The 57,671-nt window shown below is 71.4% G+C and carries 48 protein-coding genes and 1 tRNA gene (1 of these 49 running past the window's edge); 29 read left to right on the forward strand and 20 right to left on the reverse strand.

Features of this window, described 5'->3' with window-relative positions:
• On the reverse strand, positions 1–2,723 hold a 2,723-nt coding region (locus M8I34_RS34255; RefSeq protein ID WP_250056380.1), incomplete at its 3' end, for a penicillin acylase family protein.
• A 182-nt stretch (positions 2,724–2,905) separates the two neighbouring features.
• On the opposite strand from M8I34_RS34255, the gene M8I34_RS34260 reads away from it, so the two are divergent.
• The 5 genes from M8I34_RS34260 to mscL all read left to right on the forward strand — a co-directional run bounded on the left by M8I34_RS34260 (position 2,906) and on the right by mscL (position 8,502).
• Entirely contained in the window at positions 2,906–4,426 is a 1,521-nt protein-coding gene (locus tag M8I34_RS34260) for a potassium/proton antiporter (RefSeq protein WP_250056484.1), read from the forward strand.
• 319 nt (positions 4,427–4,745) lie between these two features.
• A complete protein-coding gene (locus M8I34_RS34265; protein WP_250056382.1) occupies positions 4,746–6,047 on the forward strand; it encodes an MFS transporter in 1,302 nt (433 codons plus the stop codon).
• 112 nt (positions 6,048–6,159) lie between these two features.
• Positions 6,160–6,498, forward strand: coding sequence for an FmdB family zinc ribbon protein (locus tag M8I34_RS34270; protein WP_030985498.1), 339 nt, complete (start codon positions 6,160–6,162; stop codon positions 6,496–6,498).
• A gap of 115 nt (positions 6,499–6,613) precedes the next feature.
• Positions 6,614–7,447 carry an S-methyl-5'-thioadenosine phosphorylase gene (locus M8I34_RS34275; RefSeq protein ID WP_250056384.1) on the forward strand — a complete coding sequence of 278 codons (834 nt, stop codon included), beginning with the start codon at positions 6,614–6,616 and terminating at the stop codon, positions 7,445–7,447.
• 548 nt (positions 7,448–7,995) lie between these two features.
• Positions 7,996–8,502 carry a large conductance mechanosensitive channel protein MscL gene (gene mscL, locus M8I34_RS34285; protein WP_250056386.1) on the forward strand — a complete coding sequence of 169 codons (507 nt, stop codon included), beginning with the start codon at positions 7,996–7,998 and terminating at the stop codon, positions 8,500–8,502.
• 43 nt (positions 8,503–8,545) lie between these two features.
• Here the strand turns inward: mscL and M8I34_RS34290 are convergent, their stop codons facing one another.
• The 3 genes from M8I34_RS34290 to M8I34_RS34300 all read right to left on the reverse strand — a co-directional run bounded on the left by M8I34_RS34290 (position 8,546) and on the right by M8I34_RS34300 (position 10,799).
• Positions 8,546–8,806 carry a hypothetical protein gene (locus tag M8I34_RS34290; protein WP_250056388.1) on the reverse strand — a complete coding sequence of 87 codons (261 nt, stop codon included), beginning with the start codon at positions 8,804–8,806 and terminating at the stop codon, positions 8,546–8,548.
• A gap of 55 nt (positions 8,807–8,861) precedes the next feature.
• Positions 8,862–9,431: a MepB family protein gene (locus M8I34_RS34295; protein ID WP_250056390.1), complete on the reverse strand. Its 570-nt coding sequence runs from the start codon at positions 9,429–9,431 to the stop codon at positions 8,862–8,864.
• An 834-nt stretch (positions 9,432–10,265) separates the two neighbouring features.
• Positions 10,266–10,799, reverse strand: a complete 534-nt coding sequence (locus M8I34_RS34300) for an AMP-binding protein (RefSeq protein ID WP_250056392.1) — start codon at positions 10,797–10,799, stop codon at positions 10,266–10,268.
• 360 nt (positions 10,800–11,159) lie between these two features.
• Here M8I34_RS34300 and M8I34_RS34305 point away from each other — a divergent pair, with 360 nt between their 5' ends.
• Positions 11,160–12,569: an MFS transporter gene (locus tag M8I34_RS34305; protein ID WP_250056394.1), complete on the forward strand. Its 1,410-nt coding sequence runs from the start codon at positions 11,160–11,162 to the stop codon at positions 12,567–12,569.
• A 25-nt stretch (positions 12,570–12,594) separates the two neighbouring features.
• Here M8I34_RS34305 and M8I34_RS34310 read toward each other — a convergent pair whose 3' ends face one another.
• Positions 12,595–14,067 carry an MBL fold metallo-hydrolase gene (locus M8I34_RS34310; protein WP_250056396.1) on the reverse strand — a complete coding sequence of 491 codons (1,473 nt, stop codon included), beginning with the start codon at positions 14,065–14,067 and terminating at the stop codon, positions 12,595–12,597.
• A 345-nt stretch (positions 14,068–14,412) separates the two neighbouring features.
• Here M8I34_RS34310 and M8I34_RS34315 point away from each other — a divergent pair, with 345 nt between their 5' ends.
• The 3 genes from M8I34_RS34315 to M8I34_RS34325 all read left to right on the forward strand — a co-directional run bounded on the left by M8I34_RS34315 (position 14,413) and on the right by M8I34_RS34325 (position 17,636).
• Positions 14,413–15,213 carry a GntR family transcriptional regulator gene (locus tag M8I34_RS34315; protein WP_250056397.1) on the forward strand — a complete coding sequence of 267 codons (801 nt, stop codon included), beginning with the start codon at positions 14,413–14,415 and terminating at the stop codon, positions 15,211–15,213.
• Positions 15,198–16,334, forward strand: a complete 1,137-nt coding sequence (locus tag M8I34_RS34320; RefSeq protein ID WP_250056399.1) for a TSUP family transporter — start codon at positions 15,198–15,200, stop codon at positions 16,332–16,334. Before M8I34_RS34315 ends, M8I34_RS34320 begins: the two co-directional genes overlap by 16 nt.
• 87 nt (positions 16,335–16,421) lie before the next feature.
• Positions 16,422–17,636: an FAD/NAD(P)-binding oxidoreductase gene (locus M8I34_RS34325; protein WP_250056401.1), complete on the forward strand. Its 1,215-nt coding sequence runs from the start codon at positions 16,422–16,424 to the stop codon at positions 17,634–17,636.
• A gap of 55 nt (positions 17,637–17,691) precedes the next feature.
• On the opposite strand, the gene M8I34_RS34330 is transcribed toward M8I34_RS34325, so the two are convergent.
• Positions 17,692–18,771, reverse strand: a complete 1,080-nt coding sequence (locus M8I34_RS34330) for a MerR family transcriptional regulator (protein WP_374211026.1) — start codon at positions 18,769–18,771, stop codon at positions 17,692–17,694.
• 287 nt (positions 18,772–19,058) lie between these two features.
• On the reverse strand, positions 19,059–20,438 hold the full coding sequence (locus M8I34_RS34335) for an amidohydrolase (RefSeq protein ID WP_250056402.1): 1,380 nt from the start codon (positions 20,436–20,438) through the stop codon (positions 19,059–19,061).
• Positions 20,439–20,649: 211 nt separating this feature from the next.
• On the opposite strand from M8I34_RS34335, the gene M8I34_RS34340 reads away from it, so the two are divergent.
• The 4 genes from M8I34_RS34340 (at position 20,650) to M8I34_RS34355 (ending at position 25,324) form a co-directional block, all read left to right on the forward strand.
• Entirely contained in the window at positions 20,650–21,678 is a 1,029-nt protein-coding gene (locus M8I34_RS34340) for an acetylserotonin O-methyltransferase (RefSeq protein ID WP_250056404.1), read from the forward strand.
• A gap of 111 nt (positions 21,679–21,789) precedes the next feature.
• Complete coding sequence (locus M8I34_RS34345) at positions 21,790–22,947, forward strand: low temperature requirement protein A (RefSeq protein ID WP_250056406.1); 1,158 nt, start codon at positions 21,790–21,792, stop codon at positions 22,945–22,947.
• Between the two features lie 438 nt (positions 22,948–23,385).
• Complete coding sequence (locus M8I34_RS34350; RefSeq protein WP_250056407.1) at positions 23,386–24,219, forward strand: L,D-transpeptidase family protein; 834 nt, start codon at positions 23,386–23,388, stop codon at positions 24,217–24,219.
• Positions 24,212–25,324: a P1 family peptidase gene (locus M8I34_RS34355; protein ID WP_250056488.1), complete on the forward strand. Its 1,113-nt coding sequence runs from the start codon at positions 24,212–24,214 to the stop codon at positions 25,322–25,324. Before M8I34_RS34350 ends, M8I34_RS34355 begins: the two co-directional genes overlap by 8 nt.
• A 37-nt stretch (positions 25,325–25,361) precedes the next feature.
• On the opposite strand, the gene M8I34_RS34360 is transcribed toward M8I34_RS34355, so the two are convergent.
• A complete protein-coding gene (locus M8I34_RS34360) occupies positions 25,362–26,078 on the reverse strand; it encodes a VIT family protein (protein ID WP_250056416.1) in 717 nt (238 codons plus the stop codon).
• An 85-nt stretch (positions 26,079–26,163) separates the two neighbouring features.
• Here M8I34_RS34360 and M8I34_RS34365 point away from each other — a divergent pair, with 85 nt between their 5' ends.
• A complete protein-coding gene (locus M8I34_RS34365; protein WP_244414254.1) occupies positions 26,164–26,787 on the forward strand; it encodes a hypothetical protein in 624 nt (207 codons plus the stop codon).
• A gap of 45 nt (positions 26,788–26,832) precedes the next feature.
• Here the strand turns inward: M8I34_RS34365 and M8I34_RS34370 are convergent, their stop codons facing one another.
• Entirely contained in the window at positions 26,833–27,165 is a 333-nt protein-coding gene (locus tag M8I34_RS34370; RefSeq protein ID WP_250056418.1) for a hypothetical protein, read from the reverse strand.
• A gap of 271 nt (positions 27,166–27,436) precedes the next feature.
• On the opposite strand from M8I34_RS34370, the gene M8I34_RS34375 reads away from it, so the two are divergent.
• The 3 genes from M8I34_RS34375 to M8I34_RS34385 all read left to right on the forward strand — a co-directional run bounded on the left by M8I34_RS34375 (position 27,437) and on the right by M8I34_RS34385 (position 30,674).
• Complete coding sequence (locus M8I34_RS34375; RefSeq protein WP_250056420.1) at positions 27,437–28,708, forward strand: CaiB/BaiF CoA-transferase family protein; 1,272 nt, start codon at positions 27,437–27,439, stop codon at positions 28,706–28,708.
• An 82-nt stretch (positions 28,709–28,790) separates the two neighbouring features.
• On the forward strand, positions 28,791–30,137 hold the full coding sequence (locus tag M8I34_RS34380; protein WP_250056422.1) for an Ig-like domain-containing protein: 1,347 nt from the start codon (positions 28,791–28,793) through the stop codon (positions 30,135–30,137).
• A 249-nt stretch (positions 30,138–30,386) separates the two neighbouring features.
• A complete protein-coding gene (locus M8I34_RS34385) occupies positions 30,387–30,674 on the forward strand; it encodes a hypothetical protein (RefSeq protein ID WP_250056430.1) in 288 nt (95 codons plus the stop codon).
• Positions 30,675–30,715: 41 nt separating this feature from the next.
• On the opposite strand, the gene M8I34_RS34390 is transcribed toward M8I34_RS34385, so the two are convergent.
• The 5 genes from M8I34_RS34390 to M8I34_RS34410 form a co-directional block, all read right to left on the reverse strand.
• Entirely contained in the window at positions 30,716–31,396 is a 681-nt protein-coding gene (locus M8I34_RS34390) for a hypothetical protein (RefSeq protein WP_250056432.1), read from the reverse strand.
• 201 nt (positions 31,397–31,597) lie between these two features.
• Entirely contained in the window at positions 31,598–33,805 is a 2,208-nt protein-coding gene (locus tag M8I34_RS34395) for a fructose-specific PTS transporter subunit EIIC (protein WP_250056434.1), read from the reverse strand.
• 237 nt (positions 33,806–34,042) lie between these two features.
• Positions 34,043–34,990 carry a 1-phosphofructokinase gene (gene pfkB, locus M8I34_RS34400; protein ID WP_250056436.1) on the reverse strand — a complete coding sequence of 316 codons (948 nt, stop codon included), beginning with the start codon at positions 34,988–34,990 and terminating at the stop codon, positions 34,043–34,045.
• Entirely contained in the window at positions 34,987–35,769 is a 783-nt protein-coding gene (locus M8I34_RS34405) for a DeoR/GlpR family DNA-binding transcription regulator (RefSeq protein ID WP_244419874.1), read from the reverse strand. Before M8I34_RS34405 ends, pfkB begins: the two co-directional genes overlap by 4 nt.
• A gap of 254 nt (positions 35,770–36,023) precedes the next feature.
• Positions 36,024–37,025 (reverse strand): RNA polymerase sigma factor RpoD/SigA, encoded by a 1,002-nt coding sequence (locus M8I34_RS34410; protein ID WP_250056438.1) that lies wholly within the window; start codon positions 37,023–37,025, stop codon positions 36,024–36,026.
• Between the two features lie 185 nt (positions 37,026–37,210).
• Between M8I34_RS34410 and M8I34_RS34415 the strand changes: the two genes are divergently transcribed.
• On the forward strand, positions 37,211–37,858 hold the full coding sequence (locus tag M8I34_RS34415) for a GNAT family N-acetyltransferase (RefSeq protein WP_250056440.1): 648 nt from the start codon (positions 37,211–37,213) through the stop codon (positions 37,856–37,858).
• Positions 37,859–38,015: 157 nt separating this feature from the next.
• On the forward strand, positions 38,016–38,603 hold the full coding sequence (locus tag M8I34_RS34420; protein WP_250056442.1) for a hypothetical protein: 588 nt from the start codon (positions 38,016–38,018) through the stop codon (positions 38,601–38,603).
• Positions 38,604–38,666: 63 nt separating this feature from the next.
• On the opposite strand, the gene M8I34_RS34425 is transcribed toward M8I34_RS34420, so the two are convergent.
• Positions 38,667–39,266 (reverse strand): pyridoxamine 5'-phosphate oxidase family protein, encoded by a 600-nt coding sequence (locus M8I34_RS34425; protein ID WP_250056444.1) that lies wholly within the window; start codon positions 39,264–39,266, stop codon positions 38,667–38,669.
• 265 nt (positions 39,267–39,531) lie between these two features.
• Between M8I34_RS34425 and M8I34_RS34430 the strand changes: the two genes are divergently transcribed.
• A complete protein-coding gene (locus tag M8I34_RS34430; RefSeq protein ID WP_250056453.1) occupies positions 39,532–40,581 on the forward strand; it encodes a questin oxidase family protein in 1,050 nt (349 codons plus the stop codon).
• A gap of 112 nt (positions 40,582–40,693) precedes the next feature.
• Here M8I34_RS34430 and M8I34_RS34435 read toward each other — a convergent pair whose 3' ends face one another.
• A complete protein-coding gene (locus M8I34_RS34435; protein WP_250056455.1) occupies positions 40,694–41,461 on the reverse strand; it encodes a class III extradiol ring-cleavage dioxygenase in 768 nt (255 codons plus the stop codon).
• A gap of 163 nt (positions 41,462–41,624) precedes the next feature.
• Between M8I34_RS34435 and M8I34_RS34440 the strand changes: the two genes are divergently transcribed.
• Entirely contained in the window at positions 41,625–42,122 is a 498-nt protein-coding gene (locus M8I34_RS34440) for a MarR family winged helix-turn-helix transcriptional regulator (RefSeq protein WP_250056465.1), read from the forward strand.
• Between the two features lie 82 nt (positions 42,123–42,204).
• On the opposite strand, the gene M8I34_RS34445 is transcribed toward M8I34_RS34440, so the two are convergent.
• Both M8I34_RS34445 and M8I34_RS34450 read right to left on the reverse strand, forming a co-directional pair.
• Positions 42,205–43,761 carry an MFS transporter gene (locus tag M8I34_RS34445; RefSeq protein ID WP_250056467.1) on the reverse strand — a complete coding sequence of 519 codons (1,557 nt, stop codon included), beginning with the start codon at positions 43,759–43,761 and terminating at the stop codon, positions 42,205–42,207.
• A 250-nt stretch (positions 43,762–44,011) separates the two neighbouring features.
• Positions 44,012–44,689, reverse strand: a complete 678-nt coding sequence (locus M8I34_RS34450; RefSeq protein WP_250056469.1) for a TetR/AcrR family transcriptional regulator — start codon at positions 44,687–44,689, stop codon at positions 44,012–44,014.
• A 451-nt stretch (positions 44,690–45,140) separates the two neighbouring features.
• Between M8I34_RS34450 and M8I34_RS34455 the strand changes: the two genes are divergently transcribed.
• Positions 45,141–46,388, forward strand: coding sequence for a M6 family metalloprotease domain-containing protein (locus M8I34_RS34455; RefSeq protein WP_250056472.1), 1,248 nt, complete (start codon positions 45,141–45,143; stop codon positions 46,386–46,388).
• Positions 46,389–46,552: 164 nt separating this feature from the next.
• On the opposite strand, the gene M8I34_RS34460 is transcribed toward M8I34_RS34455, so the two are convergent.
• A complete protein-coding gene (locus M8I34_RS34460) occupies positions 46,553–47,197 on the reverse strand; it encodes a TetR family transcriptional regulator (protein WP_250056474.1) in 645 nt (214 codons plus the stop codon).
• 67 nt (positions 47,198–47,264) lie between these two features.
• On the opposite strand from M8I34_RS34460, the gene M8I34_RS34465 reads away from it, so the two are divergent.
• The 7 genes from M8I34_RS34465 (at position 47,265) to M8I34_RS34495 (ending at position 54,594) form a co-directional block, all read left to right on the forward strand.
• Positions 47,265–47,465 (forward strand): hypothetical protein, encoded by a 201-nt coding sequence (locus tag M8I34_RS34465; protein ID WP_143128371.1) that lies wholly within the window; start codon positions 47,265–47,267, stop codon positions 47,463–47,465.
• A complete protein-coding gene (locus tag M8I34_RS34470) occupies positions 47,462–47,785 on the forward strand; it encodes a hypothetical protein (RefSeq protein WP_250056476.1) in 324 nt (107 codons plus the stop codon). Before M8I34_RS34465 ends, M8I34_RS34470 begins: the two co-directional genes overlap by 4 nt.
• Positions 47,786–48,114: 329 nt before the next feature.
• Positions 48,115–48,190 (forward strand) — tRNA-Arg (locus M8I34_RS34475).
• A 369-nt stretch (positions 48,191–48,559) separates the two neighbouring features.
• The gene (locus tag M8I34_RS34480) at positions 48,560–48,859 is read left to right on the forward strand and encodes a WXG100 family type VII secretion target (RefSeq protein ID WP_244414236.1); all 300 of its coding nucleotides are present in this window, start codon (positions 48,560–48,562) and stop codon (positions 48,857–48,859) included.
• A gap of 75 nt (positions 48,860–48,934) precedes the next feature.
• Positions 48,935–49,249, forward strand: a complete 315-nt coding sequence (locus M8I34_RS34485; protein ID WP_250056478.1) for a hypothetical protein — start codon at positions 48,935–48,937, stop codon at positions 49,247–49,249.
• A 31-nt stretch (positions 49,250–49,280) separates the two neighbouring features.
• Entirely contained in the window at positions 49,281–50,006 is a 726-nt protein-coding gene (locus M8I34_RS34490; RefSeq protein ID WP_250056480.1) for a hypothetical protein, read from the forward strand.
• 25 nt (positions 50,007–50,031) lie between these two features.
• Positions 50,032–54,594, forward strand: coding sequence for an RHS repeat-associated core domain-containing protein (locus M8I34_RS34495; RefSeq protein WP_250056482.1), 4,563 nt, complete (start codon positions 50,032–50,034; stop codon positions 54,592–54,594).
• Between the two features lie 609 nt (positions 54,595–55,203).
• Here the strand turns inward: M8I34_RS34495 and M8I34_RS34500 are convergent.
• Positions 55,204–57,671: the 3' portion of an FtsK/SpoIIIE domain-containing protein gene (locus M8I34_RS34500; RefSeq protein ID WP_250056490.1), read on the reverse strand. Its footprint extends 1,921 nt past the window's final position; 2,468 of the gene's 4,389 nt are visible here — the last part of the coding sequence; the start codon falls outside the window, past its right edge; the stop codon is at positions 55,204–55,206.

Consider the following 57,671-nt stretch of genomic DNA (forward strand, 5'->3'; position numbering starts at 1 on the left):
TACGGCGACAGGGTCAGCGTGTCCTTGCCCGCCTTCTTGACGGCGTCCTTGCTGTACGCCCAGGGCAGCAGATCACCCTTGGCCCACTTGTCGGTCTGGTCGTAGTAGTGGGCGTCGTAGGCGTGTCCGGAGGCGCCGGTGAGGTTGATCCAGCGGGACTTGTCGAGGTCGGCGAGGTTGACCACCATCCGCATCGACGGGACCCAGGTGACCTTGTAGCCGCCGGCGGCGTTCCAGCCGGTGGCGTCGACCGCGGCCTCGCCGCCGCCGACGTTCCAGGGGCCGCGGTTGAACAGGCCCTGGAGGAAGCCGGGGCCGTCGGTGCCCAGGGTCTGGTTCTTCAGGAACATCTGGTGCAGCCGGCCCCAGCTCCAGTTGTCGATGTTCTTGCCCAGCTTGGAGGTCAGCTCGAAGCGCGCGTCCTTCATGGCGTGTGCCAGGAGCTGGTCGCGGTTCTTGTCACCGGGGCGGTTGGGCCGGTCCTCGGTCTTCCACCAGGCGTTGTTCGGGTCGTCCAGGATGCCGCGGACGACCTCGTACCAGCGGTCACCGCCGTCGGGCTGGGCGGAGTCACCGTCCCGCTCGCCGCATTCGCGGATGTACTTGTCGTTCTCGTCGGCGGGGCCGGTCTCGTCGGCCGGGCGGACGGTCAGGCACTGCCCGTCGGGGCGCAGCTCCTTGGGCATCTTGTTGCCGAAGGCGAGCTTGAGGGTGTTGCGCCAGACGGCGTTGAAGTAGGCGGCCGCAGCGGAGTCGGGCTCCTGGCTGAAGTCCCAGCCGTCCAGCAGCTGCTGGGCGTCGCGGACGTACTTGTCCTTGATGTCGACCTTCGTGAGGTAGGGCGTCAGCAGCCGGGCGATCTCGCTGCTGTTGTCCTTCTGGAAGGCCTGCATGTCGTCGGTGGAGACCTTGCCGCTGTCCTTGATCTTCGACTCGATCAGGTCGTTGATCCGCTGGCTGCGGGAGCCGTAGCCCCAGTCCTTGGTGAGGAGGTAGGGGTACTTCTCGTCGGTGACGGCCTGGTTGGCGGTGACGATGTAGCCGCGCTGGGGGTTGTACTCGTACGGCAGGGACTTCTGCGGGATGTAGCCGGCCCACTGGTACTTCGGGTCCCAGCCGGGCGCAGGGTAGGTACCGTCGAAGTGGCCGTCGCCCTTGCCGCGGACCGGGATCTGGCCCGGGGCCTGGTAGCCGATGTTGCCCTTGGTGTCGGCGTAGACCAGGTTCTGGGAGGGGACCTCGAAGTGCCCGGCGGCCTTGCGGAAGCCGTTCCAGTCCTTGGCGCGGTTGAGTTCGAAGACGCCGTCCATGGACTTGCCGGGGTTCAGCGCGGTCCAGCGCAGCGATACGGCGTAGCCGTCGCCGCGGTCCGGTGCGGCATTGCCGACCGGGGCGTCCTTGCCGACATTGGCCAGTTCGCCGTCGCGGTCGGAGACGATCGGCCCGTTCCTGGTGGACCGGACGGTGATGTGGTGGCTCTCGCCGTCGGCGACCTTGATGGTCTCCTTGCGGGTTATGAAGGGCTGCTGCTTGTTGTCAAAGAGGTAGCCGTCGGCGTTGACCTTCTCCAGGTAGAGGTCGGTGACGTCGGCACCCAGGTTGGTCATGCCCCAGGAGATGTCCTGGTTGTGGCCGATGACGACGCCGGGCATACCGGAGAAGGTGAAGCCGGAGACGTCGTAGTTGCACTTGGGGCCGGTGGTACGGCAGTGCAGGCCCATCTGGTACCAGAGCGAGGGCATCTGCGGTGCCAGGTGCGGGTCGTTGGCGAGCAGCGGCTTGCCGGTGGTGGTGTGCGCACCGGAGACGACCCAGGAGTTCGAGCCGATGCCGTTGCCGTTGGGACCGAGCAGCGCCGGGACCTTGTCGAGGGTCTTGGACAGCGAGGACAGCTGCGACTGGAGGCCCGTGGTGGCGCCGGCGGGGGTGGTGTTCGCCGAGCTCGCCGGACCCTTGGGCGAGAACTTCTTGGTGGCGGGGTCGACCGCGCCGCCGTCGACGATCGGCTTGTTCCGCTTGTACGGATATGCCGGGTAGAGCTCGGCGATCTGCGCCGGGGTGAAGCGGCTGGTCATCAGGGAGCGGTCGATCTCCTCCTGCATGTTGCCGCGGAGGTCCCAGGCCATCGCCTTGAGCCAGGCCACCGAGTCGACCGGCGTCCACTTCTCGGGCTTGTAGTCGTTCTGGAGGTCCAGCGCCGCGTACTCCAGGGACACCGCCGAGCCCTCGTGGTCCTTGAGGTAGGCGTTGACGCCCGCCGAGTAGGACTGGAGGTACTTCTTGGTGCTGGGCGACAGCTTGGTGTCGTACTCCTTCTGCGCCACGTGGCGCCAGCCGAGCGTGCGCAGGAACGAGTCGGTCTTGACCTGGCCCTTGCCGAACATCTCCGAGAGCCGGCCGGCGGTCATGTGCCGCCGGACGTCCATCTCCCAGAAGCGGTCCTGGGCCTGGACGTATCCCTGGGCGCGGAAGAGGTCTTCGTCGGTGTCGGCGTAGACCTGCGGAATGCCGTTGGCGTCGCGGGTGACGTCCACCGGGTTGGTCAGGCCCGGGAGTTTGAGCGAGCCGGTGGTCTGCGGGAACGAGGCGCGGACGGTACTGACACCCCAGAACGCGCCGAAGCCGATGCCCGCCACGAGCAGCAGCACGACCGTGATCGCGACGAGGCGGCCGCGCCGCCCCTTCTTCTTCCTGGGGACTGGGCCGGACTTGTTGGCGGGCATCTCTGTCCTTCGAGGGGCAGGGTGGGCGTGCTGGAGCAACCATAGGCGCACGGGTTCGGCGACCCCTACGCGGAGTCACCACCAGCACCTTCAACCTTCAAGCAATGGTAAATTGTTAGTCTCAGTAACTAGATACGGTAAGGAAAGACCACTCCGGAACCCGTGCGAGGAAGGACCAGCTCCTGTCTGTCGACCACCTCAACGAACTCCTGCTGCTCTGCTCGCTCGTACTGCTCATCGCGGTTGCCGCGGTACGGCTCTCCTCGCGCAGCGGGCTCCCCAGCCTGCTCATCTACCTGGGGATAGGCATTGCCATAGGGCAGGACGGCCTGGGCGGTGTCGTCTTCGACAACGCCGAGCTGACCCAACTCCTCGGCTACACCGCCCTGGTCGTGATCCTCGCCGAGGGCGGACTGGGCACCAAGTGGAAAGAGATCAAACCGGCGCTGCCCCGGGCGGTGGCGCTGTCGACGGTCGGCGTCGCGGTGAGCGTGGGGGTCACCGCGGCCGGAGCGCACTATCTGGCCGGGCTCGACTGGCGCCAGGCGCTGCTGATCGGCGCCGTGGTGTCCTCCACGGATGCCGCGGCCGTCTTCTCCGTGCTGCGCAGCGTGCCGCTGCCGGCCCGCCTGACCGGTGTACTGGAAGCCGAATCCGGCTTCAACGACGCCCCCGTGGTCATCCTCGTCGTCGCCTTCTCCACCGCGGGGCCGGTCGAACACTGGTACGCCCTGCTCGGTGAGATCACCCTGGAGCTGGCGATCGGCGCCGCCATCGGACTGGCCTTCGGCTGGCTCGGCGCGTACGGCCTGCGGCATGTGGCGCTGCCGGCGTCCGGTCTGTACCCGATCGCCGTCATGGCCATCGCGGTCTCCGCCTACGCGGCCGGTGCACTGGCGCACGGCTCGGGCTTCCTCGCCGTCTATCTGGCCGCGATGGTTCTCGGCAACGCCAAGCTGCCGCATTCACCGGCCACCCGCGGCTTCGCCGAAGGCCTCGGCTGGATCGGCCAGATCGGCATGTTCGTCCTGCTCGGCCTGCTGGCCACCCCGCACAATCTGCTCGACGACTTCGTGCCGGCGCTGCTGATCGGCATGATCCTGACGCTGGTGGCCAGGCCGACGTCCGTCTTCGTGGCGCTGCTGCCGTTCCGGGTGCCCTGGCGGGAGAAGACCCTGCTGTCGTGGGCCGGGCTGCGCGGCGCGGTGCCGATCGTGCTGGCCACGATCCCGATGGTGGGCGATGTCCCCGGCAGCGACCGGGTCTTCAACATCGTCTTCGTCCTGGTCGTCGTCTACACCCTGATCCAGGGGCCGACGCTGCCGTGGCTCGCCAAGCGGCTGCGGCTGGGCGAGGGCGAGGAGGCAGCCGACCTGGGCATCGAGTCCGCACCTCTGGAGCGGCTGCGCGGCCATCTGCTGTCCACGTCCATCGGCCCGTCGTCCCGTATGCACGGCGTCGAGGTCGGCGAGCTGCGGATGCCCGCGGGCGCCGCGGTCACCCTCATCGTCCGGGACGGCTCCAGCTTCGTGCCGTCGCCCTCGACGGTGCTGCGGCGCGGCGACGAGCTGCTGGTGGTCGCCACCGACCCGGTGCGCGACGCGGCCGAACGGCGGCTCCAGGCGGTCTCGCAGGGCGGCAAGCTGGCCGGCTGGCTGGGCACGGACGGCTCCTCGGGGCGGCGCGGGCACGGCCCCCGCTGACGTCCGGCGGAACCGGCGAAGAGCCGGAGATGTGGTGCAGATCTCCACGGATCCCAAGGAAATGCGCGTGAAGCCCTGGCTAATCCCAGGGCTTCACGCGCGGCGGCCTGTAGTATGAAAACGCAACATCGACGAACCAACTCTGCCTGATGCAGAGCTGGCGCGACCGCTCGGCGGCCGCGGTCCCCTGCCACACGCAGCCACCCTCCCGGTGCGGACCACGCGGTATCACTCGGTCCTGCGCGAGAGGACAGCTCTCGGCGCGTACCCGTGACGACCTCGCGGGTGGCGCGCTACCAGGCGGCAGAAAGGCCCGGCCGTGGCATCCGCGGTCAAGGACTCCCGTACCGGTTACGGAACACTGCTCCGCACCCCTGGTGCATGGACATTCCTGCTGCCCGGCTTTCTGGCCCGGCAGCCCTTCGCCATGCTGACGATCGGCATCGTGCTGCTCGTCGAATCCACCACCGGCTCGTACGGCACCGCAGGCGCGGTGTCCGCCGCGACCGGTGTCTCGATGGCCCTGTTCGCCCCGCAGGGCGGCAAGCTCGCCGACCGCTTCGGCCAGCGCGCGGTGCTGGTCCCCGGCGTACTGGTGCACGTCGCCGGCGTCTGTGCACTGATCACCCTCGCCCTCATCCACGCGCCCCTGTGGGCGCTGTTCGCGGTGGCCGTCCCCACGGGCGCCTCGACCCCTCAGGTCGGCCCGATGGTGCGGGCCCGCTGGGCCTCCCGGCTCGGCGGCAGCCCGCTGATGCCGACGGCCGCCGCCTTCGAGTCGGTGACCGACGAGTTCACCTTCGTCGTCGGCCCGGTGCTGGCGACCGCGCTGTGCACCGGCATCCACCCGGCGGCCGGTCTGGTCGCCGAGGCCGCGCTGACGCTGGCCGGCGGGCTGCTGTTCGCCTCCCAGCGGCGCAGCCAGCCTCCGGTGCACCGGCACCGCGCGGGCGACCGGCCGCGCGTCTCGGCGCTGTCGGTGCCCGGCGTACGCGTCCTGATCGTGGCGTTCCTCGGCATCGGCGCCGTCTTCGGCGGTATGCAGGTCTCGCTGACCGCGTTCACCCAGCACATCGGGCAGCCCGGCATCAACGGCGTGCTCTACGGGATCTTCGCGGGCGGCAACATGCTCGCCGGTATCGCGTGCGGCCTCATCGCCTGGAAGGTCGGCCCGCGGCGCCGGCTGCTGGTCGCCTACGGGCTGCTGGCACTGGCCACCACCCCGTTGTGGGCGGTCACCGCGGTGCCGCTGCTCGGCGCGGTCGGCCTGGTCGTCGGCCTGTGCATCGCCCCGGCCCTGATCACCGGCTACACCCTCGTGGAGTCGCTGGTGCCGGCCGCCGCCCGCACCGAGGCCTTCACCTGGCTGACCGGCGCGGTCGCGCTGGGCCAGGCGGCCGCGGCCACCTCGGCCGGCCAGCTCGCCGACCGCTTCGGGCCGAGCACCGGGTTCCTGGTGCCGCTGGCCGGTACGGCGCTGGCCCTGACGGTGCTGCTGGCGCTCCGCGTCCACCTGTTGCCGCGCTCGTCGACGCGGACCGCCGCGGGCCCAGCGCACGGCACGGATGCCCAGGTCCCGGCCGTTTCCGACGCCCGCGAGCGGGAGCTGGCGCGCACCTGACCGGACGTGTAGTCGGTCACCGTGGGCCGGTCACGGTGGACTGTCGGGCGGGAATACTGCAAGATGGAGCGTCGTTAGCACTCATCGAGTGAGAGTGCCAGGAGGAAGACAAGTGCCGACCTACCAGTACCAGTGCACCGCGTGTGGCGAGGGCCTCGAGGCGGTGCAGAAGTTCACCGACGATGCGCTCACGGAGTGCCCCGCCTGCGACGGACGCCTCAAGAAGGTGTTCTCCGCGGTCGGCATCGTCTTCAAGGGCTCCGGCTTCTACCGCAACGACAGCCGCGGCTCGTCGTCGAGCAGCAGCCCCGCGAAGAACGCCTCCGCGGCGGGCAGCACGTCCTCCTCGGACACGTCGAGCTCCTCGTCCGGCAGCTCGGACACCAAGTCCTCGGCCCCGGCCGCCTCGTCGTCCTCCGGCAGCTCCTCGGGCACCAGCTCCGCGGCCTGACCCACAGCTCTTCGGACCCCGCCGTCACCGACGGCGGGGTCCGCTGTCTTACGGCTTCCTTTCGCCTCCGCCACCCGCCCGCCCCGGGCCGCCGTGCCCCGATAGTGTGACCGGCATGGCTGACGCGGAGATTGGCGTTATCGGCGGATCGGGCTTCTACTCCTTCCTCGACGACGTGACCGAGATCACGGTGGACACCCCCTACGGACGTCCCAGCGACTCGCTGTTCCTGGGGCAGATCGCCGGCCGCCAGGTGGCGTTCCTGCCCCGGCACGGCCGTGGCCACCACCTCCCGCCGCACCGCATCAACTACCGCGCCAACCTGTGGGCGCTGCGCTCGCTCGGGGTGCGCCAGGTCCTCGCCCCGTGTGCGGTCGGCGGCCTGCGGACCGCATACGGCCCCGGCACGCTCCTGGTCCCCGACCAGCTCGTCGACCGCACCAAGGCCCGCCCCCAGACCTACTTCGACGGCGAACCGCTCCCCGACGGGAAGACCCCCAACGTCGTCCACCTGACCTTCGCCGACCCGTACTGCCCCACCGGGCGGCAGGCCGCCCTCACGGCCGCCCGTGGCCGGGACTGGGAGCCGGTCGACGGCGGCACCCTCGTCGTGATCGAAGGCCCCCGCTTCTCGACCCGCGCCGAGTCGCGCTGGCACGCCGCACAGGGCTGGTCGGTGGTCGGTATGACCGGCCACCCCGAAGCCGTCCTGGCCCGCGAACTGAGCCTGTGCTACACGTCATTGGCGCTGGTCACCGACCTGGACGCGGGCACCGAGACCGGCGACGGCGTCTCCCACGAGGAAGTCTTCCGGGTCTTCGCCGAGAACGTCGGCCGACTGCGCGAGGTCCTGTTCGACGCGGTCTCCGGCCTCCCTGACAACGCCGCCCGCAACTGCCTGTGCACCGAGGTGCACACCGGCTGGGACCTGGGCATCGACCTGCCGTAGCGCCCCGAACGCCGCGACGGACGGCCCCGCCTCCCTCTCCCGGGTGGCCGGGTTGTCCACAGGGGCGGGGTCGTCCACAGCCCGGAGCGGGCCGGAGCGGATTCCGGCACGGTGGTGATCGCCGGTTCGTCCGACCCCCTCACCACAGGCGGTGCCCACCATGCCCCGTGCCTCTTCCCCGCCCCCTCACCACACCGACCCCGCCTTCCTCTCGCCGCCACTCCCCGCTCCCCCGCCCTGTGAAGTGCCGCACTTCCCGCCGGTACGGGCCGGTGGCGGCCGGCGCCGGGGAGGACGGAGCGCGCGGCGGCGACTGCTGGCCGCCGGCCTGGCGGCGGCCGCCGCAGTACTGGCCGGCGGAGCGTCGTACGGTGCCGTACGAGCCGCACCCGCCCCCGGCTGTCCGTCGGCCACGGCAGCGGGAGGGCGGTGACCGGTGCCCCGAGATCAAGTGGCCCACAACTGGACACCTCCGCCCCGCCCTGTCGTAAGTTGCGGTGCTGAGTGTTTATGCACCATCCGTAGTGAGCGTGGAAAGAGGCTGTCAGGTGAGCGAGAGCAAGGGCGTCCTTCAGGGGTTCAAGGAATTCCTGATGCGCGGCAACGTCATCGAACTCGCGGTCGCGGTCGTGGTCGGTGCTGCCTTCACGAACATCGTGAACGCCGTGGTCAAGGGCGTGATCAACCCGATCATCGGTGCCCTGGGCTCGCAGAACCTCGACAACTACAAGGCCTGCCTGACCGACTGCGAGGTGAACCAGAAGACGGGCGAATTCACCAGCGGTATCTACATCCTGTGGGGCTCGGTGCTCAGCGCCGCCCTGACGTTCCTGATCACCGCCGCGGTCGTGTACTTCCTCATGATCCTTCCGATCAACAAGTGGAAGGAACGCCAGGCGGCCAAGAGGGGCGTCGACGACCTCCCCGTGAACCCGACCGAGGTCGAGCTGCTCATCGAGATCCGCGATGCGCTGATCGCGCAGCGCACCGGCTCGCCGTCCGACCCGTCCGCCGCCGCCGCGGGGATCATCGGCGCGCAGAAGACCCAGCAGTAGCGGGCGCCCACGGCGGCCGGCACACGCCGCCCCCTCGCCTCGCTCAGAGGTGGTGGGGCGGCTTTTCGTCGAGGAAGCGGGCGAGGTCGGCGGCGCTGTCACTGCCGCTCGGGCGCTCGCCCCAGCCCCGGTCGGTGTCGTCCGAGGACTGCTGGTTCAGCGGGTCGTCGAAGATCAGCCTCGCCGCGGGCTTGCGGGCCGGGCGCGCGGCCGGCGCGGGCGCGGGGGCCTGCGCGGCCTCGGACGCGGCCTCGGTCGCGTCCTCGGGTGCGGGGGCCGACTCGGGGTCGGGGGTGGTGCTCACCCCTCCAGGGTACGGGCGCGCCGCGAGCCCTCCCGCTCGGCACGGGGCCCGTCGGTCACGGGTGATAGAGCGCCCGGGCACGGGCCTGGTCGAGGGAGCCGTCCGCACCGATCGGCAGAAAGTGGTCCACCTGCCACGCCTGCGCACTGCGGGCCTGGCGATTGGCGGTCTCCACCCACGGCGGGTAGACGCGGAACGCCCGCTTGCCGCCCGCGCCGTTGCGGGAAACGATGCCCCGCTCGACGAGCACGTCGCGCGGAAAGACGAAGTGCCCGAACTGCCGGTCCTGGCGGCTGCTGACGACGAAGAGATCGACCGGGTCCTCGGCGTCGAACGGCTGGATGGGCCCTCCGGGGCGCCGCTTCCACACCGTGACGAACTGACCGACCTTCGTCGGCGTCGTCTTGGCCACCCGGAACCTGACGCAGGAACCGTCGAGGGTGAACTCATGTGCCGCGTACTCGGCGCTCTCCGCTTCGGGCACCGGCCGGGAGCAGGTGAAGCCACACGGGTCGTACACCCAGGTCCTCGCCGCGCGAAGGTCCTCGTGCAGCGCTTCCCCACCTGTCCACGGCTCGGGATCTGCGGGGCACTGTGCCGAGGAGTCCATGGGTTTTGTCGCCATTGCGCCATCGTGTCATTGCCGGCCGCCGCACAGGGCGGCGGGATACCGGCAGCCGCGTGGGGCGCGCGGGAGCCAGGCGGTGATTGCTTCCGCACCGGGTGGCGCGTCTCCGCCCAAGGGGCGTCTCCGCCTCTGAGGCGTCTCCGCCTCTGAGGCGTCTCCGCCCATGGGGTGTCTCCCCCTAGCGGCCCTTGTCGTGGGTGGGTATGGGGCGCGGGCGGTGGCCGTCCCGGGGGCGGGTCGGCGGGCTCTGTGCGGCGTGGCTGCGCCTGAAGGGCCGGTTCCGGTCGAAGCCGGGCAGGGGATGGCGGGGGTGTGCGTACTCATGGCGGGCCATGGGACGGCGGCCTTTCCGGTCGGGGGAGGGTGCGGCGGCCCGGTCGGAGAAGTCGACGGGCGGCCGGTTCGTTGACCCGGGCGGTAGGGCGGAAGGCGATGCCGAGAGCGAGGAAGGCGGTGAGCGCGGCCTCGGGAAGCAGTACGGGATGGAGATGCGGCAACAGGTGACCGCCCAGGGCGATGGCGAGGAGCACGAGAAACACAACGGCCGAGCCCACCGGCGTCGCATGGAGCACCGGAGGCCTCGGCCGAGGCGGCGCCACTGGTGCCTCCGGGTCCGCAGCCGGGGCAGGTGGGGCATCTGAGTGCTGTGGCACGCATCCCACGCTAGGCACGGATGAGGGACCTGGCCTGTTCTGTGGCCTTAGCGGGTGAAGGGTGTGCCCTCGGCAGGTGAGGGGTGCGCTCTCGGCAGGTGAAGGTGCGCCCTCGGCAGGTGAAGGGTGCGCCCGCTCATGGGGCGCGGAACGTCCGTCCCCGGGGCGGCCTGTCCCGTCAGCGGGTGACGGTCCGGGTGCCCAGTGCTTCGTGCCACCACAGGTCGCGGCCCGGCTTCCAGGAGACCGGCCGCGAGCACCGGTTCACCACCAGCACGGTGCGGTCCGGCGCGCCCCCCGCGGCCGCGCCCCGCGCCAGCGCATGGTCGAGCAGCGCCTTCACCGGCCGTACGGCCCCGTCCCAGAACGCCGCATCGGCCGTGATCAGTACCCGGGCCGAGGACTCACGCGTCCGTGCGACCAGTTCGGGCACCGTCAACGAGACCGGCAGCGTGGTGCGTATCGCATCCAGCCGGCCGCAGGCGAGCGTGGCGATCACCGACTCGGGCACCAGCGGCAGATGCACCGCGACCCGGTCACCGGCCCGTACCCCGAGCCGGGTGAGCGTGGCAGCGGCCCGCTCGGCCTGGTCGAGGAGCATGCCGTGCGTCAACTCCTCCCGGCGCCCGGGCTCCCCGCTCCAGGTGAGGGCGATTCGCGACGCCTCCGGTTCTTGCACTTCCCGGGCGTCATCTGCATGCTCTGAGGTCATACGGCGCAACATGCGGATCAGGATGTAGATCATCGATCAACGTTCGCTGAACGTCCGCTGTATGAGGCCTGCGCCCGCCTCTCCCGCACCCGCGCGGCAGCACCCGCGCCGGGCCTTCCCGGCTCACCGCGACCGCTCCTCCGCCGCCTCGCAGGGACTCCGGCACCACCGCACCCGGCCCTCGGCATATCGCGCCGGGCCGCTCGGCTCACCGCAACGGCCCCTTCGGCCGGTGCGCACATTGCGCCCCAGGCGTCCTGCCCCTCTCCGGTGCACTTCATCCCCCTCTCCCCCTCCTTTTTTCCGTTTCCCTCCGCAGATGCGAGAGCCGGACCCATGAGAGGCGGCCCGATACCCGTCATGCCGAAACCCGAACCGCACCCCCGCTCCGGCCCGTACACCCGCTGTGACCCGCACACCCGCTGCGGCCCGCACACCCGCTTGCCGCACACCCGCCTTGGTCCGCAGGCCCGTTGGGCGTCGGCCGCCGTCGCCACCAGCGCCTTCTGTGTCCAGTGGGACTCCTTCGCGCTGAGCCCGGCGCTCCCCGTCGTCCGCGACGCCCTGCACGGTTCGGCCACCGCCACGCCCTGGGTCGTCAGCGGCTATCTGCTGGCCGCCGGTTCCCTGATGCCGGTCGCCGGCCGTCTCGGCGACCTCTACGGGCGGCGCCGGATGCTGATCCTCGGGCTGTCCCTCTTCGGTGTCACCTCCGTGCTGTGCGCGCTGGCACCGTCGCTGCCGTTGCTGGTGGCGGCGCGGGTGGGGCAGGGCGCCGGCGGCGCGCTGATCATGCCGTCCGGGCTGGCCCTGCTGACCAACGCCTGTCCGCCGGGGCGTGCGCGCCGGGTGACGGGCCGTGCGCTGGGGCTGGCCGGACTGGCCACCGTCTGCGGGCCGTTCCTCGGCGGCATGCTCGCCCGGTCGGTGTCCTGGCGGGCCGTCTTCTGGCTGACGGTGCCGCTCGCCCTGGCCGCCGCGCTGTGCGCCCGCCGGGCGGCGGAGTCCCGCGCTCCGGATGCCGGACCTTCCCTCGACGCCGCCGGAGCGGCCACCGCCACGGGTGCGTTGGCCTGTCTGGCCCGCTGGCTGGAAGACACCGCGGCCTGGGCCTGGTTGGCCGGCGCGGCGCTGCTCGGCGCGCTGTTCGTACGGGCCGAGCGGCGCTCCCCCGACCCGCTGGTGGACCTCGCGCTGTTCCGTAACCGCCCTTACGTGGCGCTGACCGTGGCCGGTGCGGTCGCCAACTCCGCGATCGTGGCGCTGTTGTACGTCGTCCCCTTGATGCTCCAACGGGGCCAGGGGTGGCCGGGGCCGGCCGCGGGGGTGGCCTTTCTCGCCCCGGCCGCCGCACTGGCCGCCGGCGGCCCGACGGCCGGCCGGGTGCGCCCCGCGGCGGCCGTGCCGGTGATGGCGCTCTGCCTGGCCGCCGCCGCGGCAGCCCTGGGGGCCTGCGAGCACGCTGCGGACACGTCCGCCCTGCTGTTGGCCTCGACGGGGGCCGCGGCGGCGCTGGGCGTGGCCGGCGGGCTGGCCCTCACCGGCACCCAGGCGACCGTACGCCGCGAACGCGCGGGGGAGGCGTCCGGTGTGACCAAGGCCGTGATGACAGCCACGGCGGGGGCCGGGCTCGCCCTCACCGGCACTGCCACGACGAGCGGCGACGGCCGCCCGTCCCTGGCGCTCCCCGCCGCCGCCTGCCTGGCCACCGCCGCGGCCCTGGTGCTCGTACGGGTACGCGGGCGCCACCGGCCGGGGCGTCACGGCTGAGGCGGCGGCCCACCGGTCGCGCGCCTCACCCCACGGCCGCCGCCACCGCCTCGTATCCCCCCACCACATCGCACACATCGCCGAACCCGCGCGCCTCCAGCAGTGCCGCCGCGATCACCGACCGGCCGCCGCTGCGGCAGTACAGGACCACCGGGCGGGCCGGGTCCAGTTCGGTGAGGTGCTGGGAGAGGCCGGCCAGCGGGATGTTGCGGGCGCCGGGGAGGGCTCCCGCCTCGTACTCGGACGGGTTGCGGACGTCTATCAACTGGATGCCGGTCGCTGGGGCGTTGGGCGCTGGGGCCTCGGTCGCGGGTGCGCCGGGCGCAGGTGCACCGGCCGTCGCCGCGGCGTCGGCCGGCTGCGGCTGCGGCTGTTCCAGGGCGAGTTCGTCGTGGCGGACGCGGCGGCTGCGGCGGGTGAGGGCGGGGGTGCGCTCCAGTACGGCGGCCGGGTCGGACAGATGGCCCAGGACGCGGTCGTAGCCGATGCGGGCGAGGCGGAGGCGGGCCTCCTGCTCCGTACCGGGGTCGGCGATCAGCACGACGGGGGTGCCCGGGGCCACCACGCTGCCGGCGTACTCCGCGAACCGGGTGTCCAGGCTCGTATGGAGCGAACCGGCCAGGTGCGCGCGGGTGTAGGCGGCCGACGGGCGGCAGTCGAGGAGGACGGCGCCCTGCCGGTCGCGGGCCGCGAGCGCCTCGTCCAGGGTGAGGGCGGCCGGCGGGCGGGGGTCCAGGAGGGGGTGGCCATCACGGTTGAGGGCCGCGTCGTGCGCGAAGTACCCGGGGGTGGCGGGCTGTCCCGCGGTGACCAGGCGGACGAAGTCGGCCTCCGGCATGGGCTGGAGCGCGTAGTTGAGGCGGCGCTGGTCGCCGATGGTGGAGCTGGTCTCGGTGGAGAGGCTGCGGCCGCAGGCGGAACCGGCGCCGTGTGCGGGAAAGACCCGGGTCGCGTCCGGGAGGGCCAGGAGTTTGGTGTGCAGGGAGCGATACAGACGGGCGGCCATGTCGTGCGGGGAGTGTCCGGCGGCGGAGAGCAGGTCGGGGCGGCCGACATCACCGACGAAGAGGGTGTCGCCGGTGAGGACGCCGAACGGCACCTCGTCGTCGGGGTGTTCGCGGATGAGCAGACAGATGGATTCGAGGGTGTGGCCGGGGGTGGCGAGGGCGGTGAGGGTGACCCCCTCGGCGTCGTCCGCCCCGAGCGAGATGCGCTCGCCGTCCTTTAACCGCCGTATGGGGAAGCCGGTTTGGGCAGCTTCCCCGAAGGCGATCGCGGCGTCGGTGGCCCGCGCGAGTTCGAGGTGGCCGGAGAGGAAGTCGGCGTGAATGTGCGTCTCGATGACGAGTTCGATGCGCAGGCCGGCAGCTTCCGCGTCGTGCAGGTAGTCGTCGATATCGCGGCGTGGGTCGACGAGGACGGCGCGTCCGGTGGTCTCGTCGCCGATCAGATACGACGCCTGGGAGAGGCAGTCGAGGTAGTACTGCGCGAAGTGCACGGTCGGCCTCCAGGGGTGCGCGGGGCCCGTGCGCGGCGGCTGGGGCCCGCTCGGGCAGAGTGCGTTGTGCGGATGCACGGATGTACGTACATTAGGGAGCCGGGTGGCGGGCGAACAAGCCGGGGTCGCCGCCCAGTACCCATGTGACCGCCCATCAGACGAAGACGAGTGCCCTCGCCTCGGACGCACCCGCACGACCTCGCCCCAGGCGTCACACGTGACTTCGCACCTCAGGGTCACGGGTGGCTTCGTGCCAGGTGTGGCGTCCCGCGCGACCTCGCCCCGGCCGCCCCGGCATCACCGACCGCACGCTCACCACCCCGTACGCCCGCGGAGGAACCCACCATGACGACCGAGCCGCCGGACGGCGCGCACGGCCCGCGCCCCCTGGACCGGCGCTCGCCGCTGCCCCTGTGGGCCCAGCTCTTCGACGATCTGCGCCGCCGGATGGAAACCGGCGAATTCAGCGCGGAGTTCCCGGCCGAGCACCGGCTCACCGGCGAGTACGAGGTCAGCCGGCACACCGTCCGGGAGGCGCTGCGCAAGCTGCGCGCCGACGGCCTGGTGATCGCCGAACGCGGCCGCACCAGCCGGCTGGACACCCGTCGCATACAGCAGCCGCTGGGCTCTCTCTACAGCCTCTTCCGCGAGCTGGAGGGCCAGGGCGTGGACCAGCGCAGCGAGGTACTGCGGCTGGAGCGGACCGCGGACGGGACGATCGCCGGGCATCTGGGGCTGGTGGCGGATGCCCCGCTGGTCGTACTGGAGCGGCTGCGGCTCGCGGACGGCGAACCGCTCGCCCACGACACCGCGTATCTGCCCGCCGAGGTCGCCGAGCCGCTGCTGGACGCCGACTTCGGGCACACCTCGCTCTACGGCGAACTGACGCGCCGCTGCGGGGTGAAGGTCACCGGCGGCCGCGAGCGGATCCAGCCGTTCCTGCCGGACATCCGGCAGGCGTGGCTGCTGGGGCTCGCCGACCGGGAGGCGGCGTTCACCATCGAACGGCTGGGGCGGGCCGGGGAGCGGCCGGTGGAGTGGCGCGAGACGGTGGTCCGCGGCGACCGGTTCACCTTCGTCGCGGAGTGGTCCGACGCAAGCCCGGCCGTCGCCCTTGCGCCGCGGGCCTCGTGTCCGTCCTCATAGCCGCCGCGGCGGTGCCGTGCGGGCTGCTGATCGGGGTGCTGCTGGGCGCGCTCGGCGGCGGCGGCTCCGTGCTGGCGGTGCCCGCGCTGGTCTATCTGCTGGGGCAGTCGCCGCACGAGGCGACCGCGGGCGCGCTGATCGTCGTCACGGTCGGCGCGGTGACCGGGATGGCCTGCCATGCCCGTGCCGGGCGGGTCCGGTGGGCGGCCGGTGCGGCCTTCGGGGCGCTGGGTACGGCCGGCAGCTACCTCGGTTCCCGGTGGAGCGCGGCGCTGGACCCTGCGGTGCTGATGGCCGCCTTCGCCGGGCTGCTGCTCGTGGTGGCGGCGATGCTGCTGTCACGGGGGCTGCGCGAGCGCCGGGCGGCGGCCGGCGCCCGTCCCTTACGGGTGCCCACGGAGACCGCGCCCTCAGGGGACCCGGCGGGGGCTGTGCCCTTACGGGACCTGGCGGAGCAGGTGCCTTCACGGCCGTCACGGGACACCGGGGAACCCATGCCCTTACGGGACACCGGGGAACCCGCGCCCTTACGGGACCCGCAGGAATTCGCGCCCTTACGGGACGCAGCAGAACCCGTGCCCCTACGAGATCTCACCCAGCCCATGCCCTTACCGGACGCCCCTGAGCCCGCGCCCTTCCAGGACACCCCGGATCCGGCCCCTTCCCCTGGCCGCGCCGGCCCCGCCCCTCACCCGCAGCCCCGCCCCGGGCCTCCCCTGCGCCCCTCCCGTCCTGCCCGTCCGGCCCGTCCCGTCCGGTTCGCCGTGACCGCCTCCGTCGTCGGGCTGCTCACCGGCTTCTTCGGGGTCGGCGGCGGCTTCGTCGTCGTCCCCGCCCTCACCCTGGTGCTGGGCCTGGAGATGCCGGCCGCGATCGGCACCTCCCTCCTCGTCATCCTCATCAACTCCCTTACGGCGCTGGGCACCCGGGCCGGCACCGGCGCCCTGGACTGGCCGCTGCTGGCGGGCTTCGCGGCCTGCGCGGCGGTCGGCAGCCACTTCGGCAACCGCCTCACCACCCGCCTGCGCCCACAGGCCCTGACCACCGCCTTCGCCTGCCTCGTCACCGTCCTCGCCGTCGCCATGGCGGCCACCGCCCTCCCCCGCCTCTGGGCCCCCTGACCGCCCGGCCCGCACCACGCCACCCGCCCCTTGCGTCCACCCACCACTGCACCGATCCTTTTCGACCCACCCACCAGGAGGAAGCACATGGCCCCCGCACCCGCCGCCCCGTCCCACCACCAGGTCCTGATCATCGGCGGCGGCACCGCAGGCATCACCGTCGCCGCCCGGTTACGCCGCGCCGGACTCCGGGACATCGCACTGCTGGAGCCCTCCGAGACGCACTGGTACCAGCCGTTGTGGACGCTGGTCGGCGGCGGCCAGGCCCCGCTGCGCGCCGCACTGCGCACCGAGGCCGACGTCATGCCGCCCGGCGTGCGCTGGCTGCGTGAGCGCGCCACCGCCGTCGACCCGGCCGCCCGTACGGTCACCACCGCCTCCGGCCGGGTCCTCTCCTACGGGCGGCTGGTCCTCAGCCCCGGCCTGCATCTGGACTGGGACGGCGTGCCCGGCCTGGCCGGGGCCCTCGGGCACGGCGGGGTGAGCAGCAACTACCGGCCCGATCTCGCCCCGCTCACCTGGGAGCTGATCCGCCGGATGCGGCGCGGCACGGCCGTGTTCACCATGCCGTCCGGGCCGGTGAAGTGTGGCGGCGCCCCGCAGAAGATCGCGTACCTGGCGGCCGACCACTGGCGCAAGCGCGGTGTACTGGACGCGATCCGCACCATCCTGGTGCTCCCGGAGCCCGCGATGTTCAAGGTGCCGGTCTTCTCCCGTGCGCTGACGGAGACGGCCCGGAGGTACGGCATCGAGGTGCGGCTGAGCTCCGAGATGACCCGGCTCGACGGCGCGGCGCGCGAGGCGGTGATCACCGACCACACCAGCGGCACGGACGAGACCATCCGCTACGACCTGCTGCACGCCGTACCGCCGCAGCGCGCCCCCGCATGGCTGGCCGGCGGCCCGCTCGCCGACCCCGCCTCCCCGTACGGGTACGTCAAAGCCGACCGGGAAACCCTCCAACACCCCGATTTCCCGCATGTGTTCGTCCTGGGCGACGTCGCCAATCTGCCGACGTCCAAAACGGGTGCCGCGATCCGCAAGCAGGCCCCGGTCGTCGTCGCCAACCTCCTCGCGGGTCTGCGCGGACGCCCCGCCACCGCCCGTTACGACGGCTACACCTCCTGCCCCCTGGTCACCGCCCGGCACAAGATGCTGCTCGCAGAGTTCGACTACGACCTGGAGCCCACCCCGTCGATCCCGTTCATCGACACCACCCGGGAGCGCACCGATATGTGGTTCCTCAAGCGCTACGGGCTGCCGCAGCTCTACTTCAAGGGGATGCTCAAGGGCCTGGCCTGACGACGGCCGAGCGCGGCGGCGGGGCCGGGGCCCCGCCGCCGCGCTCACCCTCGCCCTACGCCGCCGCCAACTCCCCCACCACGCACCCCACGTTGTCCGGCGCCCCCGCCTCGCGGGCCAGCCGGATCAGGTCCCGTACGGCCTGGTCGGGGCCGTCGGCCGTGGTCAGCACGTCCTGGATCGTCTCGGCCGGCAGCACGCCGGTCAGGCCGTCCGTGCACAGCAGATAGCGCTCGCCGGGCCGCGCCTCCAGCAGTTGCAGGTCGGGGGCGAACGCGGTGCCGCCCTCCAGCGATCGCAGCAGCTGCGCGCGCTGGGGGTGCGAAGACGCCTCCTCGGGGGTGAGCCGGCCCTCGTCGACCAGCGACTGGACCAGGCTGTGGTCGTGGGTGACGCGGAAGAGGCCGGAGTCGCGCAGGACATAGGCGCGCGAGTCGCCGATGTGCAGCAGCGCCAGCTGCGAGCCGGAGCGCAGCAGCGCGGTCAGGGTGCAGCCGCTCGCCTCGTCCGCCGACGGGGCGGCGCGGTGTGCGCGATGGGCCGCCTCCTCCAGCACGGCCGGCAGATCCGCCGAGGTCAGGTCCTGGTTCTCCAGGTCCTTGAGCGCCTCGATCGCGGCCGTCGCGGCGGGGCCGCCGCTCGGGCCGTAGCCGTCGGCCACGGCCAGCAGCCGCGGCCCCGCGTAGGCGGCGTCCTGGTTGGCCGGGCGCACCAGCCCCCGGTCGGTGAGGGCGGCGCAGCGCATCGTCAAAGGGGTACGCGGTTCGGTCATGACGGTGTCCTTCCTGGACAGCTGGTCGACGAGGAAGGCGGCCAGGTCCCGGCGGGCGGCGGTGTCGGCCTCGACCTGCGCCCAGTACGCGGTGACCGCCGCGGCTGCCGCGGCCGGCGCCAGCTCGCACACCTCGCGGATGTGGGCCAGCGGCATACCGAGCCGGCGCAGCCAGGCCACCAGCCGGGCCCGCTCCAGCTGGGCGGGTGCGTAGTGGCGGTAGCCGCTGCGCGGGTCGACATGGGCCGGGGTCAGCAGGCCGAGCTCGTCGTAGAGCCGTAGCGCCTTCGGCGAGAGCCGGGAGGCCCGTGCGAAGGCCCCGATGGTCAGCAGCTCACCGTCCCCGCAGGGCGCCATGCCCATGCCTGCGATCGCTCGTCCGTCCACCCGTCCGTCCACCCGTCCGCCCTCCTCGTGCCGGGCGCCTCGCCCGGCACGGCCGATGCTGGGGCTTCCCCCAAGGACAAGGTCAAACCTTTGCCGCCACCCCGCCCTGACCTGCCTGTTCCGTCACCGCCGCCCGCTCCGACCGGCCTGTTCCGTCACCTCCGCCCGCCCCGGCCGACCCGTCACCTCCGCCCGCCCCGGCCGACCCGTTACCTCCGCCCGCCCCGGCCGACCCGATACCTCCGCCCACCCCGGCCGGCCCGTTACCGCCGCCCGCCCGGACCGGCCTGTCCCGTCGTCTCCGCCCCGCCGGCCGCGCCCGTCGTCTCCGTCCCGTCCTCCGCGCCCGCCGGAGCGAGCTGGTTGAGCGCGGCGGCGGTCAGCGCCTCGACGCCCATGGTGAGGGTCGGCCGGACCACCGGTACGAAGTGCGGCGAATGGTTGGACGGGATGTCCTGCGCCAGCCGCCCGGCCGCCAGCGCCGTACGGAACTCCTCCGGGTCCCAGCCGCCCAGCCACCAGTAGTAGAGCGGTGCCCCGGCGGCGGTCGCCAGGAGTCCGGCGTCCTCGCTGCCGGTCGCCGGCTCGTAGGCGAACAGCCGCTGCTCACCGAAGAGTCCGGTGAACTGCTCGTTGACCTGCCGCAGGGTCGTGGAGTCGTTGACGGTGACGGGGAAGGAGTCCAGGACCTCGGTCCCGGGGGCGCGGTCCGCACCGGAGGCGGCGGCCTCGGCGCGCGCGATGCGGTCGATGGCGGCGAGTACGGCCGTGCGCACCGTCTCGTCGAAGGTGCGGACGCTGAGGCGTACGACGGCGCGGTCGGGGATGACATTGGCGGTGTCCCCGGCGTGGAAGGAACCGACGCTGACCACCGCCCGGTCCTTCGGCGCGACCTCACGGGCCACCACGGACTGCACCCGCTGCACGAAGGACGCCGCCATCAGGATCGGGTCGACGGTGGTCTCGGGCCGGGAGCCATGACCGCCGATGCCGTGGAAGGTGATCTCCAGGCTGTCCGCTGCGGCCATGCACGGACCGGGGCAGTACGCGATCAGCCCGGCGCCGAAGGGGGCGACATGCTGAGCCAGCACCACATCGGGCGTCGGGACGAGGTCCTTGCTGTAGAGGCCGGCGTCGAGCATGGCGCGGGCGCCGCTGCCGACCTCCTCGGCGGGCTGGAAGAGCACGACCAGCGTGCCGGACCAGTGGGCGCGGCCAGCCGCGAGCAGATCGGCGGCGCCCAGCAGGCAGGTCACATGGACGTCGTGTCCGCAGGCATGCATCCGGCCGGGGACCGTGGAGGCGTAGTCCAGGCCGGAGTTCTCGGTGACGGGCAGGGCGTCCATGTCGGCGCGCAGCAGGACCACGGGCCCCGGGCCGTTGCGCAGCACGCCGACGACGCCGGTTCGGGCGATGCCGGTGGTCACGTCATAGCCGCAGCCGGTCAGACGGCGGGCTGCCTCGGCGGCCGTACGGGTCTCCTGGAAGCCGAGTTCGGGATGGCGGTGCAGGTCTTCGTAGAGGGCCACGAGGTCCGCCAGGCGCTCGTCGAGCGGGGCCAGGACGAGGGCGGGGGCGGAGTGGTCGGGGTGCTCGGCGTCATCGGTCGGGCCGGTCTTGCCTGTCGTGTCGCTGTCGCTCATACACGCATTCGACCATGCATCACCACCCCGCACCGAGGCCCGGTCCCCCACCCGCCCCGGAGCCGTCCCGTAGGGGCACTCCGCCTTCCCTGGCCGGACTTCGCGGGTGCTCCACTGCCCGTCCGTGACACCGGAGCCGACGGCTGCGACCGTGGCTCATCCTGCCTGCGACCGGGACCAGCACGCCCAAGCCGATGACTGGAGGCTGACGTTGGCCACTTCCCCCAACCGACCGACCGGCGAGCCCCGAGACCTCACGGCACACCTGATGGACCAGGCCATGGGGCATGTCTTCTCCGCCGCGCTGCGCACCGCGGCGCACCACCGCATCGCCGACCAGCTCGCCGAGGGTCCGCGCACCGCCGAGCAGCTGGCCGCCGCCACCGGCACCCACGCCCCGCATCTGCGCCGCGTACTGCGCTATCTCGCCACCCGCGGCATCTTCCGGGAGGACACCGCGGGCGCCTACCACCTGACGCCGGCCGCCGCTCCCCTGCGTACCGACGTCCCCGACTCGCTGCACCCGGCCGTCATGATGATGACCGACGAGCTGTTCCTGCGGACCACGGCCGCCCTCCCCGAGTCCGTACGGCACGGCGGCGCGTCCTTCGAGCGGCTCTTCGGGGCGTCTCTCTTCGAGCATCTGCTGTCGGATCCGGCGGCCCGCCGGCTCCTGGACGACGGGATGTCGTCGCTGTCCGCCCCCGTGGACGAGGCGGTGGCGGCCGTATATCCGTTCCCCGGGACGGGCACGGTCGTGGACATCGGCGGGGGCCGCGGCGGGCTGCTGCGCGCCGCGCTGCGCCGCCACCCGCAACTGACCGGTGTGCTCTTCGACCAGGCCCCGCCGCTGGCCCATCACCTCTTGGACGGCGACGAGTTGAAGGGCCGCTGGCGCACCCAGGAGGGCGACTTCTTCGCGTCCGTACCGGAGGGCGGTGACATCTATGTGCTCAAGCACGTCCTGCACGACTGGCCGGACGAGGCCTGTCTGCGCATCCTGCGCACCTGCCACCGGGCCATGGCGGCCGGCCGCCGGCTGCTGGTCATCGACGCCGTACTGCCGCCGGGCAACGCCCCGCACTTCGGCAAGACCCTGGACGTCGCGCTGATGACGGTCGACGGGCAGGAGCGGACCTCGGAGGAGTTCGCGACGCTGCTGTCGGCCGGCGGCTTCCGGCTGACGCGGGTGCTGCCCACACCGGCCTTCCCCTCGATCGTGGAGGCGGTCGCCGAGTAGCCGCCGCCATACGGGGCGACACGACACGCCGCACCCCGCTCCCCTCATCGGCGGTCCCGCCCGCCCGCGCTGTACTGAGGGCGGCCGCATCGGCCGACGAGAGGAGCTGACGTGCCGGTCCTCATGCGTGCGCGCCGCCGCGACGAGGAGCACCGCACCGCCACGCCGCTGGAGCTCTTCTTCGACCTGTGTTTCGTCGTGGCGATCGCCGAGGCCGGCCGCCAGCTGGCGCATGCGCTGGCCGAGGGCCACCCGGGGCACGGCATCTCCGGCTACCTGATGCTCTTCTTCGCCATCTGGTGGGCCTGGATGAACTTCAGCTGGTTCGCCTCGGCGTACGACACCGACGACGCGCTCTACCGCGTGGTGACGCTCGTCCAGATGGCGGGGGTGCTGGTGCTGGCCGCCGGCGTGCCGCGGGCCTTCGCCCACAGCGACTTCACGGTCATCTGGTTCGGGTATGTGCTGATGCGGCTGGCCATGGTCACCCAGTGGCTGCGGGCCGCACGGGGCGGCCGGGGTGCCGAGCGGCGCACCGCACTGCGCTACGCCCTGGGGGTGACGGTGTGCCAGGTCGGCTGGCTGGGCCTGCTCGTGCTGCCCAAGGGGGATGTGCCCTGGGTGTTCGTGGTCGTCGGGCTGCTGGAGCTGGCCGTCCCCACCCTGGCCGAACGGGAGCGTCAGACGGCCTGGCATCCCCATCACATCTCCGAGCGCTACGGCCTGTTCACCATCATCGTGCTGGGCGAGACGATCGCGGCGGCCACCCTCGCCGTGCAGTCGGCGCTGGACGAGAACGACGAACTGAGCACCCTGCTGCCGATCGCGGGCGGCGGGCTGCTGCTGGTCTTCGCGGCGTACTGGATCTACTTCGCGGTCCCCATCCACCTCCACCTGCGCTCGAACCGTCAGGCGTTCCTGTGGGGCTACGGCCACTACCTGGTCTTCGGCTCGGCGGCCGCGGTCGGGGCGGGCATCGAGATCGCGGTGGAGGAGGCGTCCGGCAAGGCGCATCTGTCGGCGGTCGCGGCGGCCGCCTGCGTCACGGTGCCGGCCGCCCTGTTCATGTTCACGGTGTGGCTGATCCACTCCCGGCACCAGAAGCGCGGCCCGGCCCAGCAGCTGGTGCTGCCGGTGTCGTCGCTCGCGGTCCTGGCGTGCACCTTCGCCGGGCACTGGGCGGTCCTGGCGGCCGGGCTGGTGGCCTCCGTCACGGTCGCGATCGGCGTCGCCCTCACCACCCGTCAGGGCACCGCACTGGTGGAGTAGAAGGAGCCCGTTCTGTCACCCATCTCGGCGAGCGCTGCGCCATCGATCTCGCAGACGGTGCCGGCACCGGCCCCGCGAGGCTCGCGGACGCCCCTCCCCCGTCCCCCATAAGTGTGCCGAACGGCCGTGCAAACCCCCGCAAGCGCCCTGATCCTGCATCAGATTCGGCCATCTTCACCGCTCGGCCAGGTGAGGGGCCACCACCAGCGGAGCCATCGCCTCCGCCGCCACCCCATACCCCGTCAATTACCCACCAATGGACCCCACTTCCTGCCACTTCCCGCCCGCGTTTCCCCCTGCTCACCAGGTCCAGCGGAGGCGCGCCGATACGGAAGCGGTAGGGTGCAGATTGCCCTTTTTATGACAGGGGTTCCCCTGTGGAAGAGCCGCAGGAAGCCCCGGAAACGACCACCGTCCGTACCTGAGGAGACGCCAGCCATGGCCCGCCACGCTCAGTCCCGCGTGCGGACGAGACTGTCCCGGCGCAGCAAGGCCGTAGGCGGTCTCGCCCTCTCCACCCTGGTCGGCACCGCCCTGTGGGCGTGGCCGGCTTCGGGCGACGACCACAACAGCGGGACCGACGCCAAGAGCACCACGTCCACGACAGCTTCCGGTCCGGACACGCCACGCATCCCGGTGTCCGCCGCGAAATCCGCCCCGAACGCCGCACCGAATCCCCCGGCCGGACGGCCCATCCCGGGCCTCGGCGACGCCGCCCGGAAGCGGATACCGGCCAACTCACGACAGGTGCTGGTGGTCACGGGAAAGGACATGGACTCCTTCGAGTCCCGGGTCGTCCTGTACACCCGTGAGGAGGGCTCCGACGACTGGGAGCCGGGTCCCACCTGGCCCGCGCACAACGCCGCCCGCGGCTGGACGGACGACCACCATTACGGCGATCTGCGCTCCCCCATCGGGGTCTTCCCCCTCACCGACGCGGGCGGCCTGCTGGCCGCCCCCGGGGACACCAAACTCCCCTACGACCACAACAGCAGCTTCGTCGCCGGCGGCACCGGTGTGGAGGGCGAGCCACTGGCCGGCGCCTTCGACTACGTCATCGCCATCAACTACAACCGGGAGTCCGGCACCTCTCCCCTGGACCCGCAGCGCCCGTGGGGCGACGCCAAGGGCGGCGGCGTCTGGCTGCATGTCGACCACGACGGCCCCACCCAGGGCTGTGTGAGCCTCAAGCCCAAGGTGATGCGCGAGCTGCTGCGCACCCTCGACCCCGAGCTGCACCCGGTCATCGTGATGGGACCGGCCGATCACTGAGCACCCGCCGCACCCCGCGGGGCCGCAGGACGCCCTGACCGACGTCCTCGGCCTCCGGGTCGGCCACGCCCAGCGGGCCGGCGGCGGCTACCTGACCGGCACCACCGTCGTCCTGGCACCCGAGGGCGGTGCCGTCGCGGCCGTCGACGTACGCGGCGGCGGCCCCGGCACCCGGGAGACCGACGCGCTCGACCCGCGCAACCTCGTCCAGCGCATCGAGGCGGTCGTGCTGACCGGCGGCAGCGCCTTCGGGCTTGACGCCGCGTCCGGTGTCGCCGCCTGGCTGGAGGAGCGGGGCCGCGGCTTCCGGGTCGGCCCCGACCCCGCGCAGGTCGTACCCGTCGTGCCGGCCGCGGCCCTCTTCGACCTGGGGCGCGGCGGCGACTGGCGGGCCCGGCCGGATGCCGCGCTGGGCCGGGCGGCGGCCGCGGCCGCGGCGGACACCGGGCCCGGCGCCCCGGTCGCCCAGGGCAACACGGGCGCCGGCACGGGCGCGGTGGCCGGCGGCCTCAAGGGCGGCATCGGCACCGCGAGCGCGGTGCTCCCCTCGGGCGGCACCGTCGCCGCACTGGCCGCCGTCAATGTCGCGGGCTCCGTCACCGACCCGCGCACCGGCGCCCTCTACGGCCGTCTGTACGAGAACCCCGCCGCCCTGCCCTCCCCCGAGGTGCACGCCACCGCCCTGCGCCGGCTGGCCGAGGCCAGGGAAACCTCCCGGGCCCGCTCGGCCGCCTCCGTCCGCCCGCCGCTCAACACCACCCTCGCCGTGGTCGCCACGGACGTCACCCTCACCCGCGCCCAGGCCCACAAGCTCGCCGGGACCGCTCACGACGGTCTGGCCCGTGCCATCCGCCCCGTCCATCTCCTCTCCGACGGCGACACGGTCTTCGCCCTGTCCACCGCGGCCCGCCCCCTGAGCCCCGAAGAGGCCCACGGCGACCGCGCATTCGGCGTGCACGCCGAGGCCGGTGCCCTCAACGAGATCCTGGCCGCCGGCGCGGACGTCCTGACCCGCGCCGTGGTGAACGCCGCCCAGGCGGCGGAAACGGTGGACGGCCCCGGCGGCGTCTTCCCGTCGTACCGGGATCTCTACGGGACCGTCTGACCCACGGGCGGCCGCCGCCACCCACGGCAGCCACCGCTCACGCCCCCACTGCCCCCAGCGCCGACCCCGCGGCGTAGGTCACGCCCATCGCCAGCGCGCCGCCCCCGACGTTCCGCAGCACCGCCCGCCCCACCGGCGCGGCCCCGGTCCGGGCACTGCTCCAGCCACACAGCGCCAGCGCCGCCAGCACCGCGACCACCGTGATCCACAGCCGGTGCGCGGCCGGCGGCAGCACGATCGCCAGCAGCGGCAACAACGCCCCCGCCGTGAACGCGAGGAAGCTCGCACCGGCGGCGTGCCAGGGATTGGTGAGCTCGTCGGGATCGATGCCCAGCTCGACCTCCGCATGGGCGCGCAACGCATCGTGCGCGGTGAGCTCCTCGGCGACCTCCCTGGCCAGGCGCTCGTTCAGGCCCTTCCCCGCCAACAGCTCGGTCAGCTCGATGAGTTCGGCCTGCGGCTCGGTCGCCAGCTCCCGCTTCTCCTGTGCCAGCGCGGCCTTCTCCGAATCGCGCTGGGTGGAAACCGACACATATTCACCGGCCGCCATCGACATGGACCCGGCGAGCAGTCCGGCCAGCCCCGCCGTCAGCAGGGCGCTGCGGGAATCGGTGGCTCCGGCCACTCCGACGACGAGTCCGGCGGTCGACACGATGCCGTCGTTGGCGCCGAGGACCGCGGCCCGCAGCCAGTTGAGCCGGCTGCCGAGACCGCCGCCGTGCGCCTCACCGTGCTCCGGTGTCTGCAAGGTCATCGCCAGAGGGTCTCATCCACAGCAGCCGTGCCGTGGCCCGACGCCCCCATCTCGCCCTGGATCGGCCGGTGGTAGAAACGGCCTTATGTCCGCACCGCCCCCCTCCCCGCCTCCCCAGCCCCCACCGCCCACGCTCGTCCAGCCGGCACCGCGCAAGCCGGCCCCACGCCGCCGCCTGTGGTGGCACCGGCTGATATTCGGGCTCTGGTACCGCCCGGTGGAGGTGCTGGACGAGGCGCGGGACCGTAGCGCCTGGAGCGCGGCGGTGCTGCTGTCGTTGATCAGCGGCGGCATCGGGGTGCTCTCGGTGGACGCGTTCCACACCCAGTGGGCCGTCGACCACGCGGCGGCGCTGAAGCTTCTCGGGCTCGGCGAGGCGGGCGTGCTGGCCGCCAGTCTGGCGCTGGGCTCGGTCGCCCACGCCATCGCCCGGACGCTCGGCGGCATAGGCCGCTTCGCGCCGACCGCAAGCCTGTTCATCGTGCTGTTCTGGGTGACGGATCTGCCGCGGATGGCGATCGCGGCCTGGCTGCCGACCGACGCCACCTTCGTGCAGGCCGCGACCTGGACGACCTGGGGGTTCGGCTACGTCCTCGCCGTACTGCTCATACGGGGCCAGCACCATCTGTCGACGTGGAAGTCGGCGGCCGCGGTATCGGTGCAGATGCTGACCGCACTGGCCCTGCTGCGGCTGGGCCCGGTCCGCTGAGACCGGGGCCGGGCCACGGCCGGCCATCGGGTCAACTACAGGTGGTCAACTGCGGCTGGTCAGCTGCCGTACGAGCCCCGCGAACGCCGCACGCTCGGCGGCGCTCAGCTCCACGCACTCCGACGGCGGGCCGGCCGGGCCGGTCTGCCGCGGCACGGAACCGAGCAGTTCCGGGTGGGCGGGCAGCTCTTCGGGGCCGGGCGCTGCGAACCGCCCACGCGGCGCGTACCGTGCCCGCATTTCCCGCTGGTCACGCCACATGGCCGCCTCGTACCGCCCCCGGCGCAGGAGTCTGGCCAGCCCGACGGCCCAGACGATGCCCACGGCGAGCAGCACGCCGAGGCCGATCTGCTGGAGAATCGAAGCGGAGGGGAGCATGCGGTCCTCCCGGACGGGTAAGGCGCTGGGGGCAGAGCCAGTAGACACCACACGTCAGGTCTTCCGACAGGGGATCTTGGGACTTAAGTCCCGAAGTGACGCATCTCCTATGACATTTCGCTACATTCCCGTCACGACGCCGTACAGCGACCGTCCAAGAGGCCGCCCCGGCAGGATGCACCCCACCCCGTTGGACACCCCGGAGGCTTCCCCCGGCGAAAACCGTCGCGGACCATGACGGCACTTCGTCCGCGATATGAGGAGTACGCACGTGCCGCAGCCGCACCGGCCGTCCCCCGACGCCGACACGGAGCCCGCCGACCCGACGGCCACCGCCACCGGGCCCCTCGGCGCCGCCCCGCCCGGTGAGCCGCCCGCCCGCGCCCTGGACGGCATCCTCGTCGCGGACTTCAGCCGGGTGCTGGCCGGCCCGCTGGCCGCCGCGACGCTCGCCGACCTCGGCGCCGAGGTGATCAAGGTCGAGCGGCCCGGCACCGGTGACGACACCCGCGCCTGGGGCCCGCCGTTCGCGGCGGACGGGACGGCCGCGTACTTCGACGCCGCGAACCGCTCCAAGCGCGGCCTGGTCCTGGACCTCGGCGACCCCGACGACGCGGCCGCGGCCCGCGAGCTGGCCCGCCGGGCCGACGTACTGATCGAGAACTTCCGCCCCGGCTCGCTCGCCAAGTACGGCCTGGACCACACTGCCACCCGCGCCGCCAACCCGGGCCTGGTGCACTGCACCATCACGGGTTTCGGGTCCGGCGCGGGCGCCCCGCTGCCCGGCTACGACTTCGTGGTGCAGGCCGTCGGCGGGCTCATGAGCATCACCGGCGAGCCCGGCGGGACGCCGCTGAAGGCGGGGGTCGCCCTGGTGGACGTCCTGACCGCGAAGGACGCCGCCACCGGCATCCTGGCGGCCCTGCACCACCGCGGCCGCACGGGACAGGGGCAGTTGGTGGAAGTGAATCTGCTCTCTTCTCTGCTGGGCTCGCTGGTGAACCAGGCCTCCGGATATCTGGCCACCGGTCACGACCCGGGCCCCATGGGCAACCGCCATCCGAGCATCGCCCCGTACGAGACGCTGGCCTGCCGGGACGGACAGCTGCTCGCCGTGGCGGTGGGGAACGACCGTCAGTTCCGGGCGCTGGCGCAGACGCTGGGCGTACCGGAACTCGCCGACGATGTCCGGTTCGCCCGCAATCAGGACCGGGTGCAAAACCGCACAGACCTCATCAAAACCCTGGAAAACCGACTGGCTACCGACACCCCACAGAACTGGGCCGCGCGACTGACCCCGGCGTCGGTTCCGTGCGGTCCGGTCAACAGCCTCTCCGAGGCCCTGGAGTTGGCGGCGCGGCTCGGACTCGATCCGGTGACCCCCGTCGGCGAGGGGCGCATCCCTCAAGTCACCAGCCCCCTCCGCCTCTCGGGGACCCCGGTGGCCCAACCCGCCGCTCCACCCCGCCTGGACGAACACGGCACGCCACTGCGAACCTGGCTATCGGGACCGGCCGATCGCCCCCTACCGCCGCACATGTGACCTTCGTCACAAGCAAGCCGTACCCGCAACCAAATCTGCCCGCTCGTGCTGTTTACCAGCACGGAAACACAACACCCCTGTTATGGAGCAGCTCGTGACAACGCCGGACAACCTCGCGCCCGCTCGGTCCCGCACCCCGCACCAGCTGCTCCCCTCGGCCGAGCAGCCGGCGCCGGGCGCGCCGCGCCGTAACCGGCGGATGCGCCGCACGCTCGCCGTGACGGCCCTGTTCGCCGCGAGCGCGCTGACCCTGTCCGCGTGTGGCGGGGACGCCTCGGCCGGCGGCAACGACGACGGCAAGAACGGCCAGGCCGGCGCGGACGCCGCGGCCGCCAAGAACGCCTCCGACGTCAAGATCAAGGTTTCGTCGGACGACGGCGCCACCAACGCCAGCATCAACGACACCGGGGTGAAGGCCACCGGCGGCAAGCTGACCGAGGTGAAGCTCACCGAGGCCGAATCCGGCAAGGACGTGGCCGGCGCCATATCGTCCGACGGCACGTCCTGGAAGCCCGGCGTCCAGCTGGAGCGCGGCACCAAGTACAAGATCGTGGCGAAGGCCAAGGACGCCAAGGGCCGGGCCGCCACCCAGAACGCCACCTTCACGACGGTCTCCCAGGCCAACAGCTTCATCGGCAGCTACACCCCCGACGACGGCAAGACCGTCGGCGTCGGCATGCCGGTGTCCTTCAACTTCGACAAGGCGATCACCAACAAGAAGGACGTCCAGTCCCACATCACGGTGACCTCCAGCAGCGGCCAGAAGGTCGTCGGCCACTGGTTCGGCACCCAGCGCCTGGACTTCCGTCCCGAGGACTACTGGAAGGCCGGCTCCAAGGTCACCATGAAGATCGACCTGGAGGGGGTGAAGGGCGGCCAGGGCATCACCGGCGTGCAGTCCAAGACGGTGTCCTTCACCATCGGGCGCTCGCAGGTCTCCACGGTCGACATGAACACCCAGCACATGACGGTCAAGCGGGACGGCAAGACCCTCAAGGATGTCCCGATCTCCGGCGGCAGCCCCGAGAACCCCACCTACAACGGCCAGATGGTGATCTCGGAGAAGTTCGAGCAGACCCGCATGGACGGCTCGACCGTCGGCTTCAAGAAGAAGGACGGCAAGGGCGAGTACGACATCCCTGACGTCCCGCACGCCATGCGGCTGTCGGCCTCCGGCACCTTCCTGCACGGCAACTACTGGGGCTCCCCGTCCATCTTCGGCCAGGCCGGCACCAGCCACGGCTGCGTCGGCCTCCAGGACAACAAGGGCGGCGGGGGCGACACCCCGGGCAAGTGGTTCTTCAACGAGTCGCTGATCGGCGATGTCGTCATCGTGAAGAACTCGAAGGACGAGACCGTCAAGCCGGACAACGGCCTCAACGGCTGGAACCTGTCCTGGTCCGAGTGGCAGGCGGGCAGCGCGGTCTGACGGACGAAGGTCCGAGGCGCACGGACGAAGGCGGTGGCCGGTCCCTGACAGGGGCCGGCCACCGCCTTGTGCGTGCGGGGCGGCTGCTGCCCGCGGCTCCCGTGGGGCACCGGGTCTGGTGGGCCACCCGTACCGGTGCGGCCACCCCGTCCAGCACCTGTGGCGTCAGCTGTCCGGCGCCCGCCGTCAGCCGGTCCTCGGCGCCCTCCCCCACCCACCCGGTCGGCGAGCCCGCCATGCAGCCGCCCGGTGAAGACGGCGCCCAGCAGCGCGACGCCGAGCGAGCCGCCGACCGTACGCAGCAACGTGACCGTGCCGCTGGCGGCGCCCACGTCGCGGGGCTCCGCGCTGTTCATGGTGATGATCATGGTGCTCTGCATGACGAACCCGATGCCCATCCCCGCGACGACGGTGAGCGCGGAGGCCAGGGCCGTCCCGGTGTCCGTACCGAGCGACAGCAGGATCAGGACACCCACGGTCAACACCGGGGCCCGCAAGCACGGCTCAGCGGCCGCCGGATGTTCCGACGGCCGCTGAACGGTGCTGAGGGGAGTCGCTGGGGGGCTCCGTGCGGGGACTTACGGGCGGTAGTGCTCAGCGATCTTCGCGGCGGCGCCGTCCTTCACCGTCACTCGTACGTCGACGGAGCCGCGCTTGGCTGCCTTGCGCGCGTCGTCGAGGGTGCACGCAGCGGTGCCGTAGCCGGTGCTGTCCAGGTGGACGCGGCCGTCGGGGGCCTCGCAGAGCGCCGCCGCACCGAGCACCTTGGTGCTGTCGAGGAGGTGGAACGCCTGCTCCGGACCGCTCTCCGGGGCCACCGAGAGCTTGTACTCGGTGAGCCAATTCAGCTTGCCGACCCAGGTTCCGTTGACGCCCTTACGGCCGGCGGAGGCACCGCCCTGCCCGCCGGAGCCACCCGACGCGGACGCCTGGCCCCCGTTGGTGCCCGTACGCGACGCGCCCTTCCCCGTTGCGGCACCGGAACCACCGCCCGCCTGCTCCCCACCCGTCGAGGACGAGCCCGTGGACGAACCACCCGTGGACGAACCACCCGCGGAGGAACCGCCCGAGGCGCCACCGGAAGTGGAGTCGCCCGTGGAGCCGCCGTCCGACGCGGCCTGGCTGCTCGCGGCGGAGGGCGTGGCCGACGCCTTGTCGTCCCCGCTCTGGCAGGCGGTCAGCGACAGCGCCGCGGCGGCGGCGAGCGAGGCGACGGCGAGCCGGCGACCGCGGCGCAGGGTGGCGGTGGCGAGCGACATGAGATTCCCCCGAGGTGGTGACTGGCGTCCTTCGGCGTGACGTCCATGACTCTCGTCGCGCCGGCTAAAGATCGACTAACGCACGGGTAACCCTGCTGTACGGCCCGTCAGCACGCGTCGCCGGACGGGCTCGGGGGCGGAATTCGCCGAGGCCTCCACCCGGGTCGGTGGAGGCCTCGGCACGCTCGGGCGGCGCGGAGATCAGGCGGCGACCGTCACCTCGGCCCCGCCGTCGGCCGACGAGTCCGCCGCGCGGGTGTGCGGCGTCTTGCGCAGGCCCTTGAGGAGGATCACCAGGGCCGCGCTGACGCCCGTACCCGCGGCGATGGCGAGCAGGTAGAGGAACGGCTGGCCGATCAGGGGGACGACGAAGATGCCGCCGTGCGGGGCGCGGAGGGTGCAGCCGAACATCATCGACAGGGCTCCGGTGACCGCACCACCTGCCATCGCGGAGGGGATGACGCGCAGCGGGTCGGCGGCGGCGAAGGGGATCGCGCCCTCGGTGATGAAGGAGGCGCCGAGCACCCAGGCCGCCTTGCCGTTCTCCCGCTCGGCCTTGGTGAAGAGCCGGCCGCGGACGGTCGTGGCCAGCGCCATCGCCAGCGGCGGGACCATACCGGCCGCCATCACCGCGGCCATGACCTTCAGGCTGCCCTCGTTGGGGTTGGCGAGGCCGCCGACCGCGAAGGCGTAGGCGACCTTGTTCAGCGGGCCACCGAGGTCGAAGCACATCATCAGGCCGAGAAGAGCACCCAGGATGATCGCGTTGGCACCGGTGAGAGCGGACAGCCAGTCCGTCAGCCCCTTTTGCAGCGCGGCGATCGGCTTGCCCACCACGAGGAACATCAGGAAGCCGACGATCGCCGACGAGATCAGCGGGATGACCACGACCGGCATGATGCCGCGCAGCACCGGCGGTATGGCCACCCGCTGGATCGCCATCACCACCGCACCCGCGAGGAGACCGGCGATCAGGCCGCCGAGGAAGCCCGCGTTGATCGTGAGCGCGATGGCGCCGCCGACGAAGCCCGGGACGAGGCCGGGCCGGTCCGCCATGCCGTACGCGATGAATCCGGCCAGGACCGGGACGAGGAAGCCGAACGCCACACTGCCGATCTGGAAGAGCAGCGCCGCCCAGCTCGTGGAATCGGTCCAGAGGAAGTGCTCGGCGACGGAGGGCGCCTTGTTGATCGTGTAGCCGCCGATGGCGAAGGCGAGCGCGATGAGCAGACCGCCCGCAGCGACGAACGGGACCATGTAACTGACGCCGGTCATCAGCCACTTGCGCAGGCGGGTGGCGAAGCCGTCGCCCGTCTCGGCGTCCTTGTCCATGGGCGCGGCGGCGCGCGCGGTGCCGGACACCTCGCCGCGTTCGGCCTTCTGCCGTACCTCGGCGATGAGTTCGGCGGGGCGGTTGATGCCCGCTTTCACTCCGACGTCGACCGTCGGCTTCCCGGCGAACCGTTCCTTCTCCCGTACCTCGACGTCATGCGCGAAGATCACGCCGTCCGCGTCCGTGACGAGCTGCGGGTCGAGCCGTGTGAACCCGGCCGAGCCCTGCGTCTCGACGAACACCTCGACGCCGGCGGCCTGCCCGGCCTTCTCCAGCGATTCGGCGGCCATGTAGGTGTGCGCGATACCGGTGGGGCAGGAGGTGATGGCGACGATACGGAAGGGGGCGGCCGCGGGGGCGGCTTCGGGGGTAGCCGCGGGAGGGGCCTCGGGAGGTGCCTCGGAAGGTGCCTCGGAAGGGGCCTCGGAAGGGGCCTCGGTCGATGCTGCGGGGGCCTCTTCCGCCTCGGGTGCCGTCTCCGGCCGTGCGTCCTTTTCCGGCCGTGCGTCCGTCTCCGCTCGCGCGTCCGTGTCCGCCCGCGCCTCCGTGTCCGGAGCCGGGGCCTGGGCCGGGGCTTGGGCCTGGTCCTGGGCTTGGGCCTGGTCCTGGGCCTGGGCCGAGGGCTCCGCCGCCGGCTCGTCGCCACGGATCAGTGCCGCCGTACGCTCCGGTTCGGTGGCGGACCGCAGCGCGCCGGTGAAGGACTCGTCCATCAGGCTCCGGGCGAGGGTCGAGAGGATCGACAGATGGTCCGCGTCGCCGCCCGCCGGGGCCGCGATCAGGAAGATCAGGTCGGCCGGGCCGTCCGGCGCACCGAAGTCGATACCGGAGGCGCTGCGTCCGAAGGCCAGCGTCGGCTCCGTGACATGCGTGCTGCGGCAGTGCGGAATCCCGATCCCGCCGTCCAGACCGGTCGGCATCTGGGCCTCGCGCGCGGCCACGTCCGCGAGGAACCCCTCCAGGTCGGTGACGCGACCGTGGGCGACCATCCGTTCGGCCAGGGACCGTGCGGCGGCGTCCTTCGTTTCTGCGGACAGGTCGAGGTCGACCAGTTCCGCGGTGATCAGCTCACTCATCGCGGGCTCCCTTGCGCGCGGTACCGCCGTGGGGGCGGTGGGGACGGAACGGGGGGTGGCTGGAGCGCCTTCCAGCAGTGGCCGGAGGGCGGGATCGAGGGGGCAGGCCGACAACTCGGCGCGCGGCGGCCATGCCGACAACTCGCCGCGTGGCCGGCCCGGCAACAGCTCGCCACGTGTCAGGCACAGCAACAACTGGCCGCACCGCGGCAACACCAGCGGCTTCGCGCACGGCCGTCATGACACCGGCTCCGTCAGTGGGCGGTGGAGCGGCACCGCGTCGGTGGTCCTGACCGCCGACGTGTCCAGATCGGCCGGTGTCGGCATCTGGCTGCCGGGCAGCTGGACGGCGGCCGCACCATGGGCCAGCGCGGCGGCCAGCGCCATCGGTCCCGTACCGCCCGCGGCGAGAAAGCCCGCCAGTGAGGCATCACCCGCGCCGACATTGCTGCGGACGGCGACGACCGGGGCGCTGCCGAAGAAGGCGCCTTCCTCGTCGACGAGGAGCTGGCCGTCCGCCCCCAGAGAGGCCAGTACGGCGCGGGCTCCCGATGCCCGCAGCTCCTCGGCGGCCTTGACCGCGTCGCCGAGGGTCGCGAGCGGGCGGCCGACGGCCTGCGCCAGCTCCTCGGCGTTCGGTTTGACGATGTCCGGGCGTTCGCGCAGCGCCGCGGTCAGCGACGGGCCTGAGGTGTCCAGGGCGATCCGGGCGCCGGCCCGGTGGGCGCGGGCGACCAGCTCCGCGTACCACTCGGGCGCCAGGCCGCGCGGCAGACTGCCGCAGCAGGCGATCCAGTCGGCGCCGGCGGACCGCTCGCCGACCGTGGTGAGCAGCGCCTCCGACTCGTCGGCGGTCAGCTCGGGCCCGGTCGCATTGATCTTCGTCAGGGTGCCGTCGGGTTCGGCGACCGAGATGTTGGAGCGGGTCTGCCCGGCCACCTGGACACCCGCCACCTCGATGCCCTCGGCGCCCAGCAGCCCGGCCAGTGCCGCACCCGCCGGGCCGCCCAGGGGCAGTACGGCGAGGGTGCGGTGGCCGGCGGCGGCGACCGCCCGCGAGACATTGACGCCCTTGCCGCCGGGGTCGATCCGGTCGGCGGTGGCCCGGAGCACGGCCCCACGGTCCAGCGCCGGGATCTCGTACGTACGGTCCAGGCTGGGGTTGGGGGTGACGGTGAGGATCATGCGCGTACTACTTCCGTGCCCGCGCGCTCGATGGCGAGGGCGTCGTCGGGGCTCAGGCCGGTGTCGGTGATGAGCAGGTCCACATCGGACAGCTCGCCGAAGCGGGCGAAGTGCTGCTGCCCGAATTTGGCGGAGTCCGCGAGGAGGACGACCCGGCGGGCGGCGGTGATGAGCGCCCGCTTCACGGCGGCCTCCGCGAGGTCGGGGGTGGTCAGGCCGCCCTCCAGCGAGAAGCCGTTGGTCGCGAGGAACAGCACATCGGCGTTGAGCTCGCGGTAGGCGCGCAGCGCCCAGTCGTCGACCGCGGCCCGCGTACGGCGACGGATCCGGCCGCCGACGAGGTGGAGGGTGAGTCCGGGGTGGTCGGCCAGCCGCGCGGCGACCGGCAGGCCGTGGGTGACGACGGTCAGCTCGGCCTCCAGCGGGATCTCCGCGGCGAGCCGGACGGCGGTCGTACCGGCGTCCAGGATCACGCTCCCGGATCCGGCGGCGCCACCGTCACCGCCGGGGAGCTCGGCGAGTGCGGCCCGTGCGATGCGCTGCTTCTCGTCGGCGGCGACGGCGTCCCGCTCGGCGAGGTCGGGTTCGAAGTCCAGCCGGCCGGCCGGGATGGCACCGCCGTGTACCCGGCGCACCAGGCCGGCCCGGTCCAGCGCCTTCAGATCGCGCCGCACGGTCTCGGCGGTGACCTGGAACTCCTCCGCCAGGGAGAGCACATCGACCCGCCCGCCCTCACGGGCGAGCCGCAGAATCTCCTGCTGGCGTTCCGGTGCATACATCAGCGTCTGTGTCCGTTCCATGCCCGAACCTGTGGTTTCAACGCGATGCTACGCCTGGACTTCCGCGAAGTAAACGTAAATGGACTCTGGACAGACTCAAACGGACATCGGAGCCGCCTGAGAGCAACCCTCCGCCCCCGCCCGGCAACCCTCCGGACGCAACAGAGCCCCGACGCCACGAAGGGCACCGGGGCTCGTCCTCTACAGGCACAGGCCTCGCCAGGGATCTCGGCTCGCGCCGCGGCGCGAGCCGGTTACGCGGCCGCGTCGAATCCCGTGTCACCCGCCATCCGCTTCAGCTCCAGCAGGGCGTGCTTCTCTATCTGCCGGATCCGCTCGCGGGTCAGGCCGTGCTGCTTGCCGACCTCGGTCAGCGTGCGCTCACGGCCGTCCTCTATGCCGTAGCGGGCCTTGATGATCGAGGCCGTGCGGTGGTCGAGGCGGTCGATCAGGTCCTCCAGCTCCTCGCTGCGCAGCAGCGTGAGCACGGACTGCTCGGGCGAGGCCGCGGAGGTGTCCTCCAGCAGATCGCCGAACTGGGTGTCGCCGTCGTCGTCCACCGACATGTTGAGGCTGACCGGGTCGCGCGCCCAGTCGAGTACGTCGGTGACACGGGCGGGCGTGGAGCCCAGCTCCCCGGCGACCTCCGCCGGCTCCGGGTCACGGCCGTTCTCGCGGTTGAACTCGCGCTGCACCCGGCGGATCCGGCCCAGCTCCTCGACGAGGTGCACGGGCAGCCGGATCGTGCGCGACTGGTCGGCGATGGAACGGGTGATGGCCTGACGGATCCACCACGTCGCATACGTCGAGAACTTGAAGCCCTTGGCGTAGTCGAACTTCTCCACGGCACGCACCAGACCGGCGTTGCCCTCCTGGATCAGGTCCAGCAGGGGCAGCCCGGCGCGCGGATAACGGCGGGCCACCGCGACCACCAGGCGGAGGTTGGAGCGGATGAAGACGTCCTTGGCCCTGGCACTCTCCTCGACCAGCGCCTCGAGCTCCTCGCGGCCCGCACCTGCGGCATTACCGTCGGTGACTTCGCCGTCGAGGATCTGCTGGGCGTAGACGCCCGCCTCGATGGTCTGGGACAGCTCGACCTCCTTGGCGGCGTCGAGCAGCGGTGTACGCGCGATCTCGTCGAGGTACATGCCGACCAGGTCGCGGTCGGCGATCTCCCCGCCTATGGCGCGAACACTGTTCGCCCCGTCAGAACCGGTGCTGCTTTCCTGACGTCGGGCGACGGCACGGGTTGCCATGCGTGTGCTCCCTTTGCGATGAGTCGGTCGCGGGACAAAGGCGGACCGGATCGGGGCATCGAAGCCGATGCTCACCGCGTGGCCCGTCCGAAGGAAACAACGGCTGGAATCCGGACAGAATTCCCACGCTGCCCCTCTATTTTTCTGATCATGCAGTACCCTGCGCCCCCACCCGAGGAGGCCACATGCCACGTGAGCAGGGCGAAGTGCAGGTCAGGGCGGGCACGGAAGCCGACCTTCCGGCCCTCACGGATCTTTACAACCACTACATCCGTGAGACGTGCATCACGTTCGACCTGGAGCCCTTCACTCCCGATCAGCGCCGCCCATGGTTGCTCGCCTACCCACAAGACGGCCCGCATCGCCTCCTGGTTGCCCGCGAAGTGACAGACCGGACCAAAAACCCGCACAACGGCCCGGAGGGCGACCCGCAGGCCGGGTCGGCGGAAGGCCCGGGGACGGTGGGAGAGGCCGCCCCGGGGTCGGCGGGAGAAGGTGCCCCGGGGACGGCGGGAGAAGGTGCACTGCTCGGTTACGCGACCAGCAGCTCCTTCCGCCACAAGGCCGCCTACGCGCCCTCCGTCGAGGTCACGGCCTACTGCGCTCCGCACGCCGTCGGCCGCGGCATCGGCACGCTGCTCTACACGGCCCTGTTCGAGGCGCTGGCCGACGAGGACGTGCATCGCGCCTACGCCGGGATCACCCAGCCGAACGAGGCGTCCACCCGCCTCCACACCCGCTTCGGCTTCCGGCACATCGGTACGTACACGGAAGTGGGCCGCAAATTCGGCCGCTACTGGGACGTGGCCTGGTACCAGAAGGATCTGGGCTGACCCCGCTCCTCACCCGCCTCCCCGCGCCCTCCCCCGACCCCTCTCCGCCTCCGCCTCCCGCTCCGTCGTCCGCCGCTCCAGTTGACGCCGACGGCACCCGGGTGTCGCCTGGACGGAAGGAGCAGCGGGACAGCGGGGCAAGCGAGAGGAGCCCGTCATGGACCAGCACGCTCACCGGCACGGTGCGAGGGCCGCCCGCTCACACGGCACCGTGGACGTCGAACACGGCGCGACGGCGAACGCCCGGGCCCGTGGCCCGCAGGGGGCCTCGCGACCGACCGGAATGGCCGGAATGGCGGCAAGGGCCCAGCGCATCCCGTCGACCGTGTCGCTGCCGATCATCACGGCACTCGCCTTCGGCTGCTTCACCATCTTCCGCACGCACACCGACGGCACCAAGGGCGGTCCGGCCATGCTGTACGGGCTGGCCGCGGCGGTGGTGTCCGGTGCGCTGGGGCTGCTGGTGGCCCACTTCCAGTCGTCCATGATCACCGAAACCCGGGCGCTCGCCTACGGTGCGCTCTTCGGCGGTGCGCTCGGCTGGGCCTACAGCCTCGGCGGCGAATCGATCCTGAAGTCGTGCGCCTTCGGCTTCACCATGGGCGCCGTGATGTTCGTCGTCGCCCTCTACATCTTCCGCACCCACCGGGTCCGCGAGCCGCACGGCAGGCACCGGCCCCACCCCCACAAGCACGACCGGTCCCACCGCGACGGGTCCCACCACCTCCCCGTGGCCACCCACTGAGATCCACTGTGGCGCCACATCAGGCCAACTGTGGCGCCACATCACTCCACCCGTAGCGCCGTCTCACTCCACCTGAAGCGCGGCATCGTCGGACGTCCGCCGGATGGTGCGCAGCGGCCGCCCCGGTACCCAGCTCTCCAGCACCACACACGAGTCCTGGATGCACGTACGCACCGCCTCCGTCAGCTCCGCCCGGAAGAGATGGAACGGCTCCGGTGGCTTCACCACCGCCGCATAGCGCGCGACCACCTCGGGGTCGGTCACCTCCACGGCCCGCCCGGACACCCGTACGTCACCGCCCGAAAGATCGGTGCCCGGCCCCGGGTTGGCATGCAGCGCGAAGCGGGGGTCGCGCCGTAGGTCGAGCACCTTGCGCGAGCCCACCATCATGCCCAGCCACAGCTCCCCGTAGCGGAAATCCGCCTCCAGGCCGGTGAGCCGCGGTGCGCCGTCCTTGCGGAGGGTGGCGAGAACGTGGTGCCGGTACGCCCCGAACCGTTCCTGCACCCGCCCGGCGAACTCCGGTACCGCCGCCCGGACCACCGACCAGCCCACCGCTTCACCCCCCTCACTGCCACCACCGGCCCGTCCCGTACCACCCTTGACGTCAGCGACGCCCTCGAAGTCCGCGCCGCCCTCGCCTCGTCCGCTCTCACTCGTCATGGCAGCACCCTCCCCCCAATACCCGACGCCCTCTGTCCGGTATGGATCCGGTGGATACGGCGGGATGCTGAGGGACGCGGCGGATGCTGAGGGACGCGGCGGGATACTGAGGGATACGGACATGAGGCAACGCCCGCCGCCCCCCTCGGCCCGCGACTGCCGCACCCAACCCACCGCCAACTCCCGCCCCACCTGCGGCCTTACGACCAGCGGTGTAGGCCGGAAGCCCATTACGCGCGCCACCCCGCCGCCCTAGCCTCCAGCCATGGATACGACGAGCGGCACACTCGACGAAGCCCTGCTCCGCCTGCACACCTCCGGCCCCGAGTTCAACGGCTATCTGAGCAACCACGGACCGATGGCCGTCGAAGCCATGGTCCGCAACGGCCAGGCCCACACCGTCCACCGCTGGCTCGACGGCTACGAGAACAAACTGGAAGGCGTGCCGCGTGCCCACGGCCGCATCACCGACGCCAACTGGCGGGAGGCACTGGGCGATGCGAGCCGGGTCACCGACTGGACCGCGTACTTCAGCCACCAGGCCGCCGAGCGGCCCTGGCGCGAACTCCTCGCCGTATGGTGGCCGCGGCTGCTGCCCGGCATCGCCGGCGCCGCCACCCACCCTGCGATCCGCGTGGGCCATGCCGTACGCAGTCTCCTGACGGAGGGCGAGGACACCGCGCGGCTCGCGGAGTTCGCGCACGCCCTCGGCTACTGGGCCGCCCGGCATCTGCTCCTGCCCGTCGCCGTCCGCCCCACGGGCGGCGCCACCCCGTCCGAGGCCCTGGCCGCCCTCCCCCGTATCGCCGAACAGCACGTGACGCCGGAGAACGGCTACTCCCAACTCCCTGCTACCCCAGGCTGGTTGAGCACCACCGAGTCCTTGCACCTCCCCGATGACCCCGAGGCCGTACGCGAGGGCCTGACCGCGCTCGTACGCGCCGCCACCCTCAACTACGCGGACTACGGCCACGGGAACGGCATCATGCTGGTGCACGCCGCCACCGCGCCGAACGCGGTGCTGCGCACCCTGCCCGCGCTCCCCCGGGAGCTGTGGGCGCACTCGTTCGCGGTGGCCTGGGCGGCGACCTCGGCGGTCACCGCGATCTACGCCGCGGACACCCCGCTCCCGGCACCGGACGCCGCCTCGATCACACCCGAGGAGGTCTTCGAGCGAGCGGTCGCCAACGGCAACGAGCATGCGATCAAGTTCGCGGACACCGCTCTGGACGTGGCGGCGGCCTCCGAGGACGGCGACACCCGCGCCCTGTCGGCGGCCCTGAACGCCCTCACCCTGATCGACGAGAACGACTGACGGGCACCCGGCGGACGGCAGGCGGCGGGCCGACGCCAGGCCGGCGGATGCCAGGCGGGCGGCGCCCGGTGGACGGCGCCCAGTAGACGGCGGGCGGCGGCCCCCGCCCCCCTCAGCCGAACTGCACCGACCGCTTCGCCAGCCCCATCCAGAACCCGTCGATCACACTGCGTCCGCCGCCCAGCTGCCCGTGCGCCTCCGCTGCCCCCAGGGTCACGAACAGCGGGGCGAAGTGCTCGGTGCGGGGATGGGCGAGCCGGCCGGCCGGCGCCTTGTGCGCGAAGTCGAAGAGGGCGTCGAGATCCTGGGACTCCAGGGCCTCGCGCCCCCAGTCGTCGAACTCCGCCGACCACGCGGGCGTACCGCCGTCGACGTGCCGCAGCGCGGCCAGATTGTGCGTGAAGAAGCCGCTACCGATGATCAGCACACCCTCCTCGCGCAACGGTGCGAGCCTGCGGCCGATCTCATGGAGCCGGCGCGGATCGAGGGTCGGCAGGGAGATCTGGAGTACGGGGACGTCGGCGTCCGGGAACATCTCGACGAGCGGGACGTACGCGCCGTGATCGAGCCCCCGGTCGGGGAGATCCACCACGGGCGTGCCCGCCGTACGCAGCGTCCCGCGTATCCGCTCGGCCAGTTCAGGTGCACCGGGGGCCGGGTATCGCACCTGGTAGTAGTGCTCCGGGAAACCCCAGAAGTCGTAGATCAGCGGCACCGTCCGGGTGGCACCGAGCGCGAGCGGAGCCTCCTCCCAGTGGGCGGAGACGATCAGTACGGCCCGGGGACGCGGCAGCTCCGCGGACCAGGCGGCCAGCTGGCCCGGCCACCAGGGATCGTCGGCGAGCGGCGGCGCACCATGGCTCAGATAGAGAGCCGGCATTACGGACATCACAACCCCACAGCGTCACACTGGCAGTAGTTGGTGCGCGTGCGCCTTCCGTCGTCACGCGACCCAAATGCTTGAAACTTCAAGCATTGGCCTCAGTGTAGCCTGACGTTGTTAAAACTTAAATAACTCTCCAAGTGGTGAGAGAGTGGATGGTATGAGCATCGAATCCGCAACTGAGCCGCGCTGGCTCAGCGATGAGGAGCAATTTGCCTGGCAGTGCTACCTCCACGCCACCACGCTCCTGGAGGATCACCTCGACCGTCAGTTGCAGCGGGACGCGAGGATGCCGCATGTCTATTACGGCCTGCTGGTCCAGCTCTCCCGTGCACCGCGGCGCCGGATGCGGATGACCGAGCTGGCTCAGAACGCCAAGATCACACGCTCGCGGCTCTCCCACGCCATCGCGCGCCTGGAGCGCAACGGCTGGGTCCAACGCGAGAACTGCCCGTCCGACAAGCGGGGCCAGAACGCCTACCTCACGGACGAGGGAATGCGGGTTCTGGAGAGGGCCGCCCCCGGGCATGTCGCCGCCGTACGCGCCGCGATCTTCGACCGGCTCTCCCCGGAGCAGGTCGGCCAGTTGGCCGAGATCTGCCAGGCCATGACGGAAGGCCTGCAACCGAAAGGCGCCGACCTCCCCTGGCTCCGCTGACGGATCAGCGGAGCCGGACGAGACCGACGCCAGCGGGCGTGAGGGGAGCGGGAGCGGTACTGGGCTCCCGCCACTCACCGGCTCAGTGCACCATCACCGGAACCTGCACCTCGCCCTGGCCCTCGCCCTGGCCCTGGTTCTCGGACGAACCCACAACCGTGCTCTCGCCCTCATCGGAGGAGGCCGCCGGCGAACCGCCACCCGGCCGCCCGGTGTTGATGAAGGTGAAGGCGATCACGCCCGCCAGTGCCAGGATGCCGACCGCCCACCAGATGGCGGTGGTGTAGCCGTGCACCATCGACTGGAGCTTGAGCAGGTCGGCCGAGCGCGCACCGGCCGCGTGCGAGGTCGCGTACGCGGTGGTGGCACTGGCCGCGATGGTGTTCAGCAGGGCCGTACCGATCGCGCCGCCCACCTGCTGCGAGGTGTTGACCATCGCGGAGGCGACACCGGCGTCGCGCGGCTGGACCCCGTGCGTGGCCAGTGACATGGCGGGCATGAACGCCGTACCCATGCCGAGACCCATCAGCAGGAAGCCGGGCAGGATCAGCGCCGGGTAGGACGTGTCCAGGTCGATCTGGGTCAGCACCAGCATGCCGAGCGCGGCGACCGTGAAACCGGGTGCCATCAGCAGCCGCGGCCGGACCCGGGTCATCAGCCGGGCGCCGATCTGCGTCGAGCCGGTGATCATGCCGACGATCATCGGCAGGAAGGCCAGGCCGGTCATGACCGGCGTGTAGCCCTTCACGATCTGGAGGTAGTAGGTCAGGAAGAGGAAGAGGCCGAACATGCCGATCACGGCCAGACCGAGCGAGGCATAGATACCGGCGCGGTTCCGCTCCGCGACCACCCGCAGGGGCAGCAGCGGCGCCTTCACCTTGGACTCGACCAGCACGAACGCCAGCAGCAGCACGGCCGCCGCCACGAACAGGCCGAGCGTCGGACCGGCCAGCCAGCCGTCGGACTCGGCACGGGTGAACGCGTAGACCAGCGAGACCAGGCCGAGCGTGGCCAGGATGACGCCGGGGACGTCCAGACGGGAGGGGTTACGGCTCCCTGCGGGCTCGCGGATGACCAGGAGAGCGCCGGTCGCGGCCACCACGGCGAACGGGATGTTGACGAAGAAGGTCCAGCGCCAGTTCATGTACTCGGTCAGCACCCCGCCGAGGATCAGACCCACGGCACCGCCACCACCGGCGATCGCACCGAAGATGCCGAACGCCTTGGCGCGCTCCTTGGCCTCGGTGAACGTCACGGCCAGCAGCGACAGCGCGGCCGGCGCCAGCAGCGCCCCGAAGACACCCTGGAGCGCACGCGCGCCCAGCAGCATCCCCTGGTCGGCCGCGGCCCCGCCGAGCGCGGAGGCGACCGCGAATCCGATGAGCCCGATGATGAAGGTCCGCTTCCGACCCCACAGGTCGGCGACGCGCCCCCCGAAGAGCAGCAGACCGCCAAAGGCCAGTGCGTAGGCGGTGATCACCCACTGCCGGTTGGCGTCGGTGATACCGAGATCCACCTGCGCGGAGGGCAGCGCGATGTTCACGATGGTCGCGTCGAGCACGACCATCAGCTGGGCGAGAGCGATGAATATCAGCGCTTTCCAGCGCCGGGGATCGACGGACGTGGCTGTTTCAGGCATGGCGGGATCCACCTAGTGATGCAGTGAGCGAATAAGAGCGAAGAACGGGACGTGCAGAGCGAAAAAACTGGCGGGCGTGGGGATGCGGGACGGGCGCGGGGACGTAGGAAGAGTGAGGACGCAGGAAAGGCGGGGGCGTAGGAAGGGTGAGGACGTAGGAAAGGTGGGGACGTGTGAGACGAGCGGGCGGATCAGACGAGGGGTGTGCGAGACGAGCGGCGTATGACGCCGCTGCGGCGCGCCGTCCGCTCTACGAGCGGCGCCTCAGGTCGTCCAAAGTGGCGGCGGCGCCGGGAAGTTCGGAGCGGGCGGGCGCCTGCAAGCCGTCCAGGAACAGTTGTAGGTGACGGTGCACGAACTGGTCGAAGTTCGTACAGCTGTTGCCCGGCAGCGGCCGGGTGAGCTGGGTGATCGCGACCATCAGATCACCGACGGCGATGTCGGTACGCAGCTGGCCGCTGTCGCGCGCGGCACCCATGACGGCCTCGACGGCCGCCTCCAGGCGTTCACGCGCCGCGATCAGATCGGGGTGGTCCCGGTCGACGCCGTCGGAGAGCAACGGACACAACGCCCCGATCCGCTCCTCCACCGCGGCGTGGACGAAGCGCCTCAGCGCCTGGAAAGCATCGGGCTCCTCGGCAAGGGCACTCTCCGCGCGATCCGCGGTACGGGACATGACGGAGAGCGTGACGTGGTGGATCAACTCGGGGCGATCCGCGAAGTGACGATAGAGCGTCGCATTGCCGACACCCGCGCGTCGGGCGATTTCGTCGAGCGGGACCTCGGGTCCGAACTCGACCATCGTCTCCCGGGCGGCCGCGATGAGCCGCTCCCGGTTGCGCAGCGCATCGGCCCGCAGACGGGGCTGCTGCCTCTTCTTCTCGAACTTCGCGTTCCCGGACTTCGCGCATGCGACGACGGCAGTCATGGCAGCTCACTCCCTTCCACTCTCGACACTTCCCGAAGGCCTGGATTCCCGGGCGCTGCCCCCGCCCGCCCGATCGAGTGACTCGACGGGCGGCCGGCCGGGCGACAGGCCGGCACCGGCACGAACCGGGGAGACCCTCCCCGCTTCATCCGGACGTCTGGTTAAACGGGGAGCCCCTCCCCGGATATTTCACGCCGCGACGTGACCTGGAGCACACCCCTCCCCCACACCCGCACCCACGCCCTCGCCCACCCCTCGGCGCACGCGACGCACTCGATCGACACGCCCGGCCGCCACACCCGACCGACACGCCCGACACGCCGCCCCAGGCCCAACAATCAAGGAACGACAGCGGCCCAAAGGACCGACAGCGACCCATCCGGCCCTGCCATGACTCCAGTTGACGTAACACCGCGCGCGATCGGCCACCTGTCGACCCAAGGTGATCGATATGAAGCACAAGGCATCCGCGGTTCTGGCCGCAGGCGCGGCCATCGCGGCCGCGGCCATAGCCCTGGGCTCGCCGCCCAGCGCCGTCGCCATACCTACGGGGCCCGGCACCGCGCCGAGCGGCCCGTGTGCGTTGCGCGGCATCAACGACGACGTGGCCGAATCCGCGGACACCCCCGCCGGTTTCGCCCGCTCCTCCGGCGTCGTACGGGCCCTCACCCTCTTCGTCGACTTCCCGGACGCCCGCGCCACGATGTCCCCCAGCGCCCGCTTCGCCGAATTCTTCCCGGCCGCGACGAACTACTTCCACACCAGCTCGTACGGCAGGCTGACCTACCAGCCCACGCCGCTGCTCCGGTGGATCCACATGTCACGGCCGCTCGCGGCGTACGGCATTCAGCGGGGCGCCAGCTTCGACCCGAGCTCGGACGGCGGCTATCACGCCCTCTCCCGCGAGGTCCTCCGCGAGGTCGACCCCGTCGTCGACTTCCGCGACTACGACGTCATCAACGTCATCGCCACACCCAACGCGGGCCCGCCCGCGACCCGTACGGTCCTGTCGGTCACCTTCAGCGGCGGTGACATGGGGCTGAAGACCGCCGACGGGGTGCCGTTCCGGAACGCGTCCTTCATCTGGAGCCGGCAATCCGGGGTGAGCGCCTTCCGCGTCCTCAACCACGAGAACGCCCACAGCTTCGGCCTGCCCGACCTCTACTTCACCGACGACCGCGACGCTTCGCCCCCGGTGGGGCACTGGGACCCGATGGACGAGGACTGGGGCCCGAGCAACGACTTCGTCGGCTGGCACAAGTGGAAGCTCGGCTGGCTGTCCGCCGATCAGGTGCACTGCGCACCACGCCACGGGACGCCCGGCGAACACACCCTCACCCCGATCGCCACCCCCGGCGGCACGAAGATCGTCGTCGTCCCGACCTCGCCCCGCACCGCCCTGGTCGTCGAGGCCCGCACCCGCGCCCTGCTCGACCCCGCGGTCTGCCGGCCCGGGATCCTCGTCTACCGCGTCGCCACCCACGTCCCCTCGGGCCGCGGCCCGCTCCGCATCGTGGACGCCACCCCGCACAGCGGCGGCTGCCACCGCGGCAACAAGTACGTCGACCCGGAACTGACCGACGCCACCTTCCTCCCCGGCGATACCTACACGGACCCCCACAGCGGCGCGGCCGTCACCGTCCTGACGGAGAACCCGGACGGCACCTACCGCGTACGGGTGACCCCGGCACGCAACTGACCACCCCCCGAACCCGGACGACACCTATCCGGTACGGACACCCCTGCCACACGCCCTGCCACACCCCTCCCACACGCCGGCCACCCACCTGCCGCAGCAACCCCAGCACCCCCTCGTCGACGCAACACCCCTCCCCACACCATCCCCACCCCCTACTCCTCCCCCTATTCCTCCCCCTTCTCTCCCCTCCAGTGCTGCCGTCCGATGCTGATCAGCCGCAGCTGACGGCGCGCCACCCGTACCACCTGACCGGCCGCCCCCTCGGCCCCGTCCTCCTCGGCGTCGAGCAGCGCCGCGGCGGTCGTCACCAGCCGGTCCACATACAACTCCGCCAGCATCCGCACATCGTCATCGCACCAGCCCTCCGACACCGGCTGGGACTTGAGCGCCGCCGCGACCTCCTCCGCGAACCGGTCCAGCTCACCCGCGATCGCCTGCCGCACCGCCCGCACACCCCCGTGCCGCTCGCGCGCCACGAACCGGATGTGCAGCGGATGTTGGCGCACGTGCTGCTCCACGACCGCGACCGTACGGTCGATCCGCTCCTCGGCCGCGTCCTGCTCGGCGAGGATCGCCCGCACCATCACATGCAGACTCCCCAACGCCTCCTCGACCAGCGCGACGCCCAGCTCACCCATGTCCCGGAAGTGCCGGTAGAACGCGGTCGGGGCGATCCCCACCACCCGCGTCACCTCCCGCAGACCGAGGCTGCTCAGGCTCTGCTCCTCCAGCAGACCGAGTGCCGCGTCGAGCAAGGCCTGACGGGTCTTCTGCTTCTGGGCCTGCCGGACTCCAAGACTGTGACTCATGTCATCCAGTAAACAACCGTTCTCCGAACTACTCCACCCGGCGACGGTCGTAGACTGAAGGAACTGAGTGAACAACTGTCCTCTGGAATCGGAAAGGAAGATCATGCTCTTCCTCGTCGCAGCCCTCCTCCTGATGGGGATCATGCTGGGCACCGCGGCACACCTCCCCGTCCCCGTCACCCTCGTCGCGGCCGCCGTCATCGCCGGCTGGCTGCTCGTCTTCTTCCTCCGCGAACGCCGCCACCACGCCGAGGTGACCTCCCGATGACCACGCTCAGCGAAGCCGCCCGGACGACCTCGTCCGCGCCGACCGCAGCAGCCCAGGCCCCGCACCGGCCCGCCTCCCGCCGCCGCTCGCAAGCGGACGGCATGGCCGTGGCCTCCTTCATCCTCGGCGTGCTCGGCACCCTGGTCCTCAACATCGTTCTCGGCCCCTGTGCCCTGGTCCTCGGCGGCCTCTCCCTGGCCCGCGGCACCACCCGCCGCGGCCGCGCCCTCCTGGGCATCACCCTCGGCGCCGTCGACCTGCTCCTCCTGGCCCTCCTCGCCACGACGGACGGCACCGTCAGCTGGCACATCGGCGGCTGACCACACACCCCGGGGGCCACCACGACGACACCCGGCCCCCCAGTCGGCCCGCCACGCGGCCCGACAACAACGACGCCGATGGCGGTGGTCATTTCGACCACCGCCATCGGCGTTCATGCCGCCCCTCCCCACCAGAAGCATCCACACCAACCCACCAGACACCCCATCACCGAAACCCGCGGGAACGGCACACACCACACATTTACCCCTGAAGCCATCCCGCCCCAGCGCCCCACCCCGACCACCAAGGCACACCCGCCACTCCTCATCCCCAACAGAAGCGAACTACCGCGAACGCATCAGCTACCCTGTCAGGGGTCCAAACCCATGCCTCCGTAGCTCAGGGGATAGAGCACCGCTCTCCTAAAGCGGGTGTCGCAGGTTCGAATCCTGCCGGGGGCACCATGCGCCGCGTATGCGGCGAGCACGACGAAGGCCCAGGTCGGCCGGTGATGAACCGGACGCCTGGGCCTTGATCGTTCTCAGGCCGGGATCGCGCCGCCGAAGTCGCTGTGTCAGATCCGCGCCGGATCCGAGCCAGATCCGAGCCAGGTCCGTGGCAGATCAGTTGATCTTGTCTCGGTCTGGCGCCCGGTCCTTCCTCCTCGGGTAGCCCGCTGTTCAGCTGCGAGGTGTGCCTTGCTGGTCAGTGCGTCACCTGGTGCTTCGTCACCGTTCCGGAACTGGTGTGAACCGCCTCGGCAGGTGCCCCGTACAGCCCCGTGTGTGCGGCCCAACGAGCCGCGGCGATACGCAGCGAGGGAAGGAATCGACATGGCCGGCGGCAACATCCAGATCAGCCCGGACGAGATGCGGGAGGCGGCGACCTGGCTTCAGAACCAGAAGGAGCAGATGCAGCAGAGCCTCCACGAGGCCAACACCAAGATGGACGAGATGGTCGAGGCGGCCTACTCGACCCCGGGTGCCGAGTCGAAGTTCCGCCCGTACTGGGAGGAGTACAAGAACGGCACCCAGAACGCGATCGAGGGCCTGCACGGCGTCAGCGAGTTCATCAAGCAGGTCGCCGACGCGTTCGTCGACACCGACGACCAGACGTCCGGCTCCATCGGCTGACGTGCCCCGCACCGTCCGGCCCCGCCCTCCCCGTGAGGACGGGGCCGGACGGCCGGAGCAGGAGAGGAGACACCGATGGGTCGCATCAGCGTTCCCGTGCAGGACCTGAAGGACACGGCCAGGGAGCTCCAGAACATCGGGGAACTGATCGGCAACTCCGCGACGCTCTTCCACGCCACGGGTGAGGCCGACTCGTTCAAGAGCTTCGCCGGCGACTCCCGCCTCGCGGAGGCTCTCGACGAGTTCGACAAGGCGTGGGTGGCGGGTCACGAGCGGGTCCACGACAACGTGAAGACGTTCGCGGAGAACACGGACAAGATCTCCGAGAACTTCACGAAGACGGACGAGGACAGCGCCAACTCGCTGGACCAATCGAAGAAGGACGCGTGACAGGAGACGTCGTGCGGAAGGGAAAGGCGTCATGACGCATCCGGTCACGGAGCGGCCCGAGGGCGCGCCCGCGGGCTACCAGCTGAGGTTCCCGGACTCCTGGTGGCATCTCGACCTCGACCCGAACACCCGGGACGCGTCGATCCGCCGCCGTATCGAGTCCCAGGTGAAGAAGGCTCCGCAGCTCTCCCGTGAGCAGGTGGACGAGCTGATCCGCAGCACCCGGCGCACCGCCCGCGAGGCGCACGCGCAGGGCGCGCTGCGGGCGTCGGGCATGCTCAGGATCCTCAAGGCGGGCAGCGGCCCCCTGGTGCTCAGCGCCACGACGGTCGTGCTCCGGATCTCCGTTCCCGAGGATCAGTCGGAGGATCTGGCGGACCTCGTCGTCGCGGCCGGCATGCAGCTCGGCACCGCGGCGGAAGGGACCGGACTGCCGCCCGGCGAGGTGGAGTTGGTGGAACTGCCGCAGGTCGGAGCGGCCGGGCGGATCACCAGGATCGAGGACGTGGACTACCAGGGGACGCCCGTCCCCACCGCGGTGCGGCACACCCTGATCCCGGTGCCGAACAGCCGGGACTATCTGGTGCTCGCCAGCTCCACCCCCAACGTGGATCTGGCGGACCAGTTCTACGAGGTCTTCGACGCGATCGCGGAGTCGTTCCGCTTCGAGGACCCGGCCGGCACGTCCGGCGCAGCGGAACCGGCGGCGGAAGCGGCCGGCGGAGGCCCCATGGGCGAAACAGACAAGGGAAAGTGAGGTCGCGGCCATGGCGCGTCCAGCGGTGTCCGATTGGGAAGACGTCTTCGGGTTCTCCGACGACCCGACTCCGGGTGATGCGGAGGTACTCGGAGAGCTCGCGCGCAGCTACCGCTCCGTAGCCGATAACGCGGGCGACGCCCTTCCCCTCGTCTCCGGGCTGGAGAACCAGCAGGTCGGCGAGGGCAAGACCATGGACAAGCTCCGGGACAAGCTCGGCGACCTGGCCCAGCAGGTGCGCAAACTGCACAGCTCCTACGACCAGGCCGCCGGCGCCCTGGACACGTATGTGCACTCACTGCGCGACCAGCAGCGCAACGCCGACAACGCCCTGGACAAGGGGCGCGACGCCAAGGAACGGCTGGAGTCCGCCACCGAGGTGGTACGCGCGGCCGGGGCCGACATCGGCCGGCTGGACGCGGCCACCCACCCTCCCGACGACCACGAGGCGCGGGCAAGCACCCGCCGCGCCCTGGACGAGGCCCACAGCAAGCAGTCCACGGCGCAGACGCACGCCGATGACGCGCAGGCCGATCTCGACGCGGCCCGCATGCTCGCGGAGGACGCCCGGCAGGTGCGCGAGGAGGACGCCTCCACCGCGGCGCAGAAGCTGGACGACGCGAAGGACGAGTCCGTCGCGGGCTACAGCCTGTGGGACAAGATCAAGAAGGCGTTCAGTACGGCGCTGGGCATCATCAGCGCGGTACTGGGCGTGCTGGCGATGCTGGTGCCCGGTCTTCAGGGCATCGGCATCGCCCTGACGATCGGCAGCATCGTGGCCGGCGCGGCGTCGCTCGGCATCAACATGTCGATCATGGCCGAGACGGGCGAGTGGAACGTCCTGGAGGTCGTGCTCGGCGTCGTGGGACTGGTCGGGGGCGGGGCCGCGGCCCTCAAGGGCCTCGGGGGGATCGGCTCGGTTCTCAAGGGGGGCAAGCCCAACTCGATCAAGTCGCTCAACAACCGCATCAACGTCCGAGACATCAAGGACCGCACCTGCGCGACCGACCCGGTCGATGTGGCCAGCGGCGAAATGCTGCTCCAGCAGACCGATCTGACGCTGCCCGGCGTGCTGCCACTGGACCTCCGGCGCACGCATCTGTCGACGTACCGCTACGGCCAGTTCTTCGGTCCCTCCTGGGCCTCCACCCTGGACGAGCGCCTCGAAGCCGACGACCGGGGACGGATGTGGTGGGCCCGCGAGGACGGCTCGATCCTGACCTACCCGAGCCTTCCCGCCGCCGACACGGACGAACCGGTGTGGCCCGAGGAAGGCCCCCGCCTGCCGCTGACCTGCGCGGGAACCGGCACCACGGGCGAGGTCAGCTACCGCATCGCCGATCCGCACTCGGGCCTCGTCCGCACCTTCGCGGACCATCCCGACGACGACAGCAGCCTGTACTGGCTCACCGGGTGGCAGGACCGCAACGGCAACGAGGTCGGCGTCTCCCGGCTGGCGGACGGCACCCCGACGACGCTGATCCACTCCGGCGGCTACCACGTCACCCTCGAGTGCCCCCTCGGCCGCGTCACACGGCTGACGGTCACCACACCCGACGGTCCCGTCGAGGTCATGTCCTACGGATATGACGACGCCGGGAACCTCACCCACGTCACCAACTCCTCCGGCAAGGCGCTGGAGTTCACCTACGATGACCGGTCCCGCATCACCGCCTGGACGGACCGGAACGACTCCACCTACCGCTACGTCTACGACGACGACAACCGCGTCACACAGACCATCGGCCCCGAGGGCTACCTCTCCTCACGCTGGAACTACGACCCCGACCAGCAGCAGACGCACTACACCGACGCCTGCGGCGCCACGACCGTCTACCAGCTCAACGACCTGTACCAGGTCACCGCCGAGACCGACCCCCTCGGCAACACCACCACCTCCGAGTGGGACCGCTACGACAACCTCCTGGCCCGCACCGACGCCCTCGGCCACACGGTCCGGTACGAGTACGACCTGGCGCACAACCCCACCGCCGTCCAGCTACCGGACGGCAGCCGGTCCACGGCGACGTACAACGAACTGAACCTTCCGCTCTCCTCGACCGGTCACGACGGGACGACCTGGCACTGTGCGTACGACGAGCGGGGCAATCCCACTGCCATGACCGGGCCGGACGGGGGCACCCTCAGGTTCACCCACGACCGCGCAGGTGCCATCGCGACCGCAACTGACGCCTCGGGCGCAGCAGCCACGTATGACAACGACGCCGCCGGTCTGCCCCTCTCCGTCACGGATGCCTCCGGCGGAACCGCCCTGCTCGAACGCGACGCGTTCGGCCGCCCCGCCGTCCTCACCGACCCACTGGGTGCGATCACCCGCACGGTATGGACCGTCGAAGGCCGCGTATCGGAGCGCACAGCAATCGATGGCCGCACCGAACGCTTCACCTGGGACGGCGAGGGCAACTGCCTCACGCACACCAACCCCGCAGGCGCCACCACCCGTTTCGAGTACACGCATTTCGACCGGCTCGCGGCGCGTACCGACCCCGACGGCGCCCGGTCCACCTTCGTCTACGACGCCGAGCTCCGCCCCACCCGAGTCACCAACCCGCAGGGCCTGAACTGGGATTACACCTACGACCGCGTCGGCCGTCTCATCAAGGAGGCCGACTTCGACAACCGCGAAATCCGTTACGCCCACGACGCGCTGGGCCGGGTCACCTCCCGCACGACACCGCTCGGCGAGGAGATCGGCTACACGTACAACGAACTCAGTCAGCTGACGTCCAAGGACGCGGCCGGGGTGCGGACCGACTACACCTATGACGCCGCAGGCGCGCTCCTCCGCGCGGTGTCCCCCACCTCCACGCTCACTTTCGAGCGGGACATCACGGGGAACCTGCTGTCGGAAACCGTCGACGGACGCACCACCCGCTACACCTACGACTTCATGGGGCGTCGCACCTCCCGCACCACGCCCACCGGCGCGTACACCGAACTCGCCTACGACCAGGCAGGCAACCGTACCTCCCTGACCTCCGACGGCCACCGGATGGAGTTCACTCACGACCTCCTCGGCCATGAGCTCGTCCGCGCACTGGGCACGACCGCCTCGCAGGTCGCCATGACCACAACCTGGGACATGGCTGGTCGCCCCGTCGCACAGGGGCGTACCACCCCGGGCGGGGTCGTTCGGGCCAGCACCTACGCGTACCGGGCGGACAACTACGTCTCCGCCATCACCGACGAGGTGACGGGGACGAGCAAGGAGATGGAACTGGACCGGGTGGGACGCCCGTTGACGGTCACCGCCGAAGGCTGGACCGAGTCCTACGCCTACGACCAGGCAGGCAACCAGACCGAGGCCAACTGGCCCGACAAGGCGCCGCGCACCGAGGCCCGAGGCTCCCGGACCTACACCGACACCCGTCTGCTCTCCGCCGGCACGGTCCGGTACGAATACGACGACGCGGGCCGCATGGTGCTGCGGCAGAAGCGCCGCCTGTCGAAGAAGCCCGACACCTGGCGCTACGAGTGGGACGCCGAGGACCACCTCGTCGCCTGCGTCACCCCCGACGGCACCCGGTGGCACTACACCTACGACCCGATGGGCCGCCGCACCGCCAAGTACCGCATGGCGGAGGACGGCGTCACTGCGGCCGAAGCGGTGCACTTCACCTGGGACGAAACACGCCTCGCCGAGCAGACGGACGGCACCACCGGCGTCATCCTCACCTGGGACCACGACGGCCACCGCCCCCTCACGCAGCTGGAGCGCAAGCCGGGAAGCCAGGACGAGTTCGACTCCCGCTTCTTCGCCATCGTCACCGACCTCGTCGGCACCCCCACCGAACTAGTCGATGAGCAGGGCACCATCGCCTGGCGCTCCCGTGCCACGCTGTGGGGCGTCACCACACGCAATCGGAACGCGATCGCTCACACACCGCTGCGTTTCCCGGGGCAGTACGAGGACCCCGAAACGGGCCTGCACTACAACTACTTCCGGCACTACGACCCCGAGACCGCCCGCTACACGACGCCGGACCCGCTCGGCCTCAAACCTGCCCTCAACCACCACACCTACGTCAAGAATCCCCTGGCGTGGACCGACCCCCTCGGCCTCGCGCCCTGCAATGCGACGTTCGGCCCTCTGACCAACGGCGCCGGCAGCTCCATGAAGGTCAAGCTGGGGCCTAACTCCAACTTGAGCGGAAAGTCCCCGACGGTTAAGCCCGCCTGGTGGCCGACCGGAAAGGGGCCCACAGCGCTATGGTTCCAGAAGCAGATGGTGCAAGGACATCTGCTGAACGAGCATCTCGGCGGGCCGGGCAACACCCTGAGCAATTTGACCCCGTTGACGAAGACAGGAAACCTGAACCACCTCAACTCCGTCGAATGGAATGTAAAGAGGGAAGTTGCAGCAGGAAACACGGTGGAGTACGAGGTCATCGCGCACTACGGGAAGGTCACCGGGGCGGACCTGGGGGCCACTGGCCAGGTTGCCGCCGACATCGATCGGAACTACTCGTCGCTGATTCCCGAGTACCTCTCGTGCTACGCCACGGTGTACGACAAGCAGGGCGCCCACATGTACGGAGAAGGCTGGCAAGTACGCAACACGAAGTGACTCGGGCGACGCCGATTCTCATGCTGCGAACCTTATCGAATTCGAGGTTGCGCGTGACATAGCCGCGTACACAAGAAGCATTACAGTCGCAACCTACAGGAACGTCATGTTGATCTTCGTGTATCGCGAACATTCGCTTCCGTACTCTATGAGATCGCCGCTCAGGGGGCTGATGCCGGTGAACTCGCCTGCGTAACGGGGTCAGCGAGAAACGGCCGGAAGGGGCAGTAGGGCGATCTTGAACGGCTGGATCGCTCTGTATGGCCTTTGGAGGGGATACGCGGCGTAGCCCCTCCAAAGACCATACAGAGTCGCCATTCGCGTCATGCGCCCTCGTCGCGGGGCATAGATGGTGGATGGCCGCCTGAATGTCACGGAGCTCGCATCGGGCGAGGAGCGTGTAACAGCCGTGCAGAACGGCAGAGTTCTGGTGCAGGATGACGGTGGCTGCGGGCGCGGAGTGCTGTCCCCGACGGGGGCTTCGCCCATCGAATCCGAGGACGACGTTCAACGCTGGCGCATCGCGCAGTAGCGAACGCCGTCCGCACACCACAGAGGGCTCCCGCCGAACTCGTCGGCAGGAGCCCTCTGTCGCGCAACCCGTGGGGATCAGCCCTCGGTTGCCGGGAGTACCGTCTCCGGGACCTGGACGGTGCGCAGGACACCGTCGCCCAGGTGCAGGATCGCCCGGCCCTGGCGGGTCGCTCCCAGGCGGCTGCGCGGCACCTTGACGCCGATCAGCTCGCCGTCGCTCATGTTCTGCGGCTTCAGCAGCAGTCCGCACCGGTTCCGGCGGGCCTCGGTGTGCCAGCCGGAGAACCCGGAGGTGAGCCGCTCGGTCTGACCGGCGATCACCAGGCCCCGGCCGGTCTCGGCACCGGACTTGGCGATCTGTGTGAGGACGGGCTCGGCCTTCGTCTTCAGCAGCAGGTCGGCGTCGTCGAGGAGCACCACGGCCCCGTCGGGCGCGGAGGCCAGCGCCGCCTCCAGGGCCGTGGGGTCGATGTCGGACTCGTCGAACAGCGCGAGCACACCGGGCCGTCCGGCGAGGTGGCGCAGCGGCGAGCGGGCGGGGGCCCCGACCACGACCGGGACACCGGCCGTGAGCAGCGCCACCGCCAGCGTCGACAGGACGGTGCTGCGTCCCGAGCGGGCGGGCCCGGCGACGAGGAACGTCGGGGTGACGGTGAAGTCCGGCCCCAGCGCGGTGAGTTCGTCGCCGCCGACGCCCGCCAGCGCCCATCGCGAGGAACGCCTGCCCGGGACGAACCGGCCGGCCTCCTCGAAGGTGAGCCGGTCCGGCAGGGTGTCGACGCGGAACGGCCGGGTGGCGGCCGGCAGGTGAGCCGCCCGCTGCCGGCACTGCTCGGCGATCTGCTGGAGCGCCGCGGCCTGCGCCTGGCCTTCCGGGTTTTCCGTGAGGAGCGCGATCTGCACCTCGGCCTTGTCGGCGGCGCGGAACGCGCGGCCCGGCGGGATCTCGTCGGGCACGTTCCGCTGGGTGATGCCGATCATGCCGTACTCGGACTTCTCGTTCAGCTTCAGCACGAGCTTGTCCTCGGTGGAGCCGTTGACCCGGCTGGAGAACAGCGCCCGGTCACCGGTCATCACCAGGTGGATACCGGCGCTCGCGCCGTCCCGCAGCAGGGTCAGCACGGAGTTCAGCAGGTTCCCGGCGTCGTACTCGCCGAGCTGCTTGTCGAAGACCTCCCACCGGTCGATGAACAGCACCAGGTGCGGCGGCCGTTCGTCCTCCGGCAGCGCGCGGCGGAGCTCCGTCAGGTCGGCGCTGCCGCGGGCGGCGAGCATCTCCTGCCGTCGGGTGAGCTCCTCCGTCAGCCGGGCGAGCAGCCGGGCCACCCGGTCGGGCTGGGTGCGCTGGGTGACGGCGCCGCAGTGCGGCAGCCCCTCCATGGCCAGCAGCGCGCCGTTGCCGCAGTCGATGCCGTACATGTGCAACTGGGCCGGGGAGTGGACCTGGGCCAGCGTCCCGGCGATGGTGCGCAGCGTCTGCGACCTGCCCTGCCGGGGCGAGCCGATGAGGTGCAGGTGCCCGAGCGTCGCCGGGTCGATCACCAGGGGGAGCCGGGCCTGTTGCGCGGGCAGGTCCACCACGCCGTACGCGACGGGCGGGAGGTCGTAGTCCGAGGGCGGGGCCGGGGGCAGTTCGCTGAGGACCAGCTTCTCGGGCAGCGGTGGCAGCCAGGGGCTGTGCTGCGCGGGGAGGCCCATCTCCCGGTCCGCGCCGCGGATCGCCTCGACGAGCCCGGTGAGGTCGGTCTCCACCTCGGCGGGCGCGGCCACACCGCGGGGCCGCGCCGGCAGCGGCTCGCCGAGCCGCTCCCAGCCGACCGCCACCGCCCAGGGCGCCGGCAGCGAGACCGCCGCGGCGCCGGGCCGGCGGCCGCCGACCCGCCCGGACTGGAACGGTACGAGGGAGTTCTGGCCGAGCCGTACGTACGCACGGCCGGGGGTGCCCTGCGAGATCCCGGCGGCCTCCGAGGAGTTGATGACGTCCTGGCTCTCGCCGGAGTCCGTCACCCGGAGCGCGATGCGCAGATTGGTGTTGGCGCGGATCTCCGAGGAGACGACGCCGCTGGGGCGCTGCGTCGCCAGGATCAGGTGGATGCCGAGGCTGCGGCCCCGCTGCGCGATGTTGACCAGGCCCTTCACGAAGTCCGGCAGGTCGCGCACCATCGAGGCGAACTCGTCGATGACGATCAGCAGCCGGGGCATCGGGGTGCGGCCCGCCGGGTTGCGCTCCAGCAGCTCGATGTAGTCCTCGATGTCCTTGGCGCCGGCCGCGGCGAGGATGTGCTCGCGCCGGGTGAGCTCCGCCGTCAGCGACACCAGGGCCCGCTCGACGAGGTGGGCGTCGAGGTCGGTGACCATGCCGACGGTGTGCGGCAGGTTCACGCAGTCCTTGAACGCGGAGCCGCCCTTGTAGTCGACGAGGACGAACGTCATCGCGTCCGGACGGTTCGCCACCGCGAGCGAGGCGACCAGCGTCTGGAGGAGTTCGGACTTGCCGGAGCCGGTGGTGCCGGCGACCAGCCCGTGCGGGCCGTCGCGCTTCA

The sequence above is a fragment of the Streptomyces sp. MCA2 genome, from assembly GCF_023544705.1.
Taxonomy (GTDB): domain Bacteria; phylum Actinomycetota; class Actinomycetes; order Streptomycetales; family Streptomycetaceae; genus Streptomyces; species Streptomyces decoyicus.

What these genes read in the sequence shown, in the direction of transcription:
- M8I34_RS34425 (WP_250056444.1), bottom strand. Translation starts at nt 39,266, where the DNA reads ATGACGAGTGAGAGCGGACGAGGCGAGGGCGGCGCGGACTTCGAGGGC.
- M8I34_RS34435 (WP_250056455.1), bottom strand. Translation starts at nt 41,461, where the DNA reads ATGCCGGCTCTCTATCTGAGCCATGGTGCGCCGCCGCTCGCCGACGAT.
- M8I34_RS34295 (WP_250056390.1), bottom strand. Translation starts at nt 9,431, where the DNA reads ATGGCGACAAAACCCATGGACTCCTCGGCACAGTGCCCCGCAGATCCC.
- M8I34_RS34430 (WP_250056453.1), top strand. Translation starts at nt 39,532, where the DNA reads ATGGATACGACGAGCGGCACACTCGACGAAGCCCTGCTCCGCCTGCAC.
- M8I34_RS34410 (WP_250056438.1), bottom strand. Translation starts at nt 37,025, where the DNA reads ATGGCAACCCGTGCCGTCGCCCGACGTCAGGAAAGCAGCACCGGTTCT.
- M8I34_RS34275 (WP_250056384.1), top strand. Translation starts at nt 6,614, where the DNA reads ATGGCTGACGCGGAGATTGGCGTTATCGGCGGATCGGGCTTCTACTCC.
- M8I34_RS34450 (WP_250056469.1), bottom strand. Translation starts at nt 44,689, where the DNA reads ATGACTGCCGTCGTCGCATGCGCGAAGTCCGGGAACGCGAAGTTCGAG.
- M8I34_RS34360 (WP_250056416.1), bottom strand. Translation starts at nt 26,078, where the DNA reads ATGACCTTGCAGACACCGGAGCACGGTGAGGCGCACGGCGGCGGTCTC.
- M8I34_RS34490 (WP_250056480.1), top strand. Translation starts at nt 49,281, where the DNA reads ATGACGCATCCGGTCACGGAGCGGCCCGAGGGCGCGCCCGCGGGCTAC.
- M8I34_RS34455 (WP_250056472.1), top strand. Translation starts at nt 45,141, where the DNA reads ATGAAGCACAAGGCATCCGCGGTTCTGGCCGCAGGCGCGGCCATCGCG.
- M8I34_RS34420 (WP_250056442.1), top strand. Translation starts at nt 38,016, where the DNA reads ATGGACCAGCACGCTCACCGGCACGGTGCGAGGGCCGCCCGCTCACAC.
- M8I34_RS34480 (WP_244414236.1), top strand. Translation starts at nt 48,560, where the DNA reads ATGGCCGGCGGCAACATCCAGATCAGCCCGGACGAGATGCGGGAGGCG.
- M8I34_RS34315 (WP_250056397.1), top strand. Translation starts at nt 14,413, where the DNA reads ATGACGACCGAGCCGCCGGACGGCGCGCACGGCCCGCGCCCCCTGGAC.
- M8I34_RS34415 (WP_250056440.1), top strand. Translation starts at nt 37,211, where the DNA reads ATGCCACGTGAGCAGGGCGAAGTGCAGGTCAGGGCGGGCACGGAAGCC.
- M8I34_RS34395 (WP_250056434.1), bottom strand. Translation starts at nt 33,805, where the DNA reads ATGAGTGAGCTGATCACCGCGGAACTGGTCGACCTCGACCTGTCCGCA.
- M8I34_RS34300 (WP_250056392.1), bottom strand. Translation starts at nt 10,799, where the DNA reads ATGACCTCAGAGCATGCAGATGACGCCCGGGAAGTGCAAGAACCGGAG.
- M8I34_RS34405 (WP_244419874.1), bottom strand. Translation starts at nt 35,769, where the DNA reads ATGTATGCACCGGAACGCCAGCAGGAGATTCTGCGGCTCGCCCGTGAG.
- M8I34_RS34380 (WP_250056422.1), top strand. Translation starts at nt 28,791, where the DNA reads ATGGAGCAGCTCGTGACAACGCCGGACAACCTCGCGCCCGCTCGGTCC.
- pfkB (WP_250056436.1), bottom strand. Translation starts at nt 34,990, where the DNA reads ATGATCCTCACCGTCACCCCCAACCCCAGCCTGGACCGTACGTACGAG.
- M8I34_RS34370 (WP_250056418.1), bottom strand. Translation starts at nt 27,165, where the DNA reads ATGCTCCCCTCCGCTTCGATTCTCCAGCAGATCGGCCTCGGCGTGCTG.
- M8I34_RS34365 (WP_244414254.1), top strand. Translation starts at nt 26,164, where the DNA reads ATGTCCGCACCGCCCCCCTCCCCGCCTCCCCAGCCCCCACCGCCCACG.
- M8I34_RS34445 (WP_250056467.1), bottom strand. Translation starts at nt 43,761, where the DNA reads ATGCCTGAAACAGCCACGTCCGTCGATCCCCGGCGCTGGAAAGCGCTG.
- M8I34_RS34305 (WP_250056394.1), top strand. Translation starts at nt 11,160, where the DNA reads ATGCCGAAACCCGAACCGCACCCCCGCTCCGGCCCGTACACCCGCTGT.
- M8I34_RS34330 (WP_374211026.1), bottom strand. Translation starts at nt 18,771, where the DNA reads ATGGGCATGGCGCCCTGCGGGGACGGTGAGCTGCTGACCATCGGGGCC.
- M8I34_RS34325 (WP_250056401.1), top strand. Translation starts at nt 16,422, where the DNA reads ATGGCCCCCGCACCCGCCGCCCCGTCCCACCACCAGGTCCTGATCATC.
- M8I34_RS34485 (WP_250056478.1), top strand. Translation starts at nt 48,935, where the DNA reads ATGGGTCGCATCAGCGTTCCCGTGCAGGACCTGAAGGACACGGCCAGG.
- M8I34_RS34440 (WP_250056465.1), top strand. Translation starts at nt 41,625, where the DNA reads ATGAGCATCGAATCCGCAACTGAGCCGCGCTGGCTCAGCGATGAGGAG.
- M8I34_RS34460 (WP_250056474.1), bottom strand. Translation starts at nt 47,197, where the DNA reads ATGAGTCACAGTCTTGGAGTCCGGCAGGCCCAGAAGCAGAAGACCCGT.
- M8I34_RS34470 (WP_250056476.1), top strand. Translation starts at nt 47,462, where the DNA reads ATGACCACGCTCAGCGAAGCCGCCCGGACGACCTCGTCCGCGCCGACC.
- M8I34_RS34350 (WP_250056407.1), top strand. Translation starts at nt 23,386, where the DNA reads ATGGCCCGCCACGCTCAGTCCCGCGTGCGGACGAGACTGTCCCGGCGC.
- M8I34_RS34335 (WP_250056402.1), bottom strand. Translation starts at nt 20,438, where the DNA reads ATGAGCGACAGCGACACGACAGGCAAGACCGGCCCGACCGATGACGCC.
- M8I34_RS34390 (WP_250056432.1), bottom strand. Translation starts at nt 31,396, where the DNA reads ATGTCGCTCGCCACCGCCACCCTGCGCCGCGGTCGCCGGCTCGCCGTC.